This is a genomic window from Photorhabdus heterorhabditis, assembly GCF_018448905.1.
GTDB classification, from domain to species: Bacteria; Pseudomonadota; Gammaproteobacteria; order Enterobacterales; family Enterobacteriaceae; genus Photorhabdus; species Photorhabdus heterorhabditis.
The window spans coordinates 1-57,671 of record NZ_RCWA01000025.1 but is presented as its reverse complement, the minus strand read 5'-3'; the positions used below and the strand labels follow the sequence as shown (position 1 = coordinate 57,671).

The window sequence follows — 57,671 nt, the reverse complement described above, 5'->3', positions numbered from 1 at the left end:
CCCAGGCCCGGTATGGACAGACTTCCAATACATACCGTTGATTTAACGGATGGACCTGATAGCCTTTGGGTTCCGGATCAGGAAAATGATAGGGGGGTGGGATATCTTTGGGGTCCCATCCTTTAATCACCGGCAGCCCATCACTGATTTGCCCGATAGTCACATAACGATATTGATGGCCTTCGGCTTCGGCTTTTGGTTTCACCACCGATGCCTCTTCTCCCCGTATTTCTCGCAATGGCCGTTGTTCCATCTCATCAGCCAGCGATTGGGCATGGATATACAATTTCACGGGATAAGCTGACAGATCTTCTTCCCGGAGTACCCCGAAACCATCTGTCCTCCCACGGCGCACATGATTCGGTAGTCCTCTGCTTATCAGGCCATAAGGCATATTGACCAAGGGTTTCCCTTGTTCATCCACCAACTGAAATTCCACCCAGTGTTTCAGTATCCTACAATCAAAACAGTCTAGCGGATTTAATGTACTCATCAGTGTTGTTTCCTTTGCTTGCTATTACATATAGGCGTGCAACCCAAACATCATGGATTGAAAGTCTCATAAGACCTCTGCCCGTCTATCAATCACCTTCATCCTCAGAAAAGCACCTGTGCTGATGAAACCAATATAGATATCCCGCCAGAAATGAAAATGATTGATTTCATTACCAAAGAAATAAGGTAGTAAAAATCCTATCCCACAGACAAAAAGCCGTGACAATAGTGAGCTGAACGACAGGAATACAGAAATGTATCCCTATCAGATTAATCCCTTTGAACAAGGGGAACGGAGTTTGAAGTTTCCTTCATACTGACCATACGATGGAACTTAAGTTATGATTATTAAATCATCACCAAATGGCAAGAAAAATTTTCATTTTTTTAATTTATGAACAGTAAATTTTGTAAGAAAGTGTTACAAACTCAATAGAGATTGAGTTATCGGCAATCTTATATAAGGATAAAATAATAAAAATAACTTATTTCTAAGATAACACCGCTGGCATTAAATACCGGAGATATTGGCTATCTTACCCAACCCGTTGTTGGCCGATTTTCTGTTAGACATAGATAATGCCCTGATGATTCAATTGAGTCTGAATGGTATGGTGGACGTTAGTATAATGCGCTATCCAGCTGCTAATATCGTAAATTTATATATCCACCGTTGGGAAATTATTGAGAAATGAAACAACATTGATTGAATAACAATTTCACCCCACGAAGTAAGTAACCCGCCTTGGTTTCCTAAGCTACGAACGTGTTAATAAATTTTCTATAGTGTTAACTGATAACAGTGTTAATTGATATTTTATTCGGATTTTTTGTTTCCACAGAGGAAATTCATTCATAACGATAAATAAAGAATATAAAAATATCCTTATTCATCATGAAAAACAGTTTATTTCTAGATTAAGTTTTGGGCCGATTGGGTATTGGCCTCAGAATTCGGAAACACCCACTATATTATTTTCCGTTTAAACCGTAATTCGTCCAACATGGCGTTATGACTCCAGGCTTGTCTATCACCATCTGAATCCGTATTTTTGTCAGCTTGAATGGCATATTATAACCTGCATTTATTATTTTTACTTTTCTGACAAATCAGACATGCAAGGTAAATAACGAATGTCTGTAATGAATCCTTTTTATCGTTTTTTGGCCGCGGAGTGACCAAATGCTCATTGTTACTTGGGTTTTTCTTACTCTCCAGCGGTTTTGAAAGGTAATTGAAGCCGCTGCAAATTTGGGTTGATTATATTTTCTGAAATTTTATGTAACTAATTGATTTGTTTTAGATGAAAAGAGTCTATTTTGTTACGTTGTTTTCCCCACGGAAATACTTTTAAGTTATTGAAATTTTACTTGTTTTGTTTTCCCTATTTATACTTTATAATCCAGCTAAATTTTTTATTTAGAACAGTACTGGATAGAAATGAAAACAATAGAAGTTGATGAAGACCTTTACCGCTATATTGCCAGCCATACACAGCATATTGGTGAAAGTGCATCTGATATTTTACGGCGAATGCTGAATTTTAACGCCGAACAGCCAGTACAAAGTGCACAGTCTGCCAGCGCTGTGGAGAAAGCGCCAGTAGCCCGCCCGCGTGATTCTGTTCGCGTTATACGTGAATTGCTGCTTTCAGATGATTATGCTGAGAAGAAAAAATCAGTTGATCGTTTTATGTTGATCTTGTCCACGTTATATAGTTTGAACAGCGAAAGTTTTTCTCAGACTACCGATGAGATGCATGGCCGCACCCGGGTTTATTTTGCCGGTGATCAACAGACATTGCTTGCTAGTGGTAAACAAACCAAACCACGTCACATTCCAGGTACACCTTTTTGGGTAATTACTAACACCAATACTGACCGTAAGCGTAATATGGTTGAGCAAATTATGCAGGATATGAAATTCTCAGCCAATCTTATTGAAAAGGTGTGTGGCACGATTTAACTGATTAAAGCTGCGCTGCGAAATAGGCAAAACGGTGCAGCTATCCAGGAGAAATTAAAGTGGCAATTCATTCGCGAGCGGGGCAGCTTACCCGCCAAAGTGATCTGATAAACGTAGCACAACTGACGTCGCAGTATTACACCTTACATCCTCAGCCAGAAAATCCGCTGCATAAGGTTAAATTCGGGACATCCGGCCATCGTGGTAGCTCTCAGCGTAGTAGTTTTAATGAAGCTCATATTCTGGCCATTGTTCAGGCAATAGCAGAAGTGCGCAAGCAGCAGGGGATAAATGGCCCTTGCTACGTGGGTAAAGATACTCATGCTTTGTCAGAAGCGGCTTTTATTTCTGTGCTGGAAGTACTGACGGCTAACCATGTAGATGTGATTGTGCAGGAAAATAACGGGTTTACTCCAACGCCTGCGATTTCTCATGCCATCCTCTGCTATAACCGCCAGAGGGGAGAGTTGGCTGATGGGATTATTATTACGCCATCCCATAATCCACCGGAAGATGGCGGTATTAAATATAATCCGCCTAATGGTGGCCCCGCAGATACTGATCTGACCGCGATTATTGAACGTCGTGCGAATGAGTTGCTTGAAGAAGGTCTGAAAGGCGTTAAACGTCTGCCATTTGCTCAAGTATTGAGTAGTGAATATCTACACCAGCAAGATTTAGTGGAGCCGTATGTTGCTGCGCTTGGGGATGTGGTTGATATGGTTGCTATCCAGAAAGCAGGGTTGAAAATCGGCATTGATCCTTTGGGTGGTTCCGGTATTGCGTTCTGGCAGCGTATTGGTGAGTACTACCATTTAGATTTGACATTGGTTAATGATCAGGTAGATCAAACATTTCGTTTTATGCATCTGGATCACGATGGTGTCATTCGCATGGATTGCTCGTCCCCTTGGGCAATGAGCGGTTTGCTGTCAATGCGCGATAAGTTTGATCTGGCTTTTGCAAACGATCCTGATTATGACCGCCACGGTATTGTGACTCCTGCGGGGTTAATGAACCCAAATCACTATCTGGCAACGGCAATAGATTACCTGTTTCGCCATCGTCCACAGTGGTCAGCAGATGTCGCGGTAGGTAAGACACTGGTTTCCAGTGCAATGATTGATCGCGTCGTGGCCGATTTGGGGCGTGAATTGGTGGAAGTTCCGGTTGGTTTCAAGTGGTTTGTTGACGGTCTGCATAAAGGTGAATTGGGCTTTGGTGGTGAAGAGAGTGCTGGCGCTTCTTTCCTGCGTTTCGATGGTACGCCATGGTCCACGGATAAAGACGGCATTATTTTGTGTTTGCTGGCGGCAGAAATGACGGCAGTGACAGGGGAAAACCCACAGCAGCGTTACAATAAGTTAGCTGCCCGTTTCGGTACACCGAGCTACAGCCGTATTCAGGCGTCGGCAAGTCATCAGCAAAAAGCGCTATTAGCCAAGCTGTCGCCAGACATGGTGAAAGCGGACAAACTTGCGGGTGATCCAATCACCGCCCGGTTAACGAAAGCTTCTGGTAATGGAGCATCAATCGGTGGTTTGAAGGTGATGACAGAGAATGGTTGGTTTGCGGCCCGCCCATCGGGGACAGAAGAAGCTTATAAAATTTACTGTGAAAGTTTCCTTGGCCCTGAGCATAGGGAAAAGATTGAACAGGAAGCACTGAATATTGTTAATCAGGTTTTTGCTGCCGGTTAATATGTTATTCAATTAAAAAAATCCGCAATCGGCTGTAATGGTTTTTTGCGGATTTTTATTTAAAATTGATAAATCATTTCGGTTAGTAGATATTTTAATTTGGTTGGATGGTTTCCAGTTTTTATCGCCGATGTTTCATCTAATGAGTAAATAATCATTACGCGTATTCAATGGTGAATCAGATTCTGTTTTCTATTTTTAAAAAAATTAAATATACCAGATTAAAAAGTATTTACTGTGAAAACATTAATTATAGTTTGGAAGAAAGCATGATATTGATAAGTAATTATTTCTTGAATTTATTAGTAAATTTTAGATAATAACTGTTTTTACTGTATTGGAATACGCTAATGTATAATCTTATTGCTACAGATCTTGATGGAACGCTTTTACTTCAAGGGGATACGATTGGTAAGTTTACCCGCCAGGTGTTAACTGATTTATCAAATATGGAAAAGCAAATTGTGTTTGCTACTGGCAGGCATCATACGGATGTAAGTTCCCTTGTGGATGACTTTGATATACCGATACACTTGATTACTTCTAACGGGGCCAGATTAACAACGGCTTGTAAGAACCTGGATATCAGACAATATCTACCAAGCCACATCGTAAAACAACTGATTGAAGAGACGCAGGCGGATAATGATTTAGTGATCAATATGTATTGTGGTTCTCAATGGTTAACCAGTGAAATACACCATAGTTTCAGCGACTTTAATCAGAATGATAATTTTAGTCCAATAGTCAAATCAGCTGATGAAATGCCTTGTGAGATGGTTGAAAAAATTTTTTTCATTCATAAGAGAAGAGATCATGATGAGTTGGTTAAATTAGAACATCATTTAATTAATCTATTTTCTGATAGTACCAATATCGCTTTCTCATTCCCTTGGTGTTTGGAAGTAATGGATAGTGTTGTTTCAAAGGGATGGGCTTTAACTCAGTTAGCTGAGTTTCTTGGCATTCCAATCAGTCAAACTATTGCATTTGGCGACGGAATGAATGATGTGGAAATGCTTTCAACGGTGGCTAAGGGCGTGGTAATGGGAACTGCGCATGATAGGGTTAAACAAGCGCTTCCTCACGCTGATGTTATCGGTTCTTGCCGCGAAGAATCCGTGGCCCATTATTTATCTGAAAATATGTGTTAGGTAAACTTGAGGCGTCAGGATTCAGATCTTGGCGCCCTTTGAAAGATAACAGGTATATAACAATTTAATTGTTATATATCCCGTCTATTAATTATTTTGTAAAATTATTCCTATTGTTTTAATTTGCAAATTAATAGTTATGAATATTCAATGTGGAAATAATGAATAAAGAAATGATATGCTAATTTTTCGCTATGAATTTAAAGAAAAAACATGATATTGTCGATAGTGATTGATATTTTAAATAAACTGAATGGCGCTGGTAAATTAAGTTTATAAATACATAATATGACAAATTATTACTTTTGATGGTAATTTTGTTTTATTGTCGAATAGCATCTATTTCAGGGCGCACATTATTATTTTTACCATCACTTTATTGATATTTCTTACTTCTACTCTATTCTTTTTATACCCAATAGATTTCAAGATGGATCGCGACGGTAAGGGAGCGAATCCCCGGGAGCATAGCTAACTCTGTGACCGGGGTGAGTGCCACCAACAAAGAGGCAACTTGAAAGATAACAGGTATATAGGTATTAAACTCCGAATCCTCATCCAGAATGCGGCGATATCTATTGTCAATTTATTCCCTATCAATATGAGGTTCCATTATGTCTAACGATAAAACAGGAAAATCACTAGAACAGGAAAACAGCGAAAGAGATGTCGAAATATGTGGCCGAAATTATTTTCGAAAACTGTCCCTATTCGATGATACTGTTATAGCTGGTGCTGAAATGATCGGCACAAGTTATGATGTTTTTGGTAAATATTGCAATGTGGGAAGTTGTATGAATTCGCTTTTCGATGAGCGGAAAGTTAACTCAAGTGAAGATAATTTCAAAAAAATCACTATTCTCGGCAAAACCCTAAAAGTCCCTTATTATGTCGATTGTTATAGTGTCGGGGACTTAAAATATACCAATGCATCAGGCGAATCTATTGAGTCATATCAAAGCAGTATTTCCAGTAAAAGCCGCATTAAAGGTAACTATTTATTCTTTAGTGCATCACTGAAAGTCGATTTTGATACAGATAGTCTGACGGCTTTTGAAAATGCGTTTTCCCGCATTCAGTATACTTATGATCTTTATATACTCAAAAGTTCAGCAGAAGCGTTAAAAGAGTTTCTTAAAGAGAGTGTTAAAACGGCCCTTGATAAGGCGGATACTGAGGAGGATATGAATGACCTATTTAATACTTGGGGCTCTCACTTTCTGAGTGGCGTGGTCATGGGTGGCTGCGCGCAATATTCATCATCTACGAACAAATATACGTCGAATCTAACAAACTCTTTTGACGTGGTTGCCGCAGCCTCATTTGCGGGATTTATCGGTCTCTCTGTTCGTACAGACAATTCATTTAAGGAGGATATAAAGAAGTTTCGTTCAGCATCCAACATAAAAACCCACGCCATTGGCGGTGACTTGTCTCGATTTGATCCTTTTGGTAGCGCGACAAGCTCAGAACAACCTTCCGCAGAAGAAATAGCTGCAGCGAAAAAAGCCTTTGAAGACTGGAAAGCCAGTGTTCCCAATTCCCCTGAATTAGTTAACTTTGCAGATTCCAACCCCTTGACGGGGATTTGGGAACTGTGTTCAGACAGAACACAAAAGGCCAAACTTAAAAAGCATTTTGAAACTGTCTGGGCTCCGGCGGAGTCGGCTAAACGACGTGTGCATGTGGATTATATTGATAAGATTATTATTGGTATTGGGAATTACGGCTCTCCTCCTGAAGGATATATTGGATTAGAAAACGGTAAAGGTTCAGAAACATGGCTGAATTACCAGGACAAGATAAATATTTGTCTTTTTATGCATAAAGCAAAATATGATCCCGCTATTGATAATAAAGATTGCATCACTGAGTTGAAGTTTATTACTGTAAAAGACAAAAGTCCGGGGGGAGATTGGGTTAAGATCCCTCAAAATATTTATAACTCATCCAGTAACTATTTATATTTGTGTTACTTACCAGCAAAATATTCCGCTGAGAAGGCGATAAAGGACATTCAAGTGCTATGCAATCAGTATAGCTCCAGTATGATACTGCCTTATGGATATAACGATGTTTTGGATGAAAGAGGTGAGAGAGTTAATACTGACAACGCTCATGTTCATTATCTTATCTATAGCGCCGGGTGGAACTGGAAAATCTAAATGAGTGAGTTTTAGCCATCTGGAAATGGCTAAAAACAGCGTCACCTTTGGGGGAATTTATTTCCCCTTTATTAATTCAAAATATTCTTACCCCGTGATCTCACTATATCTTCATAATGAACTTACAGATTTGTTCAAACTTTGCAGTTATTCTGAATTTTAGCTCCAGTGAATTACAGCTAATATGCACTGAAAAACGCAATAAATAAATGCAGGCTTGCGATATTTCAAAAGCGGGTTGCTGCAAACCAGAATCTTGTGACTTAGCAGCGGGAGCGAGTCACGGCATAAAACGATAGCCAACGCCGGTTTCAGTGAGCAAATGTTTTGGTCTGGTTGGGTCAGTTTCCAGTTTTTGTCGCAGATGTCCCATATATATCCGCAAATAATGGTTATGTTCGACATAATTAGGACCCCAAACCTGATTCAGTAGCTGGCGTTGGGTGAGTACTTTACCGCTATTTGCTAATAATTCGCCCAGCAAACGGAACTCAATGGGAGTCAGATGTAGTTCTTTCTCATTTTTAGTTATCCGGCGATTAATGAGATCGACAGTGACATCAGAAAAATGAACGATAGACTCTTCCTGATTGGTTCTGGCAAAACGGCGCAAGGCGACCCGAACTCTTGCTAACAATTCACTAATGCCAAACGGTTTACTCAGATAATCATCAGCGCCGGCATCCAGTGCCGCCACTTTAACGGTTTCTGTATCACGGGCAGAGAGAACAATAACTGGAATTGAACTCCATTGGCGCAGATCACGGATCAAATTAATACCGTCACCATCGGGTAATCCCAAATCAAGAATAATCAGATCAGGCTTACGGGTTCCTGCTTCAATCAGACCTCGTTTCAGCGTATCACTTTCAAATACGCGACAGCCTTCACCTTCCAGCGCTAGCCGAACAAAGCGTCGGATCTCTTTTTCGTCTTCAATAATTAAGATGGTACTGTTATTGGTAATAGTCACATCTCCTCAGTGAGCTCTTCAATCTCAGGTGGCTTCTCTAACGGTAGAACAAAGTGAAAGCTTGCTCCACCTTTTTCGTTGTTGTCAGCCCAAATATTTCCACTATGAATTTCAATAATTGCGCGACAGATTGCTAATCCAAGGCCGACTCCAGGAATGGCGGATTCTTTGCGGGCGCGGGAAAATTTATCGAAAATTAATTGCTCCTGTTGTGGTGGAATGCCGTTGCCGGCATCCCAAACTTCAATGTGAATCTGATTTTTTTCTGTTGTTGCTTTAATGCCCAATGGGGTTTGTTCAGCCGTATATTTGATGGCGTTTTCTAATAGATTGATAAAAACCCGTTCCAGTAAACTGCCATCACAGTGCAGCAATAAGCCCGATGGTAGGGAAACGGTGACCGGGTGACGATTGAGCGCATATTCCAGTGAACGCAAGGTACTGCCGACGATCTCTTCCAGTGATTGCCATTCCAGATTGAGTTGAATACCCCCGGATTGGATACGTGCCATATCCAGCAAATTGTTGACCAGACGGGAAGTGCTGAGAATTTGCTGACGGATTTGATTCACTTGCTTAGTATGCGGAGAGCCGTCAGCAGATAAGTCTAGCATCAGGATTTCTGCCTGACCGAAAAGCACCGTCAGAGGGGTACGTAAATCGTGTGAAAGGGCTGCCAGAAGTGAGTTACGTAATTGCTCCCGTTCTGTATCCAATTTAGCCAATTCTGCCTGACGGGAGAGTTGTAATCTTTCTAGTGCGTTGGCAATCAATCGGGTAAAAGTTTGCAGTAATCGCTGCTGTTCAGGGATAAGTAGCTGGCGTAAATAGGCGGGTTCAATAGCCAGTACACCAAAAGTCTGTGAAGGTGTTGCCACTGGCAGTAATTGATAAGGTACGCTAGGCAAGGTATCGGTTCCCGCGCCTGCGGGGTGATTCTTATCAAAACTCCATTTCGCAATGGCATTATCAATCAACATATGACCGCCATTATTTGTTGTGAGCTGGCGCAATTCACCATCATCATTGGGTAAAAATAGGCCGGTTTTAGCCTGAAAACCATTGGCAAGGAAATGGTAGCTGGTCCGGGCAATATCCTCTTCATTCAGTGTTCGGCTAAATTCGCGGGTCATTTCATACAGATGTCGGGTTCGCTGTTCGCGGTAACGGGCAATGTTCGCCTGATATCTGATTCCCGCTGTCAGGTTTCCTACCACGACACCCACTATTAGCATGACGGTAAAGGTCAATAGATACTGCATATCCGTGACAGCAAGAGACCAGTGTGGTTGCACAAAGAAAATATCGAAACTGATGACATTAATAAAAGCGGCAAAGACTGACGGCCAGCGTCCATAAAATAGCGCGATAATAACGACACCAAGCAGATAAAGCGTGACAAGATTAGCTTTATCAAGGGTTAGCAGTAGAGTACGGGAGAACAAGGTGATAAGCGTGCAGAGAGTGATAGCAGCCAGGCAACCTTGAATTTGTCCTTGCCATTTTTCACTGACAGGGCGGTTGTCCTGTTCTTTATCCCATTGACCACGCGCTTCCAGGGCGACAATCACCAAATCCAGATCTGGCCCTAATTTTCCTAATCGGTCAGCAAAACCGGGCAACCATTTCCAGCCAAACAGCTGCCGGCGGGATTCACAACGACGGCCTATCAAAATTTTGCCAAGGTTATGTTCTCTTGCATAACGTAATACTGCTTTTTCTTTGTTTGGATCGGAGAGTGTCGCTGTTTCAGCCCCCAATTCATGCGCTAATCTGAGCGCTTTTAAGATGGTGCGCCGTTTACCTTCTGGCAATTGGTGCAGTTTTGGCGTTTCAACATAAATTGCATGCCAGATACAACCTAGCCGGGCGGCAAGGCGGGCTGCGGTACGGATCAGTTTTTCATTACCAGAACTGTGACCGATGCATAGCAGAAGATTATCGCGGGTATGCCAGACCGGCTCATGTCCTTGTGTATCGCGGAATGCACGCATTTGATCATCAACGCGATCGGCAGTACGACGTAAAGCCAGCTCTCGCAATGCAATCAAATTTCCCTTACGGAAAAAGTGTTCAATGGCGCGTTCTGCCTGACTGGGAATATAGACCTTGCCTTCATTAAGCCGCTGGCGCAGATCATCGGGAGGCAGATCAACCAACACAATTTCATTAGCTTGATCAAAGATATGATCAGGAACGGTTTCTCTGACTCGGATGCCGGTAATGTCACCAACGACATCATTAAGGCTTTCCAGATGCTGAACGTTAATGGTCGTTAGCACATCTATTCCAGCTTCAAGTAACTCTTCAACATCTTGCCAGCGTTTGGGATGGCGGCTGCCGTGAGGATTACTAAAGGCCAGTTCATCCATTAGAATCATAGCCGGATGGCGGGCAATGGCGGCATCAAGATCAAAGACGGTGATTTTCCGTCTTTGGTAGTGCATCTGTTTAGGTGACAGCTGTGGTAGACCATCAAGCAAAGCGGCAGTTCCCTGCCGCTCATGAGTTTCTACCACACCGATAACCACATCCAGCCCTTGAGCACGCAATCTATGAGCTTCTTGTAACATGGCATAAGTTTTCCCCACGCCAGCGCAGGCACCAAAAAAGATTTTTAATTTACCGCGCTGTTTCTCATTAACCAGTGTCAGTAATTCATCAGGGTCAGGACGTTGTGGTTCGTGTTGATCCATATTCCAGCCTTACTGTTTTTTCTTTTGCAAATTATCCAGAGCAAGATTGAGTTTTAACACATTAATAACCGGTTCACCGAGAAATTCTGATGGGGGTGTTTCCGTATTATCTCTGATTAACTGTTTTATCACTTTAACGGGTAAATGGCGTGCATCAGCGACACGTTGGGCTTGAAAGTTAGCGGCTGCGGGCGAGATATGAGGATCAAGGCCACTACCGGATGCGGTCACCAGATCAACGGGCACTGGAATGTCTGGTTGGTAGTTAAATTTGCGCAGTTGCTCAACTCTATGTTTGATTTCATCAGCCAGTATTGGATTGGCGACAGACAAATTGCTGCCACCGGATGACTGGGGGTTATAAGAGTGGTCTGCGGTAGCGGAAGGGCGCCCTTGGAAATAGATATCTTTTGTGAAGGGTTGACCAATCAATTCAGAGCCAACTACCTGACCATCTTGTTCCACCATAGAACCTTGTGCCTGATAAGGGAACATCAGCTCTGACAAACCCGTTGCCAGCAATGGATAAGCTACGCCAGTAATCAGAGTCAGGAATATCAACAATACAACAGAAGAACGTAACCAAGTCATTTTCATCACCTTTATTTAAATATCAGCAAAGTCAGCAACATATCTATCAGTTTGATGCCGATGAAAGGCGCTATCAGACCACCCAGACCATAAATCCACAGATTGCGGCGTAACAGTGACAACGCATGCATCGGCCGATAGCTAACACCTTTCAAAGCCAGTGGGATCAGAAACACAATAATCAGTGCATTAAAGATAACGGTCGATAAAACCGCCGAAGTGGGTGAATACAGGTGCATGATATTCAAGATATTTAATTGTGGATAAGTGATGGCAAACGCCGCCGGGATAATGGCAAAATATTTTGCAATATCATTGGCGATACTGAATGTGGTCAGAGAACCGCGTGTCATCAGCATCTGTTTACCAATATGAACCACTTCAATCAGTTTGGTTGGGTTGGAATCCAAATCCACCATATTGCCAGCTTCTTTGGCGGCCTGAGTGCCTGAATTCATGGCAACCGCAACATCAGCCTGAGCAAGTGCCGGCGCATCGTTAGTTCCATCACCGGTCATGGCGACCAGACGGCCTTCGGATTGATATTGGCGGATAAGGGTCAGTTTGGCTTCGGGGGTCGCCTCAGCCAGAAAATCATCCACGCCTGCTTCTGCGGCAATAGCCGCTGCGGTTAGGCGGTTATCGCCGGTAATCATGACGGTTTTGATCCCCATGCGGCGCATCTCACTGAATCGCTCTTTGATGCCACCTTTAACAATATCTTTCAGCGCCACAACACCCAATACTCGTTGATTTTCTGCTACAACCAGTGGTGTCCCCCCTTTACGTGCCACGTTTTGAACCAAAACTTCTACTGCCTCGGGGAACTTTCCGTGATTGATTTCAATATGGCGGCGAATGGCATCTACCGAGCCTTTGCGGATCAGGCGATTTTCCACATTAACGCCACTCATGCGGGTCATGGCGGAAAAAGGAACAAAAGTTGCATTCAGTGAGTGCAGATCACGTTCACGCAGGTTGAATCGCTGTTTTGCCAGAATGACAATGCTGCGTCCTTCCGGCGTTTCATCTGCCAGAGAAGAGAGCTGAGCAGCATCTGCCAGCTGTTGTTCCGTCACACCGGACACAGGCAGAAATTGAGATGCCTGACGGTTCCCCAATGTGATTGTGCCGGTTTTATCCAGCAGCAGGACATCCACATCACCCGCTGCTTCAACCGCCCGTCCGCTGGTGGCAATGACATTAGCACCCAGCATACGGCTCATACCCGCGACACCAATGGCAGAAAGTAAGCCGCCGATAGTCGTAGGAATAAGACAGACTAATAACGCGATTAATACAGTGATGGTGATCGGTTGACCAGATTGGTTAGCCTCCACACTAAATATTGAGAATGGCAGTAGAGTGACACACACCAACAGGAAGATAATCGTCAGCGCGGTAAGCAGAATGGTCAGGGCAATCTCATTGGGGGTTTTGCGACGTTTAGCGCCTTCTACCATTGAAATCATGCGGTCAAGAAAAGTTTCACCGGGATTGACCGAACATTCAACCACCAACCAGTCAGACAGCACGCGTGTACCGCCAGTAACAGAAGAGAAGTCACCGCCAGATTCGCGGATAACCGGGGCAGATTCTCCGGTGATAGCACTTTCATCAACGGAAGCGCCACCTTCAATAACTTCACCATCACAAGGGATAGTTTCACCGGCTTCAATAATGACAATGTCACCTTTGCGCAGGCTATCAGAGGGAACTTTCTCTCGGCTTGCATCACGACTGGCTGAGGTGAGTTTAATCGCCCAGCTGGTTTTTCTCACGCCTTTAAGACTCGCTGCTTGAGCTTTGCTTCTGCCTTCTGCTAATGCTTCTGCAAAGTTAGCGAACAGCACGGTAAACCACAGCCATAAGGCGATATTGCCAGTAAACAGCGTATTTTCTTTAAGCTGACCAGCCAGCATAGCAATCCATAAAATGGTGGTTAACCCGCTACCCAGATAGACCACAAACATCACTGGATTACGCCATTGCGCCGCCGGATGGCATTTTTTTATTGAATCAATAAGTGCATTACGAATTAAAGAGGGTTCGAATAATGCCTGTTGTTTGTTTGTCATATGTTCCTCACTTTGGCACTTACCGGGATATCAGCCAGATTTGTAAATGTTCAATGACCGGGCCAAGGATCAGAGCTGGAATAAAGGTCAATGCACCGATTAACATAATGGTCAGGATTAGTAAGCCGATAAACAGCGGGCTATCGGTTGGTAGTGTGCCGTTGCTGGCAGGCTGACGTTTTTTTGTTACCAAAGAGCCAGCAATAGCCAGTACTGGCAGGATGACACCAAAGCGGCCAAGAAATATCACTGTTGCCAGCAGCAGGTTGTAGAACAGGTTGTTTGCACTGAGGCCAGAGAAGGCACTGCCGTTATTGTTGGCCGCAGAGGAAAGGGCATAAAGTACTTCACTGAAACCATGAGCACTGGGGTTTAGAATACCCACGCGTCCATTTTCTGTTGATATGACAAGAGCAGTACCTAAAAGCACCAGTGTAGGGGTAACCAGAATCGCCAGTGCAACCATTTTCATCTCGAATACTTCGATTTTTTTCCCGAGATATTCAGGAGCACGCCCTATCATTAAACCGGCGATAAAAACGGTTAGCAGAACAAACAGCAACATGCCGTATAAACCGGAACCCACACCACCGAACACGACTTCGCCAATTTGTATCAGCCACATTGGGATCATACCGCCAAGTGCGGTGAAGGAGTCATGCATAGCGTTGACGGCACCACAGGAAGCGGCGGTTGTCACTACGGCATAAATTGAGGTTGCAAGAATACCGAAGCGGTTCTCCTTACCTTCCAGATTGATATTGCTGTCAGCACCTAACAGGCTGAGATGTGGATTGCCTTTCAATTCGGCATACATGACCCCCAAAGTGGCAATGACAAAGATGATACACATTGCCCACAATAAAGCGTGTCCCTGACGGTTATCGTCAATGACTTGACCAAAGGCAAAGCAGAGTGCGCTGGGGATAAGGAGGATCGACAAGATCTGAATAAAATTGCTGATAGCGGTTGGATTTTCAAAAGGGTGAGATGAATTAGCCCCAAAGAATCCACCGCCATTGGTTCCCAACAATTTAATTGCTTCCTGAGAGGCAACGGGTCCCATCGGGATTAATTGTTGTTGGTCTTCAATGGTATGAATGAGCTGATAAGGTTCGAAATTCTGCATCACGCCCTGACTGACAAAAACCAGCGCGATAATCATAGACAGCGGTAACAGCAGATACAGTGTAATGCGTGTGATATCAACCCAGGCGTTTCCCACAGTTTTCACACCATGACGGGAAAATGCGCGTATCAGGGCAAATGCCACCGCGATCCCGGTTGCCGCAGAAAGAAAGTTCTGTACTGTCAGGCCAGTCATTTGACTAAAGTAACTGAGCGTGTTTTCCCCACTGTATGCTTGCCAATCGGTATTTGTAATAAAGCTGACCGCTGTATTCAGTGCCAGATCCCACTTAAGCCCGGGGAAATGTTGAGGATTAAGTGGGAGACTGCCTTGTGTGACTAAAAGGGTAAATAACAGTAATAGCCCAGTCAGATTAAAAATAATGATAGCTAATGCGTATTGCCACCAGTTCATCTCTTTAACTGTGCCGCCAGGTTTCTGTAAACCACAGCAACGCCAAAGGCCAGACTCTGTTCTCGTTAGCCAGCGTGGAATATCGCCTTCGATCATATTGGCAATAATACTTCCAAGCGGTTTTGCTAACAGCAGTAAAATCAGTAAGAAACTTGCGATCAGTAAAAAAGCGGATGCAGCCATTTAAAAATCCTCCGCATGGAGTAACGCATAAATCAGATAAACTAATAACAGGGCTATCAATAACGCGCCGGAAATGAAGAATATGCTCACTGCTTATCTCCTTAGGATTTGGATAGGTATAAGGTTAAGCAGGCAGATGAAAAGAAGCTGATAAAAGAGTGAGTGGATGTGTAAAAAAAGTATAAAAATGACAATAATAAGTGAAGTTAAAAAGAGCCTCCGTCAAAGGCTACTTAGCTCATTTGTTTCAAAAGTCATTCACAAGGACAAATAATCACTGTTGAGTATATACCCGTCATCTTTCAAGTTGCTTCTTTGTTGGCTGCTTTCACTTGCCGCCGCGCTGCAATTTGAAATCTATTGGGTATATATATGAATTGTTTTAAGAAAACATTTAATTAATCTATGGCTTTTTTCTGGAAGGAGAATAAGCCATAGATTTTCATCAATTCAAATAGTTGACTATTTCTTCAAATGTTGTATTCGAATCTATTGCCTGATAGAAACCATTTTCGACATGTATTGGCGTAATTATATTGGTATTTTTCAATATTGGTTTATTGTTAAAAGAAACAGATATTTTTTTTCCTACGTTTTGCTTTATAAAAAGATTAAATGGTTTGCTACAATGAGAGTTATTTTTTACTTTGATGAAAATGGAATAGTAGTCACTTCCTTTTTTCGGGCTGATTTCCTCTATACATGGCGGAGTCAAATGAAAAGTTTCGCCATTTGCTTTATAGTCAATAGAAAAAGAGTGTTTTTTGGGAACACAACCTGAGATATTTGTTAATAATATTAATAACATAAGAGTAAATGCTTTCATCTTTCCTCCGGTTATAGCCAATCTATGAATATTCTAAAAAAATAATATGGTGCAACGGTTCGTATCATTTTTACGTATCTATACCTGTTATCTTTCAAGTTGCCTCTTTGTTGGCTACACTCTCTCACCCCGGTCACATAGTTATCTATGCTCCCGGGGATTCGCTCCCTTGCCGTCGCGATCCATCTTGAAATCTATTGGGTATATATAACAATATCAATGAAAATTTTCATATTGGCAATCCTTGCCTCTATTCTCAGATGACTTGTATAACTGCATTTATTCTTATTTTCTTAAATTGATAATCATTCTTTTCTTACTCCAGTTTTATTATATATTGTCAGTATGAAGATAATACGTCTTGTTCGTTGTTATAAAATAACTCGTTGTAAGATAAAGGTAATTATGTTTTTGTCATCACTGAACTGTCCTGAAATAATGGATTGTGAGGGTAATGATGTGTTAAATATAAAAGGGGATATAAATGGTAATGTTTCTGATGTTTATTTTGTGAGTCCTTTTGGTGGTAATGTAAAATAGAGAATAACAAAAAGAAAAAATAAACTTATATGGGTTATTGAAGATTAAAAACTATTTGATGATGCTAATATGAGTGTGAAAAACAAAATAACATTTATACCCGTTATCTTTCAAGTTGCCTCTTTGTTGGCTGCACTCACCCCGGTCACAGAGTTAGCTATGACATAGTTCTCTATGCTCTCGGGGATTCACTCCCTTGCCGTCGCGATCCATCTTGAAATCTATTGGGTATATACGGTGTTTGATAATTATGAAAATAATGAAAGATCTAGCGGAGTAAGTATTGTAAATAATTTGTGTAAGATTGGATAGTACCACTTTTGGGGTTGAAATAGTGGGAATGGACAGTAATCGCCTGTGTACAAATCCATACCGCCCATAGAACGTTCAGGAGCTTTCGTTCATAGCATGAACCATGATGGCCTTAATACCAACAATTAGTTCTGTTTGCCTAATGGGAGCATCAGCGTGTATGGTTCCAACGGTGACTGGGCGAAGCCAAGACGCGTGTAGAACGTTCGGGCGCTCTCATCAAGTGCGTGGACGATTATAGCTGAAATGCCCACCTGTTCCGCTGTGCTGGCGACACGCTTCCAAGCATCCTGGAGAAGCAATGCCCCGAGCTTCTTCCCCTGATATTCCACATCGACAGCCAGACGGCCAAGAAGCACTACAGGGATAGGATCTGGCATATTGCGTTTAAGTGATGGTGTAGATTCAATATGATTAATTGAACCGGCGCTTAGACAATAATAACCGATAACGTCTTTTTTGCCTTCCTTGCAAATAACAAATGTGCGGCTCGCGCCGAGCTTATTATTTTTTAAAGCCCGGCGTGAAAGCCATTCGTTTAATGTTTCATGCTGGCAATAAAAATCATTTATATTATGTTCAGCCGTTAATATTTCAGGTGCGCTTATTCCCATGGTGCTTTATATTCCATGAGTTTTTTGAAACCTGCATTATCAGAAAGCGGTTGCTCCAGCATCTGCATGAACGCATGATATTTTTCGTCGTTAACGAAAAAGTGGCGCTGATTGAGTATTGCCTCCTCGGCTGCGCGACAGGCAGCATCCAAGATGAAATCAGTTCGGGTCTTTGAGTGCAGGTTTGCTGCATGGTCAATAAGCTCCCGCTGGAAGGCTTTCGCCCGGATGTTGATCGGAGTTTCTTTAGGTTGTGTTCTCATAAATCACCTGTGTAGCAAATTGGCAGATAGTCATTGTAGCAATCGTGTAACTAATAGCTATACATTTCGTATCTGGATTCACTCTGAGTTTTTTATAGGACTTGGTCTATTGGAAAAACGTTGAAATAACAGCCCCTATCAAGCTTAGAAATATGGGGGGACCTTACTAAGAGAATAATATTTGTTCACAGAAGTTTGAGCAAAAAATTAATTATTTTAAGAGAGGTGCTTAAATCACTATCAGGCATGAGTGTTGTAGCATCTCTGTCACTAGAGTTTAAGGAGAAGAATATGAGAATTACTCAGATTCGAAATGCTACACAGATTATGCCTATGTTGGAAAAAAATTCCTTGTTGTTCCAATGGTTGCCAGAAAATGCGTTTATTTGGGATTTGAAGGAGCAGCCCGATCTGAACTCTATATCCCTTTTTCATTACGTTATTTTTATGAATTAATTTGTAAAATAATGGCGAAAAAACACTTGAGTATATCCCGCTAAAAAGAGAGTGAACTGAGTTAAATCTACCTTTTATATAAAGCTTTAATTTCTCTGTATTTGTGTTTTTAAATGGTTATAGCAGGTTGGATAAATGTAAAATAAGCAAAGGACCGGATCTTACTTTTTATAGAACTTTTCGTCATTAAAATGATCTGATTATTCTCTTTCATAAAAAAGTGATTTTGACGATGATTATTGGACAGTCAGGCAGCAAAACACTGAACTTTGGTATTGTTTATTATTAACGTTTTCACCCGTCGTTAATAAAATGTTTATAATTTGTTTTTAATATTACATTCTTATCATGTTTTTTGTAATGAAATTACATATAGTGAAAAAAGTAACGATAAATAACCCTAAAAATGGGGATTGAAAGTGGTAAATTTTCATTTTATCCGATAAAATTTTAGACAATTTACAGATTGTTGTTTTTGAGATTCCGCAAAAAAGTGGGGTCTTTTTAAAGGAGGGTCTATATGTCTGTATATCGTAAATATCCTTGGCATCAGGTTCTCTTACGTCGTATCAGTGCTGTGACGTTAGGTGTGTTGGCGCTACCGATTATGCTGTTCCGCCGTGATCGCACGCGTTTTTACAGTTATTTGTACCGTGTATGGATAAAAACCAGTGATAAGCCAGTATGGTTAGCACAATCAGAGTTGGTTATTACAGTCAGAAATAATTAATGTTTGGTTAGCGGGATATCAAGTTAACTTGGTTTTCTGCGGTTGATAAATAGTTTGACGCCTTGCCCGTTGATTCTGGCAGGGCGTTTTGTTTTCAGGGATCAGAAAAATCAATCAAGCCTATTTACTATAGCGGGTGTGGATGAGTATGTTACTTCCACACAATTAAAATATAGGACGAATATGATGCATAATATTGAGCTGGAAAACGTGATTAATGAAGAATTGCATATCAGAGAGTTTCAGGATTATGCGCCCAATGGCCTACAGGTTGAAGGGCGTGCTCATATTCAGCGGGTCGTTACTGGTGTCACAGCTTGCCAGGCTTTATTGGATGAAGCGGTTCGCTATCAGGCTGATGCGGTGATCGTTCATCATGGCTATTTTTGGAAAAATGAGCCGGTGGTGATTCGTAATATGAAACGTAATCGTCTGAAAACGCTACTTTGTAATGATATAAATTTATATGGCTATCATCTGCCGCTTGATGCTCATTCAGTATTGGGAAATAACGTACAACTGGCTCGTCAGATTGGTGCAAAAGTTGTCGGACTGATTGATACGTATGTACCATATGGGGAATTTGAGCAGCCACTGACGCCGGTAGAGTTAGCTGCACGTATTGAACAGGTGCTTGGTCGCAAAGCGTTGCATGTGGGCGATAACGCACCCGCAGAGATTCGCACTCTTGCCTGGTGTACTGGTGGAGGTCAGAGTTTTATTCAGCAGGCGGCCGAATTCGGTGTTGATGCTTTTATTACTGGTGAAGCGTCGGAACAGACGGTTCATACTGCCCGTGAGATGGGACTGCATTTTTATGCGGCTGGTCATCATGCCACTGAACGTTATGGCATTAAAGCTTTAGGTGAGTGGTTGGCGGATAATTATGGGTTAGATGTTACTTTTATCGATATTCCAAACCCGGTTTGATTCGGTTTATACGTTAGTCAGGAATAAGCGAAGCCCACCGAAAGTGGGCTTCAAAGTTTTTATAAACTTTTTAACTAGCGTTGTTCTATCCGCTTCATAGAATTGTGAGTTTTGATCTCGGTGATCTGGCTACACACGCAAACGGGAGGCTACGTTCGATCATTTAGAGAACAGGGTAGCTTAGTACCTGCTCTTAAAACGAGCATACACAAGTAAGATAGCCAGATCAATTTCAGTAGTGATTGTATTGGCACTAAATCTTATCGAATATCTGTCCAATTAAATAAAAGCCCTAACTATCAAGTCACAGCTTTGCCCTTATCGTAATCGGATTTAATTATTATTTTTCCAACTGGCTTTGGAAATCTCGCTGTGTATAGCCAGTGTAGAGTTGACGAGGACGGGCGATTTTTACACCGTCATCATGCATTTCGTTCCAATGGGCAATCCAGCCGATGGTACGGGCAATTGCAAAAATGACAGTGAACATAGTGGATGGAATCCCCATTGCTTTCAGGATGATACCAGAGTAGAAATCCACGTTCGGATACAGTTTCTTCTCAATAAAATACGGGTCATGCAGAGCAATACGCTCAAGTTCCATAGCAACTTCTAGCAGACTGTCATTCAGCCCAAGCTCATCTAACACTTCGTGGCAGGTTTCACGCATGACTGTTGCGCGTGGGTCATAGTTTTTGTAAACACGATGACCAAATCCCATCAGGCGGAAAGCGTCGTTTTTGTCTTTGGCGCGGGCAATAAATTCAGGAATGTGTTCAACCGACTGAATTTCTTCCAGCATTCGTAAGCAAGCTTCGTTTGCGCCACCATGAGCCGGTCCCCAAAGTGAAGCGATACCCGCGGCAATACAGGCAAATGGATTAGCACCGGAAGAACCCGCAGTACGTACTGTAGAGGTAGATGCGTTCTGTTCATGGTCGGCATGCAGAATAAGAATGCGATCCATAGCACGTTCTAGTACCGGGTTCACCTTGTACTCTTCGCATGGTGTAGCGAACATCATGTGCAGGAAGTTTCCTGCATAGGAAAGATCATTGCGTGGATAAACGAATGGCTGACCAATAGAGTATTTGTAGCACATTGCCGCCACTGTTGGCATTTTGGACAGCAGACGATATGCAGTAATGTCACGGTGATGCGGATTGTTCACATCCAGAGCATCGTGATAGAAAGCAGCCAAAGCGCCCGTGACACCGCACAGCACCGCCATCGGGTGGGAATCACGGCGGAAGCCATTAAACAACCGATTGATCTGTTCGTGGATCATCGTATGACGGGTAATGATTTTTTTGAATTTATCAAACTGTTCTTGTGTTGGTGTTTCGCCATACAGCAGGATATAGCAGACTTCCAGATAATTGGATTTTGTCGCTAGTTGGTCGATAGGAAAACCACGGTGAAGTAATATGCCTTCGTTGCCATCAATGTAGGTGATCTTGGATTCGCAAGATGCTGTTGAAGTAAAACCAGGGTCGTAGGTAAAAAAACCTTCGGAGCCGAGAGTACGAACGTCGATTACTTTAGACCCCAGGGTAGGTGTTAGCACGTCCAATTCAATAGCAACTGTACCATCTGGGGTTAGAGTTGCTTTGTTATCTGCCATTACAGTCTCCTTAGCACTTTCATTTTTATAACTCTTAACAACCGCAGCGGAAAGACACGATGTAAAGTCTATCTCATCAGGCTATTCTATTTGCCATTCTTTGTCGTTAAGAGCTGACCTGGGTAGTGCTCTGACAAAAGCGCTAGCTTTTGAATGCACCTTAGTGTGGCCCGCGCAAGTGAGCGATTTATCAATGAATCGCTTCTCACATACTGCCGTGCATATTCTGGTTTCTGCATGCGGCTGCGCCCTTAATTTATTGACCAGAATGGCCTACGCCAATGATGCCTATTGGAATAGGTTCTTATACTGCGCCTTCCTGGCATTGTGCTACCGGAGAAAATTTGAAATCAGGCTAATATCACATTTAAGGCTGAAATTTCACCCCGGGCAACAATGATTTTTAGATTGTTAGCGAGTTTTTGTGTGTTATGTTTTATGCATTGACTACAAAAACCATTATGATTCGTGCGGACTACACAGTTACATAACTTTAGCTTTTCGGGAAGTCTTTCCTCTTATCGGAAATCAATCTCAAAAGTGTTTTCAACCATATATGTAAGATAAATGTTTAAAGTTTGTCAAACAAGATAATTAATTTTGTGCAATATGTTTGAATCGTGATCTCAATCACTGTTCAGTGGAAATGTAGCTAATCATATTGTGTTGGAATTGTAATAATAATGTGAAGCACATATACTGCCGCCAGGTCTCCGGATTACCCTGATGTAGGAGCACCCAGCGTAACCAAATCACAACATTTTTTAACATGAAGGATCTACCGTTTGATTAAATGTTGTGTCTTTGTATCCCCTTATCGCTGTCTGATTTCCGCCCAGGTCCGGAGGAAGGAAAATAATAAAAGAGCTGTGTGGGCAAAATTGTGAAAAAACAAAGACCTGTCAACCTTGATTTGCAGACGATACACTTCCCAGTTTCTGCAGTAGCCTCGATCTTGCACCGTGTCTCTGGCGTCATCACTTTCATAGCAGTAGGAATTCTCCTCTGGTTGTTAGGGATGTCTCTTTCCTCGCAAGAAGGTTTTCAGCAAGCCGCCGATATTATGACGAGCTTTTTTGCTAAGTTTATTGTGTGGGGTATTCTGACTGCACTGGCTTACCATATTTGTGGTGGTATCCGCCACTTGCTGATGGATTTCGGCTATTTGGAAGAAAACTTAGCGGTCGGTAGTGCTTCTGCCAAAGTGGCAATCGCGCTTTCCGTTATCTTGTCGATTCTGGCTGGAGTACTGGTATGGTAAGTAACGCATCTGCATTGGGTCGCACGGGTATCCATGATTGGTTATTGTTGCGCGCGTCCGCAATCATTATTGTTCTATATGTTATCTATATTTTGGGCTTTGTTGCTGTAACGTCGGATATCACTTATGAAGTCTGGCGGGGTTTCTTTTCCTCATCCATCACTAAAGTCTTCACTGTGCTGGCGCTGTTTTCCATTCTGGCTCACGCTTGGATTGGTATGTGGCAAGTACTAACTGACTATGTAAAGCCGCTGGCACTGCGTTTGGTGTTGCAACTGGCGATTGTCGTTGCACTTATGGCTTACTTAATTTACGGAACAATTGTGGTGTGGGGTGTATAGATGAAACTGCCAGTAAGAGAGTTTGACGCAGTCGTTATTGGTGCAGGTGGGGCAGGTATGCGTGCCGCGCTGCAAATTTCACAAATGGGATTATCCTGTGCTTTAATTTCTAAAGTATTCCCAACCCGTTCTCATACAGTATCCGCGCAGGGTGGTATCACTGTTGCGTTGGGTAATTCCCACGAAGATAACTGGGAATGGCATATGTATGACACGGTGAAAGGTTCTGACTATATCGGTGACCAGGATGCGATTGAATACATGTGTAAGACCGGTCCAGAGGCAATTCTGGAACTGGAACACATGGGATTGCCATTTTCTCGTCTAGATGATGGTCGTATTTATCAGCGTCCATTCGGCGGCCAGTCAAAAAACTTTGGTGGTGAACAGGCCGCACGTACAGCCGCAGCCGCAGACCGAACCGGTCATGCACTGTTGCACACTCTGTATCAGCAGAACTTAAAAAATCACACCACTATTTTTTCTGAATGGTATTCGTTGGATCTGGTTAAAAATCAGGATGGCAGTATTGTTGGCTGCACTGCTATCAGTATTGAAACCGGCGAAGTCGTTTATTTCAAGGCGAAGGCAACTATTTTAGCAACAGGTGGTGCTGGTCGTATTTATCAATCTACAACTAATGCTCACATTAATACCGGTGATGGTGTAGGTATGGCGCTGCGTGCAGGTGTACCGGTGCAGGATATGGAAATGTGGCAATTCCACCCAACCGGTATTGCAGGCGCGGGTGTTCTGGTGACAGAAGGTTGCCGTGGTGAAGGTGGTTATTTGCTCAATAAGGATGGCGAGCGCTTTATGGAGCGTTACGCGCCAAATGCCAAAGATTTGGCGGGTCGTGATGTGGTCGCGCGTTCCATTATGATCGAAATCCGCGAAGGCCGTGGTTGTGAAGGTCCTTGGGGGCCTCATGCTAAGCTAAAACTGGATCATTTGGGCAAAGATGTGTTGGAGTCTCGTCTGCCGGGCATTCTCGAACTGTCCCGTACTTTTGCACACGTTGATCCGGTAAAAGAACCTATTCCGGTTATTCCAACTTGTCACTATATGATGGGGGGAATCCCGACTAAAGTTACCGGTCAAGCGCTGACTATTAACGAGAAAGGCGAAGATGTTGTTATTCCGGGCTTGTTCGCTGTGGGTGAAATTGCCTGTGTATCAGTTCATGGCGCAAACCGTTTGGGGGGTAACTCACTGTTGGACTTAGTAGTGTTTGGCCGTTCTGCCGGTTTGCACCTGAAAGAGTCTCTGATGGAGCAAGGTACCAGCCGTGAAGCCAGCGAATCTGATATTGAAGCATCAATGCAGCGTCTGAACCGTTGGAATAACTGCCGTACTGGTGAAGATCCAGTTAAAATTCGTAAAGATTTGCAGGCTTGTATGCAGAACAACTTCTCTGTATTCCGTGAAGGTGATGCAATGGCGAAAGGTTTAGAAGAGCTGAAGGTTATCCGTGAACGTTTGAAGAGTGCGCGTTTGGATGATACTTCATCAGAGTTTAATACCCAACGTATTGAGTGTTTAGAGCTTGATAACCTGATGGAAACGGCATTTTCTACAGCTGTTACTGCTAATTTCCGTACTGAGAGTCGTGGTGCTCACAGCCGTTTCGACTATCCTGATCGTGATGATGCGAACTGGTTATGTCATACCCTCTATCTACCGCAAACTGAAACTATGACTCGTCGTAATGTCAACATGCAGCCAAAACTGCGTGAAGCATTCCCGCCGAAAGCGCGTACTTACTAATGAGTTGCTGAATAATCCAGTTGCGGAGGAATAGATTATGAAACTTGAATTTTCGATTTATCGTTACAACCCGGATGTTGACAGCGCACCTCGTATGCAGGATTACACGCTGGAAGCAGAAGAAGGGCGTGACATGATGTTGCTGGATGCATTAATTCAGCTTAAAGAGCAGGACCCGACACTCTCTTTTCGTCGTTCTTGCCGTGAAGGTGTTTGTGGTTCTGATGGCCTTAATATGAATGGTAAAAATGGTCTGGCCTGTATTACACCTGTTTCGGCTTTGCGGCGTGGCCGCAAGAAAATTGTTATCCGTCCTCTGCCAGGTTTACCGGTTATCCGTGACCTGATTGTAGATATGGGGCAGTTTTATGCACAATATGAGAAAATTCGCCCATATTTGCTGAATGATGGTAAAAATCCGCCGGCTCGTGAGCACTTACAGTCACCTGCACAAAGGGAAAAACTGGATGGTCTGTACGAGTGTATTCTGTGTGCATGTTGTTCAACGTCTTGTCCGTCATTTTGGTGGAATCCTGATAAGTTTATCGGACCTGCGGGCTTGCTGGCAGCGTATCGCTTCCTGATCGACAGCCGTGATACTGAAACAGATTCACGATTAGATAATCTGAATGATGCTTTCAGCGTTTTCCGCTGCCATAGTATCATGAACTGTGTCAGTGTGTGCCCTAAAGGGTTGAATCCAACAAAAGCTATTGGCCATATTAAGTCTATGTTGTTAAAACATAGTGCATAATTGGCTAGCCCTCCGTGAAGTTTATCTGCGGAGGGCACAAAGAATTGAGAATTGTGAGTTGCCAACTGCTAATGATGATTAAAGCTTTGAGGCAAGGAACCTTTAAAAACCGTTAAAGGGTTTTTAAAGGTTCCTTGAAGGGTTCCGAAACCCAAAATAGAACATGCATAAAGCACGTCCAAATGAACCTTTTATCGATACCGCATTTAAGCGGTAAGTTAACCACGGCGAAAACTAAAGCTTTTAAAGCTTAAGGGATCACAATGCAGAACGGCGCAATGAAGGACTGGCTAGATTCGAGCTTCTTAGCTGGTTCAAACCAGTCTTACATAGAGCAAGTCTATGAAGACTATATAACCGATCCAAACTCCGTTGATGCAAGTTGGAGAGAAATCTTTCAACAATTGCCGAATGCGGGACTAAACGGTGAACAACTCCACTCGCAGACGCGTGATTACTTCCGCCGCCTTGCGAAAGATACTACGCGTTATCACTCCTCTGTCAGCGATCCGGCAATGGATGCAAAACAAGTTAAAGTTTTGCAGCTCATTAACGCATTCCGCTTCCGTGGTCATCAAAACGCTAATCTTGACCCGTTGGGATTATGGCAACAGGATAATGTTCCTGATTTAGATCCTGCTTTCCATAATCTGACGGAAGCTGATTTTGCAGAAACATTTAACGTAGGTTCTTTTGCTGTCGGCAAAGAAACGATGAAACTGGCTGATTTGTATGAAGCTCTGAAACGCACTTATTGCGGTTCTATTGGTGCTGAATACATGCATATCACCAATACGGAAGAAAAACGTTGGATTCAGCAACGTTTGGAATCTGTTACTGTCAGCTCTCAGTTTAGCGCAGAAGAAAAGCAGCGCTTCTTGGCAGAACTGACGGCAGCCGAAGGTTTGGAACGTTATTTGGGAGCCAAGTTTCCGGGAGCGAAGCGTTTCTCTCTTGAGGGTGGTGATGCCCTGATCCCAATGTTGAAGGATCTTGTCCGCCATGCGGGTAAACATGACACACGGGAAGTTGTGCTGGGGATGGCTCATCGTGGTCGTCTAAACGTTCTGGTTAATATCTTAGGTAAAAAACCTGCTGATTTGTTTGATGAATTCGCGGGTAAACATAAAGAGCACCTTGGAACTGGCGACGTGAAATACCATCAAGGCTTCTCGTCTGACTTTGCAACCGAAGGTGAAAAAGTTCATTTGGCACTGGCATTTAACCCATCTCATCTTGAGATTGTCAGCCCGGTGGTTATCGGTTCAGTGCGCGCCCGCCGTGATCGTCTGGATGAAGGCCGTAGCAACATGGTATTGCCAATCACTATCCACGGTGATGCTGCGGTTACTGGTCAAGGGGTTGTGCAGGAAACCCTGAACATGTCTCAGGCTCGTGGTTATGAAGTTGGTGGTACAATTCGTATCGTAATCAATAACCAGATTGGTTTTACAACGTCTAACCCGAAAGATGCCCGTTCAACACAATACTGTACCGATATCATCAAAATGGTACAGGCACCTATTTTCCACGTTAATGCAGACGATCCAGAAGCGGTGGCATTTGTTACCCGTCTGGCTTTAGATTTTCGTAATGCCTTTAAACGTGACGTGATGATCGATCTGGTATGTTACCGCCGTCATGGTCATAACGAAGCTGATGAGCCAAGTGCCACTCAGCCAATGATGTATCAGAAAATTAAGAAACATCCAACTCCACGTAAAATCTATGCTGATAAGCTGGTTGCTGAGAATCTGATATCAGTCGATGATGTGATCGAGATGGTTAATCTGTATCGTGATGCCCTCGACCGTGGTGACTGTGTCGTTGAAGAGTGGCGTTCAATGGGGCTGCACTCCTTTACATGGGAACCCTATCTTAATCACGAATGGGATGAAGAATACCCATATAAAGTCGATATGAAGCGTTTGCAAGATCTGGGCAGACGTATCAGCTCTGTCCCTGAAAAAGTGGAAATGCACTCGCGGGTCACGAAAATTTATCACGACCGCGCAGAGATGGCGAACGGCGATAAACTATTTGACTGGGGTGCTGCGGAAACGTTGGCTTATGCGACTTTGGTTGATGAAGGGATTCCAGTGCGTCTGTCTGGTGAAGATGCGGGCCGTGGTACTTTCTTCCATCGGCATGCTGTTATCCATAATCAGGCTAACGGTTCTGTTTATGTTCCTCTGGAGAATGTTCATAACGGCCAGGGCGCATTTAATGTTTGGGATTCTGTTCTGTCTGAAGAAGCGGTGTTGGCGTTTGAGTATGGCTATGCCACAACGGAACCACGCGCTCTGACAATCTGGGAAGCACAGTTCGGCGATTTTGCTAACGGTGCACAAGTTGTTATTGATCAGTTCATCAGTTCGGGTGAGCAGAAATGGGGCCGTATGTGTGGCTTGGTTATGCTGCTACCTCATGGCTATGAAGGTCAGGGGCCTGAACACTCTTCCGCTCGTCTGGAACGTTATTTGCAATTGTGTGCAGAACAGAACATGCAGGTTTGTGTGCCGTCAACGCCGGCGCAGGTTTACCACATGCTCCGCCGTCAGGCTCTACGCGGTATGCGTCGTCCATTGATTGTTATGTCACCGAAATCACTGTTGCGCCATCCATTGGCTATTTCCAGCTTGGATGAACTGGCTAATGGTAAATTCCAGACGGTTATCGGTGAAGCTGATGAGCTAGATCCTAAAGACGTTAAACGGGTTGTGCTCTGTGCGGGTAAAGTTTACTACGATCTGCTAGAACAACGCCGCAAAAATGAACAAATCGATGTTGCTATTGTACGTGTTGAGCAACTGTATCCATTCCCTCATCAGGATGTTCAGTCAGCACTGGAACAGTACGCCCATGTGCACGATTTTGTCTGGTGCCAGGAAGAGCCGTTAAACCAAGGGGCCTGGTATTGCAGTCAGCACAATTTCCGTGAAGTGATCCCATTCGGGGCTTCTTTACGTTATGCAGGTCGTCCTGCGTCTGCTTCCCCGGCAGTTGGATATACGTCAGTTCACCAGCAGCAACAGCAAGAGCTGGTTAATGACGCACTGAACGTCGAATAAATAAAGGATAGAAAATGAGTAGCGTAGATATTCTGGTTCCTGATTTGCCTGAATCTGTTGCTGATGCCACTGTTGCAATCTGGCACAAAAAAGAGGGTGATTATGTTGAGCGTGATGAAATACTGGTTGAAATCGAAACGGATAAAGTTGTACTAGAAGTCCCTGCTAGTGAAGCAGGAGTTCTGGAAGCCATTTTGGAAGTTAAAGATGCAACAGTTCTGTCCCGTCAGCTTCTTGGGCGTATCCGTTTGGGTGATAGCACAGGTAAGGCGGCAGAAGTCAAAGAAAAAACTGAAGCAACTTCAGCAAAACGCCAGACTGCGAGTTTAGAAGAAGAGAGCAATGATGCACTTAGCCCGGCGGTTCGTCGCCTGATTGCAGAACACGATCTTGATGCCAGCGCGATTAAAGGCAGTGGCGTTGGTGGACGTATCGTCCGTGAAGACGTGGAAAAATACATGGCTAATAACAAAAAAGCGGATAGTCAACCAGCTGGAATTGCACTTTCTCTTTCTGCTCAGGATTCTTTGTTGCCACATCGTAGCGAAAAACGGGTTCCAATGACTCGCTTGCGTAAGCGCGTGGCTGAACGTCTGTTGGAAGCAAAAAATAACACTGCGATGTTGACAACGTTCAACGAAGTTAACATGAAGCCAATTCAGGATATGCGTAAACAGTACGGTGATGTGTTTGAAAAACGTCACGGTGTGCGCTTGGGCTTTATGTCTTTCTATGTGAAAGCGGTGGTTGAAGCATTAAAACGCTATCCAGAAGTGAATGCTTCTATTGATGGCACTGATGTGGTTTATCACAATTATTTCGATATCAGTATTGCAGTATCTACACCGCGTGGCTTGGTAACGCCAGTGTTGCGTGATGCGGATGCGTTGAGCATGGCTGATCTTGAAAAACGCATTAAAGAGCTGGCAATTAAAGGTCGCGACGGCAAATTGACCGTAGAAGAGCTGACTGGCGGTAATTTCACGATTACCAATGGCGGTGTATTCGGCTCCTTAATGTCTACACCAATCATTAACCCACCACAGAGTGCGATTCTTGGTATGCATGCCATTAAAGATCGGCCAATGGCGGTTGATGGTCAAGTAGTGATCCTTCCTATGATGTATCTGGCACTGTCTTATGACCACCGTCTGATCGATGGACGTGAGTCTGTAGGCTTCCTGGTGACCATCAAAGAAATGCTGGAAGATCCCGCACGTTTGCTGTTGGACGTATAGCAACAGAATAGGGCAGATACGCGCTAATATCTGCCCGGTCTGAAGTAAACAAATGTATATGAACAGCCAATCTTTAGAGATTGGCTATATCCAGAGCAACAAAAAAATAAGGGAGCAATTTGTTAATTTGCTCTTATCAGACTAACTATGGATAGAACATCATGAATTTACACGAGTATCAGGCAAAACAGCTTTTTGCACGGTATGGTTTGCCCGCTCCGGCTGGTTATGCCTGCACGACACCGCGTGAAGCAGAAGAAGCTGCATCTAAAATCGGCGCTGGCCCTTGGGTGGTTAAGTGTCAGGTTCACGCTGGCGGTCGCGGTAAAGCGGGCGGCGTGAAAGTGGTTAACAGTAAGGAAGAAATTCGCGCTTTCGCTGAACAATGGCTAGGCAAACGTCTGGTCACTTACCAAACAGATGCGCAAGGACAGCCTGTTCGCCAGATTCTGGTAGAAGGGGCAACTGATATTGCGAAGGAGCTGTATCTCGGTGCTGTGGTTGATCGTGGTACGCGTCGTGTAGTGTTCATGGCCTCTACTGAAGGTGGCGTTGAAATTGAAAAAGTTGCGGAAGAAACCCCGGAACTGATTCATAAAGCCATTATTGACCCATTGACTGGCCCTATGCCTTACCAAGGGCGCGAACTGGCGTTTAAACTGGGTTTAACCGGTAAACAAATTAGTCAGTTCACCAAAATTTTCTTAGGATTGGCAAACCTGTTCCTGGAGCGTGATCTAGCTCTGGTTGAAATTAACCCATTGGTTATCACGACTCAAGGTGATCTAATTTGTCTGGATGGTAAACTAGGCGCTGATGGCAACGCACTGTTCCGTCAGGCTGAATTGCGTGAAATGCATGACCCATCTCAGGAAGATCCCCGTGAAGCTCAGGCGGCACAGTGGGAACTGAACTATGTCGCACTGGATGGCAATATTGGCTGTATGGTTAACGGCGCTGGTCTGGCAATGGGAACGATGGATATCGTTAAGTTGCATGGTGGTGCACCAGCAAACTTCCTTGATGTAGGTGGTGGCGCAACTAAAGAACGTGTTACAGAAGCGTTTAAAATCATTCTGTCAGATGAAAATGTGAAAGCAGTATTGGTTAACATCTTTGGTGGTATTGTCCGTTGTGACCTGATTGCTGACGGTATTATTGGTGCAGTGGAAGAAGTTGGTGTTCACGTACCGGTTGTTGTTCGTTTGGAAGGGAACAATGCTGAGCTGGGAGCGAAAAAACTGGCTGACAGTGGTTTGAATATCATTGCGGCAACCAGCCTGACAGACGCAGCTAAGCAAGCAGTAGCAGCAGTGGGGGCAAAATAATGTCTATTTTAATCGATAAAAACACCAAAGTTATCTGTCAAGGTTTCACTGGCAGCCAGGGGACTTTCCATTCGGAACAAGCGATTGCTTACGGTACCCAAATGGTTGGCGGGGTAACGCCGGGTAAAGGCGGCACTGAACATCTGGGATTACCTGTTTTCAATACCGTTCGTGAAGCCGTAGAAGCAACAGGGGCAACGGCATCTGTTATCTATGTTCCGGCTCCATTCTGTAAAGATTCTATTCTGGAAGCGATCGACGCAGGTATCAAACTGATCATCACGATTACTGAAGGCATCCCGACGCTGGATATGCTGGTGGTTAAAGTGAAGCTGGATGAAGCAGGTGTGCGTATGATCGGCCCTAACTGTCCGGGTGTTATCACACCGGATGAATGTAAGATCGGTATTATGCCGGGCCACATTCATCAAGCGGGTAAAGTCGGTATCGTTTCCCGTTCAGGTACACTGACTTATGAAGCAGTGAAACAGACGACTGATGCAGGTTTAGGACAATCTACCTGCGTTGGTATTGGTGGTGACCCAATTCCAGGTTCTAACTTCATCGATATTCTGAAATTGTTCCAGGAAGATCCGCAAACAGAAGCTATCGTAATGATTGGTGAAATTGGTGGTACTGCGGAAGAAGAAGCGGCAGCCTACATTAAACAGCACGTCACTAAACCGGTTGTTGCCTACATTGCGGGTGTGACTGCACCAAAAGGTAAACGTATGGGTCATGCGGGTGCCATTATTGCGGGTGGTAAAGGAACCGCAGATGAAAAATTTGCTGCTCTGGAAGCGGCTGGCGTGAAGACGGTTCGCAGTCTGGCAGACATCGGTGATGCAGTGAAGGATTTACTCGCTGGCAAGTAATCACTAATAATAAATTCTTATCTATGAGGCCGCTGTAAAGTGGCCTCAGATCGTTAAAAAAGCGGGTTAAAAATAGTTTTTCAGCATCGAAAATTTCATAATTCATCTTTGCCGATTGATTTTCTCCATTGGATTTCAATATTGGATTTGAAGGGGTGGATAGATGAATTGTGATGTGTTTTCTTTACTATAGGGGTTATTGGTATAAGAAAACATGACAGGAAATACGTTATCATCTTTAGTCGTTATAATAGTAGCCTGTAGGTCTAATATATATCTTTCATTATTTTTCCAACATATTGGTCCAAAATCAGCGTAACCTGTGTTTTTAGAAAAATCCCATGATAAATTTGTATTATTACCTTTGGCAGGATCATTATTGACTTTTGTATGTTTCCAAAATCCATCGTTATCTATTGTTCTTACTTTACATGCCCCTCCAGTATCAAGACCAATTAGTGTCAGATCTACGAATGGTTTATCTCCTTGAACTTCTGTAGGTTTCCCTTTTTCATCAATCGCGATAGGGTTATTGAATGTAACATTACCTGCTATTTCCAGCTTGATTGTTGATTCATGATTTGGTTTACCGGGTGATGTTGGGCCATAATCGCATAAGCTAGGAGCATTTTTTCAGGGTTTGCTCTATTCAAGCAAACAATTAATGGATTACGTTTGTCTAAATTCTTTATACGAACCGGTGCTGTATTATGCATACCATTCGCAATAGGCATAAACTGCTTAAGAATGTCGTCATTGTTTATCCGTGTATTTTTACTTTCTAATATTGGTCCATACGTCCCATTAACAGATAACGAACGCCCGTTTTTTTCCTGTGGAAAAGAACAACAAACCATATTTTAGCATCTGGTTTAATATCAGTACGATGAAGTTTACTGGATTATATAGAAAAGCTCCGTACTTCCTTGCCTGCTGTTTTTTTGTCTCAGTCATGACCTGCTTGCCGTGCACATTATTAGTTGATATCGCTCCCACATCCTCAGTATTAATAGTAATATCTTATGTCAACACTTTTCCATTTATTTTCAGGGTGTTGGGTGCTTTTCATTAATATTTTCACGTAATGAATTTATGATTTCCTGAGCAAATTTCTGTGTCACTGCCAGCGTGTCATTATTGCCAATTTCATTTGTCAGTTGAACGATTCCCTTTTGTGTTAATGAGGCATTGGGAATTTTTGTTGTGGTGACTTTTTCTAATGCTTTATTTAATTGCTCGATGAGTTTCTTTTCATCACCATCATCGAGAACATCTTCACCAGATTGTGTCGCAATAAAATCAGCCACCACAGATGATATGGTTGACGATTGACGTAATACTTTATTTAACAAATGATTGGGAATCTCACCGGGTAGAATCCCTTCTTGCAAACTCGGATCTTTTTCATACTTTTCTTGAGCCAATATATTAGCATTATTGCTGATAGCAAAAGCTTTAAAATCATTTTTTTGATTCATGGATACTCCTTAAATTAAATAACGTTCTTTTATAATCAATATATTGAATTATTGAAAAAAACACTTTAATAATTCACATAAATTACAGTCTGGTTCAGTTGATTAATAATTAAATGTTCTTATAAATTAAAGGATTAACTGTTTTTAGTTAATTGGTAAAAATGAAAAAATCAATATTTGAAAACTATTGTTTTCTCTCTATTTATTATTGTAATTCACCCTAATAATCAATTTACAGTGAAAAGATTGATAAGGTAAAATTTCACGTAAATTTAATTTTCGAATGGATGACCAGAAAAATAATTATTCATTTAATGATGGTATATATACTCAGTCTTAAACTTCTCAAAAATTCCATTTAGGTCAGTTAATATTTGGTGCTAATGAAATATTAGTTCGACTGAGTAATACCTAATATTTTTTTCCAGCCCAGTAACAACGCTTTTTTAACTTCTGACTGCATATTAGTTTCAGCAGCGTATTCATGGTGGTGACTGGCGTGAACTTGGGGACCATTATGCTATCTGAGTGACAGTCAAACAGTGGTGCTTTCATTGCCAATGCAATGCTAATAATAATATTTTCTTAAGTATGAAAATAAAAAGTTAATTTTAAAAATCATTTCACAGCAATATAGAAATCAATGACTATCTAAATAAACAAATTTTTAACAATATATCAACCAAAATGAAATAATAGACAAAGTAGTTAACACTAGCCAGAAATAAGTGACTAAAATCAGGTTATTACCTATAGCATTATTTTTTTAATTTGCTTAAATTGATCCTGATCAAATTCATTTTCATTAAGTAATAACCGAAATTTTTGATCCATATTCGGAATTCTAATCTGAATCACGTAAAACCTATTTATTGTATGGGAATATAAGCGTACTATACTATTAGTCTAATTATGTTTTTAATTTACTTGGTAATAAGTTGTTATTTTATAGGCATTTATTGCTGGTAGTTATACCCAATGGATTTCAAGATGTATCGCGACGGCAAGGGAGCGAATCCCGGGAGCATAGAGAACTATGTGACTGGGGTGAGTGAGTGCAGCCAACAAAGAGGCAACTTGAAAGATAACGGGTATATAAGGCTTTTGTTTTAGTGCCTTGAGACAGGTTCTTATTACGAAGCCAGGTTGCTGCAAGTCGATGCCTTCCTGCTAGGAGCAAGGAGTCAAGATGTTTGATATTGTCGAACTGTCACGATTACAGTTTGCCTTAACTGCAATGTATCACTTCCTGTTCGTTCCACTAACGCTCGGTATGGCGTTTTTGCTGGCGATTATGGAAACGGTATATGTGCTTTCCGGTAAACAAATTTACAAAGATATGACAAAATTCTGGGGCAAGTTATTTGGTATTAACTTTGCTCTGGGTGTTGCAACAGGGTTGACCATGGAGTTTCAGTTTGGAACTAACTGGTCATACTTCTCTCACTACGTCGGTGACATTTTTGGCGCCCCTCTGGCGATCGAAGGTCTGATGGCGTTTTTCCTGGAGTCCACATTCGTAGGTCTGTTCTTCTTCGGTTGGGATCGTCTCAGTAAAAAGCAACATTTGGCGGTAACCTGGTTGGTTGCACTAGGGTCTAACTTCTCTGCTCTTTGGATTCTGGTTGCTAATGGTTGGATGCAAAACCCGATTGCTTCTGACTTCAACTTTGAAACCATGCGTATGGAAATGGTGAGTTTCGCTGAACTGGTACTGAACCCAGTGGCTCAGGTGAAATTTGTTCATACCGTTGCCGCAGGTTATGTGACGGGGGCGATCTTCGTTCTTGGTGTCAGTTCTTACTACCTGCTTAAAGGCCGTGATATTCCATTTGCTAAACGTTCATTTGCGATTGCTGCAAGTTTTGGTATTGCCGCTGTGTTGTCTGTTATTGTGCTGGGTGATGAATCCGGTTACGAAATGGGTGACGTACAGAAAACCAAGCTGGCTGCAATTGAAGCCGAATGGGAAACTCAGCCACCACCGGCAGCCTTTACACTGATAGGTATCCCGGATCAGGACAAAATGGAAAACAAATATGCAATTCAGATCCCTTACCTTATGGGGCTGATTGCTACTCGTTCCGTTGATACCCCGGTAATTGGTTTGCGTGATCTCATGGATCAGCATGAGCTGCGTATTCGTAATGGGATAAAAGCTTATGCATTGTTAGAAGAATTGCGTGCAGGTAATACAGACCCGACGGTTCGTACTGCATTCAATGAAAACAAACAAGACCTTGGTTATGGCATGTTGCTGAAACGCTATACCAGCCAGGTGACTGATGCCAGCGAAGAGCAAATTAAGGCCGCTGCGAAGGATTCAATTCCTCGTGTTGCTCCACTGTATTTTGCATTCCGTATTATGGTTGCTGCTGGTTTTCTGATGTTACTGTTGATTGGTCTGGCATTTTGGAGTGTTATCCGTGGCCGTATTGGTAAGCAAAAATGGTTACTGCGCGCAGCGCTGTACAGTATCCCATTGCCATGGATCGCCATAGAGTCAGGTTGGTTTGTGGCTGAGTATGGCCGTCAGCCTTGGGCAATTGGTGAGGTTTTACCAACCGCTGTAGCGAGCTCTAACTTGGCAGCCAGCGATATCCTATTCTCGATGGCACTGATTTGTGGTCTTTACACCTTGTTCCTGATCGCAGAAATGTTTTTGATGTTCAAATTCGCACGTCGTGGTCCAAGTAGCCTGAATACTGGCCGTTACCACTTTGAACAGAAAACAACTTCAGCACATGATGCTCAGTAAAACGGGAGTCCACTTATGTTTGATTATGAAGTACTACGATTTATATGGTGGCTGCTGATTGGTGTGTTGCTAATCGGTTTTGCAGTAACTGATGGTTTCGACATGGGAGTGGGTATCCTGTTACGAATCATTGGTAAAAATGATACTGAGCGCCGCATCATGATTAACTCAGTGGCACCACACTGGGACGGTAATCAGGTTTGGTTAATTACTGCTGGTGGAGCACTGTTCGCAGCTTGGCCGATGGTTTATGCCGCTGCGTTTTCAGGCTTCTATGTTGCCATGATTCTGGTGTTATCCGCATTATTCTTTCGCCCGGTGGGTTTTGATTACCGTTCAAAACTGGAAAATCGCAAGTGGCGTAACATGTGGGATTGGGCAATATTTGTCGGCAGTTTTGTGCCGCCATTGGTTATCGGTGTTGCATTCGGGAACCTTTTGCAAGGCGTGCCGTTTAACGTTGATTCCCAGTTACGTTTGTTCTATGCCGGCTCCTTTTTTGGATTGCTGAACCCGTATGGCCTATTGGCCGGGGTGATCAGCCTGATGATGATTGTGACTCAGGGCGCAACTTATCTGCAAATGCGTACTACTGGTGAGCTGCGTCTGCGTTCCCGTGTGGCAACATATATATGTGCGCTGGTGACTATGGTAGCTTTCCTGCTAGCAGGTGTATGGCTGATTTATGGTATCGATGGTTATGTTGTGACGGGTGGTCTGGATACTATGGCTCAGTCTAATCCATTACATAAAGAAGTTTCCCATCAGGCTGGTGCCTGGTTGACTAACTTCAATAATTATTCGTGGCTGTGGACTTTACCTGCATTGGGTGTTGTCTCTCCTTTGCTGACTATGCTGATGACCCGCATGAATAAAGCTGGATGGGCTTTCCTGTTTTCTTCACTGACAGTTACATGCATCATTTTGACCTGCGGTGTGACGATGTTCCCATTTGTGATGCCTTCAATCACTGATCCTAATGTCAGCCTGACAATGTGGGACGCGACTTCAAGCTTGATGACACTGCGTGTTATGTCTGTGGTTGCATTGATTTTTGTTCCCATCGTTTTGGGATATACCATTTGGTGTTACTACAAAATGTTCGGGCGTTTGGACAAAAGCTTTATTGAAGATAACAAACATTCATTGTACTAAGGAGCATAAAGCATGTGGTATTTTGCCTGGATACTCGGAACGCTCTTGGCTTGTAGTTTCGCTATAATTGCTGCCTTAGCGCTTGAACATAATGAAGCAGAAAAAGCTGCTGAAAATGGCGAAAAGTAATGTTGATGGATAAAGGCTCTATAAGGGGCCTTATCCTTATTCTGGCATTGGTGGTTGCTTGTTGTGTATTTTGGGCGCCTGCTGCGCGTTTTGCAGCCAATACTAGCTCATTGCACATTTGGCAAGGTATTTTGCTGATATGGGCTGTATGCACAGGTGTTACTTTCGGGATAGGTTTTCATCCAAGAAGTATCGTCTGGCGTATCTTTTTCTGCCCTCTACCGGCATTTTTAATTTTAATTTGGGGCTTGTGCCAATTCTTCTGTTAGCCAGCTCTGCATATTATGGGTTATTTAGCCCATAAAATTTTTATTGGCGCATTATTCCAAAGCCGCATTGTCTTGAGTATAGTGGCAGCGTTAATTCGCCTTATATAGGATTGAAAGTGAGTAATACGTTATTCCGTTGGCCCGTCCGTGTTTATTACGAAGATACAGATGCTGGTGGGGTAGTTTATAACGCCCGTTATGTCGCCTTTTATGAAAGAGCACGTACAGAGATGCTACGTCAGCATGGCATTCATCAACTGCATTTACTTGATGAACAAATTGCATTTGTTGTCCGGCGGATAGTGGTTGATTACCATGCTCCAGCTCGGCTTGATGATCTGTTGGAGGTGCAGAGTGAAATTACGGATATTCGTAGAGCATCTTTGACATTTATTCAACGGATTGTTGATAGTAACGGAAAAGTTCTTAACAGCGCAGAAGTGTTAGTTGCTTGCGTGAATGCATCTCAAATGAAGTCGATTGCGCTTCCAAAGTCTATTGTCGCGGAGTTTAAGCAGTGACTGACATGAATATTCTTGATTTATTCCTGAAAGCGGGCCTTTTGGTACAGCTGATCATGCTTATTTTGATCTGCTTTTCCATTGCTTCATGGGCGATCATTATTCAAAGGACCAAAATTCTCAATGCCGCAACCCGTGAAGCGGAAGCATTTGAAGACAAATTCTGGTCGGGTATTGAATTATCACGCTTGTATAAGGAAAGTCAGTCTCGTCGAGATTCATTAGGTGGAACGGAACAAATCTTTTATTCTGGTTTCAAAGAATTTGCTCGTTTGCACCATGCAAATAATCATGTTCCAGAAGCCGTGGTGACCGGTGCTTCACGGGCAATGCGTATTTCTATGAACCGTGAATTAGAAACGTTGGAAAGCCATATTCCATTCTTGGGTACGGTTGGCTCAATTAGTCCATATATCGGTTTGTTTGGTACCGTTTGGGGAATTATGCATGCGTTTATCGCGTTAGGTGCGGTAAAACAGGCCACTCTTCAAATGGTCGCGCCGGGTATTGCAGAAGCGTTGATTGCAACGGCGATTGGTCTGTTTGCGGCGATTCCGGCAGTTATGGCGTACAACCGCCTGAATCAGCGGGTTAATAAGCTGGAGCAAAATTACGATAACTTTATGGAAGAGTTTCTGGCTATTTTGCATCGTCAGGCTTTCGCTGTTGAAAATAAAGCTGAGAACAAATAGTAAGGGGAGAGGCTATGGCGCGCACTCGTAGTCGCAAGCGTGAGCTGAAATCCGAAATCAATATCGTTCCCTTACTGGACGTATTGCTGGTGCTATTGCTTATTTTTATGGCAACAGCACCGATTATCACTCAAAGCGTAGAAGTTGATCTACCTGATGCGGTAGATTCCAAAACGGTTTCTAGTTCGGACAACCCGCCGGTAATAGTGGAAGTTTCTGGTGTTGGTCAGTACACCATGGTGGTTAACCATGAACGATTGGAATTATTACCTGAGCCGCAGATTATTGCCGAAGCACAGGCGCGGATAAAAGAGAACCCGAAGACCGTTTTTTTGATTGGTGGTTCAAAAGAGGTGCCTTACGATGAGATTATTAAGGCATTGAATATGTTGCATCGGGCAGGTGTGAAATCCGTTGGCTTAATGACTCAGCCTATCTGAGTTTGGTCAAAATTGCTGTCATTTAAAGATTTTGGATATCGAGCGTGGGAAAGACAAGCGGACAAAACAATAAGCTAAATCGCGCCGTTATCGTTTCGGTTGTGTTACATATCATTTTGATAGGGTTGCTTATTTGGGGTTCCCTGACGCAAAAAACCGAAATGGGTGGTGGCGGACAGGATGGTTCTATTATTGATGCTGTTATGGTCGATCCGAATGCGGTAGTACAACAATACAATCAGCACCAACAGCAGCAGGCCGACGCTAAACGTGCAGAAGAATTACGCAAGAAGAAAGCGGAGCAGCAAGCAACTGAATTAAGAGAAAAACAGGCGGAAGAGCAGGAGCGTCTGAAAGCGGTAGAAGAAGAACGAATTAAAGTGCAACAGGCTGCGGAAGAACAGAAAAAGCAAGCTGAGGAAGCAGCGAAAAAAGCCCGTGAAGAGCAAAAACTGGCAGAAGAAGCGGCGGCCAAAGCTAAAACTGAAAAAGAAAGGCTGATTAAAGAGCAGGCTGAAATGCAGAAGAAAGCCGAAGCTGAAGCTAAAAAAGAAGCTGAAGCTGTTGTGGCTAAACAAAAAGCGGCAGAAGAAGCAAAAGTTAAAGCGGAGGCTGAAGCAAAGGCCAAAGCGGAAGCAGATGCAAAGGCTAAAGCTAAGGCCGAAGCGGATGCCAAGAAAAAAGCCGCTGCACAAGCTGCCAAACAGGCAAGTGAAGTTGATGATTTATTGGGTGGCTTAACTTCCAATACGCCGAAACAACAAGGGGGAGCTTCTGCCGCGGGTAAAGGGGGCAGTAAGAAAAGTGGCGCTTCAAATGCCGACATTAATAACTATCTGGGGCAGATCCAGATAGCGATACAGAATAAGTTTTACGATGCGGACATGTATCGTGGGCGTACCTGTACATTACGGATTAAGCTTGCTCCTGATGGCTTATTAATTGATGTAAAACCAGAAGAGGGAGATCAGGCGTTGTGTCAGGCAGCGGTAGCGGCTGCTAAACAAGCGAAAATTCCGAAACCACCAAGCAGAGAGGTTTACGAAGAGTTTAAAAATGCTCCGGTTCATTTTAAACCTCAATAAGGTTGTTATATAGAGATTATTAATAACAAACAAAACCATTCAATGTTATTAAGCTATACCTTATGGATTTCAAGATGCTTCGCGACGGCAAGGGAATGAATCCCCGGGAGCATAGCTAACTATGTGGCCGGAATGAACAAGTGCAGCCAACAAAGAGGCAACTTGAAAGATAACGGGTATATCTAGTTTTGTTTGTTAACGTTTGTTAATATCCGCGAATTATTGCGGCGATTCCATCGCGATAAGGGAGACATGATGAAGCAGGCTTTTAAAGTAATGCTGAGTATTTTGATGTTATGGGTCACGGTGGCTCATGCAGAAGTTCGTATTGAAATCACTCAAGGGGTCGATTCTGCTCGTCCTATTGGCATTGTGCCATTTAAATGGACTGGGGCTGGCAATGCGCCTGAAGAGATAGGAACCATCGTTGGAGCCGATCTTCGCAACAGTGGTAAATTTAATCCTATTGATGCTAGCCGTATGCCACAGCAACCAACGACTGCATCTGAGGTGACGCCTGCTGCATGGTCAGCGCTAGGTATTGATGCTGTTGTTGTTGGACAGATTCAGCCAAGTGCAGATGGTAGTTTCTTGATCTCTTATCAATTGGTTGATACTGCGGGTGCTCCAGGCACAGTGCTTGCCCAGAATCAGTTTAAAGTAACGAAACAGTGGTTGCGTTATGCTGCGCATACAGCCAGTGATGAAGTATTTGAAAAACTGACTGGCATCAAAGGCGCATTCCGTACCCGTCTGGCTTATATTGTAAAGACCAATGGCGGCAAATATCCGTATGAACTGCGGGTATCGGATTACGATGGTTACAACCAGTTCACTGTTCACCGTTCACCAGAGCCACTGATGTCACCGGCGTGGTCTCCTGATGGTGCTAAGCTGGCTTATGTCACTTTTGAAAGTGGTCGCTCTGCCTTAGTGATTCAGACCTTGGCGAGTGGTGAGGTACGCCAGATTGCTTCATTCCCGCGTCATAATGGAGCACCTGCATTTTCGCCTGATGGCAGCAAACTGGCCTTTGCTCTGTCTAAATCGGGTAGTTTGAATCTTTACGTGATGGATTTGGGTTCAGCGCAGATCCATCAGGTTACGGATGGTCGCAGTAACAATACTGAGCCAAGTTGGATGCCGGATAACCAGACATTGGTTTATACCTCTGACCAGGGTGGTCGTCCACAGTTATATAAAATCAATATCAATGGCGGTGCTCCGCAACGCCTCACTTGGGAAGGCACACAAAACCAGGATGCTGATGTTAGTGCAGAGGGTAATTTTGTGGTAATGGTCAGCTCAGAGAGTGGTAAGCAGCACATTGCTAAACAAGATCTGGCAACGGGAGCCGTTCAAATTTTGACGGACACGTTCCTGGATGAAACGCCGAGTATCGCACCTAACGGCACTATGGTGATTTATAGCTCCACCCAAGGGTTGGGGACTGTATTGCAGCTAGTTTCGACTGACGGGCGTTTCAAAGCGCGTCTTCCGGCGACTGATGGGCAGGTAAAATTCCCTGCTTGGTCGCCGTATCTGTGATGCATAATAATATGTATGGCAAACTTTAAAAGGATCAAAGAGATGCAACTGAACAAAGTGCTAAAAGGGCTGATGTTAGCTTTACCAGTTATGGCTGTAGCAGCGTGTAGTTCTAACAAAAATGCTGATAACGATCAGACTGGTGTAGGCACTGTTAACGAAACTAATGCGGGTCTGTCAGCAGAGGAATTAGCTCGTCAGCAAATGCAAGAGCTGCAAAACAACAACATCGTATATTTTGGTTTTGACAAATACGACATCAGCTCAGATTTTTCTCAGCTGTTAGACGCTCACGCAGCATTCCTGCGCAGCAACCCATCTTATAAAGTTGTTGTAGAAGGTCATGCTGACGAACGTGGTACTCCTGAGTACAACATCGCATTAGGTGAACGCCGTGCTAATGCAGTGAAAATGTACCTGCAAGGCAAAGGTGTTTCCGGTGAGCAAATCTCTATCGTCTCTTACGGTAAAGAAAAACCTGCTGTACTGGGTCATGACGAAACGGCTTATGCGAAAAACCGTCGCGCAGTACTGGCATATTAAGAGTAGTTCATGAACAGTAACTTCAGACATCATTTTTTGGGTCTGTCGTTACTGGTTGGCGTAGCGGTTCCTTGGGCCGCTATTGCCCAAGCGCCAATCAGTAATGTCGGCTCAGGTTCTACCGATGAGCGCCTTACCCAATTAGAGCGTATTTCCAACGCTCACAGCCAACTGTTAACTCAGCTTCAACAACAACTCGCCGATTCTCAGCGTGATATTGACATGCTCCGTGGTCAGATACAGGAGAACCAGTATCAGCTTAATCAAGTGATAGAGCGGCAGAAAGACATTTATCAGCAACTGGAAGGTGCTACAGGTTCCTCAGACAGTAAGCCTACGGCGGCCCCGCCTTCTCCAACTGCAAGTAATAGTGGCAATCGAGCGTCTTCAACTGTCAGCACTGGCAGCGAGAAAGGCGATTATGATGCAGCTGTTCACTTGGCAGTGAATACCAAAGAATATGATAAAGCGATTATTTCTTTTCAGAGTTTTGTAAAGAATTACCCGAAGTCGAGTTATATACCTAATGCTAACTACTGGTTAGGACAACTTCACTATAACAAGGGTAAGAAAGACGAAGCTGCTTACTACTTTGCTACGGTAGTAAAAGAGTACCCGAAGTCACAGAAGAGTGGTGAATCGCTTTACAAAGTTGGTTTAATCATGCAGGACAAGGGTCAGAAGGATAAAGCGAGATCTGTTTACCAGCAGGTTATGAAGCAATATCCTGGTTCGAACGCAGCTAAACTGGCTGAAAAAAAGCTTTCTACGCTGTAATTATTGGCCCCGGAAGGGCGTATTAACACGTTTTCGGGGTTGATTGAGTGCTTGGTAAGCATTTAAACGTAATTTGAAAAAATAACCGTTGCGTTGTTCTGAAAAATCAGTAATATATGCCGCCGTTGCCGAGAGAAGTCACAAGATGGGTCGTTAGCTCAGTCGGTAGAGCAGTTGACTTTTAATCAATTGGTCGCAGGTTCGAATCCTGCACGACCCACCATCTTAAAGCTTCGGTCAAAAACAAATTCCCTTGGATGGGTCGTTAGCTCAGTCGGTAGAGCAGTTGACTTTTAATCAATTGGTCGCAGGTTCGAATCCTGCACGACCCACCATCTTGAAGCTTCATTCAAAAACAAATTCCCTGAATAGGTCATTAGCGCAGTCGGCAAAGCCGTTGACTTTTAATCAATGGGTCGCAGGTTCGAGCCGAGCGAAGCGAGACAACAACGCGACAGCTTTGGCCCGAAGGGCGAGGCCGTAGGCCGAGTCATCCTGCACGACCCACCATCTTGAAGCTTCATTCAAAAACAAATTCCCTGAATAGGTCATTAGCGCAGTCGGCAAAGCCGTTGACTTTTAATCAATGGGTCGCAGGTTCGAGCCGAGCGAAGCGAGACAACAACGCAACAGCGTTGGCCCGAAGGGCGAGGCCGTAGGCCGAGTCATCCTGCACGACCCACCATCTTGAAGCTTCATTCAAAAACAAATTCCCTGAATAGGTCATTAGCGCAGTCGGCAAAGCCGTTGACTTTTAATCAATGGGTCGCAGGTTCGAGCCGAGCGAAGCGAGACAACAACGCAACAGCGTTGGCCCGAAGGGCGAGGCCGTAGGCCGAGTCATCCTGCACGACCCACCATCTTGAAGCTTCGGTCAAAAACAAATTCCCTTGGATGGGTCGTTAGCTCAGTCGGTAGAGCCGTTGACTTTTAATCAATGGGTTGCAGGTTCGAGCCGAGCGAAGCGAGACAACAACGCGACAGCGTTGGCCCGAAGGGCGAGGCCGTAGGCCGAGTCATCCTGCACGACCCACCATCTTGAAGCTTCGGTCAAAAACAAATTCCCTTGGATGGGTCGTTAGCTCAGTCGGTAGAGCCGTTGACTTTTAATCAATGGGTTGCAGGTTCGAGCCGAGCGAAGCGAGACAACAACGCGACAGCGTTGGCCCGAAGGGCGAGGCCGTAGGCCGAGTCATCCTGCACGACCCACCATCTTGAAGCTTCGGTCAAAAACAAATTCCCTTGGATGGGTCGTTAGCTCAGTCGGTAGAGCCGTTGACTTTTAATCAATGGGTTGCAGGTTCGAGCCGAGCGAAGCGAGACAACAACGCGACAGCGTTGGCCCGAAGGCCATCTATACCCGTGTAAAATCTGTTGATCGTTCAGGGGAGTCCATATAAGGGCGAAGCGATACTGACTGACATTTCGATGGGTGGTACCGGGTCACTTTGTTCTGTATTCTCTTCATCGTTCCACTGAATAACTACTTCCTTGATCGTAACTGTATGAGATTAACCATAACAAACTTGCATAATATGCTTCCTGACTTTACTGGGTAGCTCACTATCGAACTCAAACCCCTTCATTTCTGCCACTTCAGCAGAAATCTCCGTATAAAGCTCTGTGGTTTCCAGCAATGCTCGTATCGCTTCTTCTTTGCCATAACTGCTAAAAATCCCTTGAATATGTTTGCTGAACTTCTCAGGCAGCCATTCATGCAAATGATGGCCGTTGTACCAGACGTCCGTCTTTCCATCACTTTTTATCGAGACGTACCACTCCATCATTGCCAGCAATAAGTCTTTCATCTCATTATCCCTCATTCTTGCAGGCCATAAATCACCACGAGTGATATAAACAGGCACTTGTGTTGCCTCGAACCAGAACTCGTGCAGGTTTTCATTAAACTCTGTTGATGATGGAATATGTGATTTAGTCAATTGGTGAGTGATTTCAGGAAGTCCGTTTGTAAGGCCAGTCTTATCAAGGAGGATCTTATAGCCGCGTTGATAAAGTTCATCCAAGCCTCTTTGTTTCATATCTTTCAGGCGTTTAACACTTGCCAGTGTGAAATCCACCTTACGACCGCCGTTAAAAACGACCAGACAAGTTGGCCAATCTGGTTCATCCTCTTTTTCATTAGCCAGATGCAATGCAACCATAACATCACCCAACTGCTTAAACCATAAATCGTTGCCTATTAATTCATCTGTTCCTGAACCAATCAGTTCTATATCTAGATCTGAGAATTTATCTACACGTGCATTTCTGGCACGGGAACCTGTTTGGATAACTGTATCAATACGGGGATCGTTATGGGCAAAAGTCAGGATTTTTTCCAGAAGGATTACCGGGTCTTCCATTATATGAAGTTCCTATTTAACTTTAGTAATGATTGATGAGTGAGACTAATCTCATAAATTAGCAGGTAATGTAATAACTTATAACAGGTAAAATACTCCGCGACAAATTGTTATAAATTGGTTACTTTGTTTAGTATATAAAACAAAATTGTGTGGATTTTTCGATAAGTAGCCGGTTCCATGAGGCATTTTTTGCCTCGTCAAACCAAGCCTTTAGTGGTTGTTTTGCATCTGGGTGTTTTTCTCAGAACGTTTTCGATGATGCAATGGATATTATTTTCATCACAGTCACCTTAATCCCGTCATGGGACTGTGGCAAGTATTATATCGCTTAACTGCGGTTTTTTTATGGGTGAAATATATTAACTACAATATCACAAGCTATAGAGTAGGTATGGAATGAGGTGTGTATGATGGTATCTCAGCACTTTCATTTACCGACACGTTTTCAGAACTGGCAACTTAAGGGTATCGATAATAACAATGCGCGTTTTTCTACAAAGGTAGGGAATCCTATGATATTCCTGAGCATTGCCGCTTAGATGTTTTTGTCTAAATGCCAGAATATTCAGTTTGGAATTTAAAACAGAAAAAATTATAGGATGAGATAGAAAGAATAAGAGAAAAATAATTTACAGATATTAAATATAAATTGAGGATGTATTTTAGATTCTCAAATGTTTAACTATTTATACCTAATAGATTTCAAGTTGCAGTGCGGTGGCAAGTGAACGTAGCCAACAAAGCAGCAGCTTGAAAGATGAAGGGTATATTACTGCCAATGATACAAAAACGGTTAACCTTATAAGTAATAAGAACACTCTATTGTTATTTTTCTGAACTAGACTGTGATTGATATGAATTATTGAAGTTTTTTTTCAATCTTTTAATGTGTTGATTATAAAAGAATATTATTTAATTTAAGGAGTGTATATGAGTTCTAAAAATGATTTTAAGGCTTTTTCTATTAGTGATAATGCGAATGTAGTCAGTCAAGAAAAATATGAAGGAAACCAGAGCTTGCAGACTGGATTTCCTCCAGATAATATTTCCACACACTTGTTAAATAAGGTGTTACGTCAGTCATCAACCATATCCTCTGTCGTCGCTGATTTTATCGCGACACGATCTGGCAATGATGTTATTGATGATGGAAATATAGCCAATCTGACCACTCAATTAAATAAAGCATTAGAACAAAAAATTACAACAGATATTCCCAGTGCTTCATTAACCCAAAAAGGTGTTGTTCAGCTGACAAATGTGATGGGTAATAGTGACACATTGGCAGTGACGCAACAGCTCGTTCAGAAAGAAATAAATTCATTACGTGAGTATACTTATCCCCGTGAAGAGATAGATAACCGGATTAAATCTACCAGTGAAATTCCTGCTGGTTCCCCTATTCCGTGGCCGTTGTCCTATCCACCTATCGGTTATTTCATTTGTAATGGTTCACCTTTTAATAAATTACAATATCCGAAGTTGGCGGAAGCTTATCCTAGCGGTAGATTACCTGATTTAAGAGGAGAATTTATCCGCGGATGGGATGATAATCGAGGCGTTGATAGTGGTCGTGGGCTTTTGTCTTGGCAGGGAGATGCAATCAGAAATATTACAGGGACAACTCAAGCTGTACATGCTCAGATGGCTGGCCTTCCCCAGACGCCTATCGTGAATGGGGTCATGGCATCGTTGCGATATGGTACGCGAGAAACACGTTCAGCAAATGGCGGTAGTAGTACTGATCTTACATTTTTTGACATTGATGCATCAAGACAAGTCCCAACTGCTCACGAAAATAGGCCCCGTAATATCGCATTTAACTACGTTGTAAGGGCGGCATAATTTTAGTGGCCGAAGCAACTTGAAGTAAGAATAAAGCCGGTTAGTCCGGCTTTATTTTTTTATTCTGAAAACAGAGAAAGGGTAATGTGCCATTATATGCCATGTTTAGCTTTGTGAATACTAAGTCGTATTATATTAAATCATTTGTTTGAAGATCTAATTGTTTTATGAAAAAGTTTAAAACGTTATTAGAGCCAGTTATTTTTGAAAATAAACTTTCTGATTAACTTATTTATATCTTTATTTGTCTTTCTGTATGGAACATAAGTTTTAATAAAATTGATTTTTGTTTGTTGTTTTTTTACTGATGGTTTTATAATGGGCATATTTAAAACTATTATGAAAAGTCATTTTTTTAACTTCTGAATTTAATTGATGTGAATTTTTAACCGTTATTTTTACCACTTTTTTCGTCTGCATTTTATTAAACTTAATCATCATCATGCCATATTAACTGTTTTATCCATTTTTTTATTATGCTATTTTTTATGGTTTGCTTCGTAAAATAACAGCGAGAAAACTCTAAAATATTGTGCTATTCAAAGAATATTATTTTTTATATCGATTTGTTTTCAACTCTTTGGCAATGGTTAATGAGTTTCGATTGCGTGTAATTATAAAAAGTGCATTTGTTGAGTTAAATCTGCCACAAATAAAATATTTTTCGATAAATGACTATAAATCGGTCATTTTGTTTAGTATATTAAACAAAGTTGGGAGTATTTTCGGACTAAAAACCAAAGTTATCGATTTTGAAACCATATACTAAATAGAGGCTAAAGTAATGAGTGAGTATATTGATTTTAATTCAACCATTTATCCATTCCCACCGAAGCCCGCTTTTCTCAGTACTGAAGAAAAGAAATACTGCCGTAAAAAAATCAAACAGCTTTTAAGACAGCAGGATGCAGTTATGGTTGCGCACTATTACACCGATCCAGAGATTCAGGCTTTGGCTGAAGAAACCGGTGGATGTGTAGCAGATTCGCTGGAAATGGCGCGTTTTGGTAATAATCATCCAGCGGCTACTTTATTAGTGGCTGGTGTACGATTTATGGGAGAAACCGCCAAAATTCTCAATCCTGAAAAGCGGGTTTTAATGCCAACGCTGGAAGCTGAATGTTCACTGGATCTGGGTTGCCCTGAAAAAGAGTTCTCTAAGTTTTGTGATAACAATCCTGATCGTACCGTGGTGGTTTATGCAAATACATCAGCTGCGGTTAAGGCACGGGCTGATTGGGTTGTGACTTCAAGTATTGCTGTTGAGTTGATAGATCATTTAGACAGTCAGGGCGAAAAAATAATTTGGGCGCCGGATCGGCATTTGGGGAATTATGTCCGTAAGCAAACAGGAGCGGATGTTCTTTGTTGGCAGGGGGCTTGTATTGTCCATGATGAATTTAAAACTCAGTCTTTGATCAGGATGCAAGGTTTATATCCCGATGCTGCGGTATTGGTTCATCCTGAATCACCACAAGCCGTTATTGATTTGGCTGATGCTGTTGGTTCGACCAGTCAGTTAATTAAATCAGCGCAGTCTTTGCCGCATCAGAAACTGATTGTGGCAACAGATCAAGGTATTTTCTATAAAATGCAGCAAGCATGCCCTGAGAAGCAATTATTTGCAGCGCCTACCGCTGGAGAAGGGGCAAGTTGCCGTAGTTGCGCTCATTGCCCGTGGATGGCAATGAATGGGTTACAGTCTATTGTTCAGGGATTGGAGCAGGGGGGGAGTCAGCATGAAATATTTGTTGAAGGAGGATTACGTGAAAAGGCGCTTATTCCTTTAAATAGGATGCTTGATTTTGCAACTCAGTTAAGATGGAAAATCAAATAATGGGTATATACCCGTAATCATTGAAGATGCTTGATTTTATCCGAAATGGAGATCATTATCCTCGCTATGAAAATATTTATTACATCAGAACAAAAAATCAAACTTGAACGTCTTCACGACACCACTCGTGATGGTCAGGTACGAGACAGAATAAAAGCGATCCTTCTGGCTTCTGAAGGGTGGAGTTCTGTGATGATAGCCCAGGCATTGCGACTCCATCAGACCACCGTTGACCGCCATATCGGTGATTACCTCAATCAGGGGAAACTTCAATCTGATAATGGGGGGTCTGATAGTTTACTTTCTTAAGAACAAACTAATTTTTTAATCAATCACTTATCTCAACATCTTTTCCATCACACCCATGAAATCGTGGCCTATGTTGCTCAGCTCTGGAAGATGACCTTTAGCATTCCCGGCATGAATAAATGGCTACACCGTCAGGGGTTTTCTTATAAAAAACCTTGTGGTGTCCCTCATAAATTCGATGCAGAAAAACAGCGACAATTTATTGAATATGACGAAAATCTTAAAGTTACCGCGAAAGACGAACCCATCCTTTTTCTTGACGCTGTTCACCCGACGCAAGGTACTAAACTCAGTTATGGCTGGATGCGAAAAGGTGAGAAAAAAACCGTCAAGACAACAGGAAGCCGGACTCGCCTGAATATATTGGGCGCGCTCAACCTGAATGCCATTGGTCGTACGGTGTTCCAGGAATATCAAACCATCAACGACTACAACATTTGCTGTTTTTTCAATGAAATAAGAAAGTCTTATCCTGACTATCATCAAAAAATTCACCTTATTGTGGATGGGGCGGGTTACAACAAAGCTCATCTCGTGAAGGAGTGGGCTTATGTTAGCAATATTGAGTGACATTACCTTCCTCCCTATAGACCAAATTTAAACCCGATAGAACGATTATGGAAGGTCATGAATGAACAGGTTCGAAATAACCGTTATTTCGCGGATAAACATGAATTTCGAGACAACGTTTTCAAATTTTTCACCACAACGCTACCGGATATAGCGGACTCGCTGACGTCTAGAATTAACGACCATTTTCAGGTGCTAAAAACTGCATCTTGAAGTTTCTTGGGTATATACCTCTTTTCGCACAGAGCCATCCGTCTGTCACATCTTGGGCTTCTTACTGGTGAAATATTTAACTAACTGTTTTAAAAATTAAAACAGCGGGCTTGTTTTGGTTATGTTTTAGTTTTAACCCTCGCAATATAGCAGTATCATTTTCAGACTAATCCACTTTCCCTGTTTCTCATTGCCATCTTTCGGTGTATGCGAAAAGTCATGTTTAAGGTTACTACCCATGGAGTTATGGATATTCATAGCGGTGATTTATGTTATTTACCTATTGTTTTTCAAAAAGAAAAAACATAAATCTGCAGTAACTTATTCTCCAAAACCAGCGAAAGCGCCCCCTAAAGAATGGCTTGCTGACATCAAGAAACAAGAGGCTATTGTGCAAGATGATGAAAGTGAGGATGACAATCTGGCCACTTTTACACTCAGCAGTGGCCGGAGTGTCGAATTCCGCATAACGCCTGTTGAACATCCGAAAAATTCAAAAACGGCAGATGCCCTGGCCCGATGGGTGCAGATGGGGGAGGGGATTGCTGTAGGTGGTGTAGAAATTTTCGGTGGTCACTTCTACTTCGGCCAGCGGATGAAGCCCGCAGGGAAGAATTTAACCGGCTATTACGACGATGGAAGCGAGGCATCACTAGTTGATGGCTCGTGTAAGATAAAGCCCACTTCATATCTTTACGAAGACGGTTCATTAGGATACTGGCCCAGTTTTTCCTCCCTTACCCCAGAAGCTCGCGGTGCGTATGTAAGTTGGCTTGCTAGTGATAGGTGCGACCCATCGTGCCCTATAGGCTACGTTTTTATCTATCTGTACGGCCTGGAAAGAAGAGCGCTTGTTGACTCCAGAAACGAAAATTTACCTGACGTTGAATTCCGTAACCTATTCAATGAAGTCTGCCGGTTAAGATCGGTATTCAGTGAGAACCGCTCCTTCCGTGGATATTCGTCCCAATTACTCGAAGCCATGTCTATTCTGCGTCCGGACATGGATTTAGCCACTGCTCTCGACCGCGAATCAGGTTTTAGCAATGGCATGCATTTTAAGCTGGCTCTGGCAAAAGCTGTGGATCAAGGAGTGCCTGTATCAGCCGAACTGGCACTGACTTGGGTAACAAACCATACCGAGTATGCGCTACGAACCCCCGCTCGCCGCTGTGCCAAAGAGTTTGCTGTGCTTTTCAAACGGTGTTACACCCTCAAATATGGTGAAGGGATGGTCGTCAAGGCGAATAAAACGCGCCTGCGGTTGGATTACACCCCTGCAAGCCCTAGTTTGCGAGGTGTTCGGCTTCCTGTACCCGACTTGCCAGACCCAAGTGCATTGAAGGGGCCCGTCCAGAAAATTACGACCCTTGCAGATGTCTGTACTGATGAACTTGATGCTTACAGTCGCTACCTCGGCAGGAAAGGCACGTCAACAGATGATACTGCCGCAATTATGTTGCTGCCTGCAGAGATCGTTAATGAAAGCGCAGAAAAAGTATTAAGCTCATTCAAACGCTGGGCTGATGAGGTGATACTCGGTAAAGAAGGGTTAGCCCCGGTTGCTGACTTCTGGGCACATATGAATGCCATCTGTCCGGCGAAGATTAATAAAAAAGAGGCTGACTTGATGCAGGCTTTTGCACAGAAGATGGGTTACTGCCTGGCACCTGACCCGTATTACCACCATGTGAAGGCAGAAGTTGATGGTAGTCTGGTTCTATTCCCTGCCGGTGAAGGTGCGCGCTTCTCACCTTCTCCAGAATTTATCTCAGCGGTAATGACGCTCAGATTAGGCGTGATGGTAGCCTTAATCGACAACACACTTGATCAAGCTGAAAAGAAAGTGCTGGAGAATGCCATCAATAATAATACTGGTTTCACCGATGCTGAAAAACGCTCTCTGCACGCGTATTTAACTTGGCAGCTTCATACTCCGGCCAATATGGCGGGGATGAAAAACAGGATTGCGCTGCTGAGCGCGGCGGAAAAATTAGCAGTGGGTAAGGTTATCGTAAGTGTTGCCTGCTCAGATGGCAGAATCGACCCTGCTGAAATCAAACAGCTAGAGAAGATGTATTCAAGCCTGGGGCTGGATCCTTCTACTGTCGCTGGCAGTATCCATCAGCATTCCACAGCTGAAATTACTCCCGTTTCATCTGCACCAGTAAGTCAGTCTATTGCAGAGTTCACTCTGGATGCTAACGTACTGGCACGGCACGAATCGGCCACAGATGATGTCCGTAAGTTACTGAGCACGATTTTCAATGAAGACGAACCGGAGCAGCCAGAGAGCGCTCCTGTCCCCTTAATGGAGAAAGTGGGGCTTGACTCTGCACATAGCCAACTTTATCGCAGGTTGCTGGAGAAGGAACAGTGGTCCCGCAAAGAGGCGACAGAGTTGTGCGGTAATTGGAATTTGATGCTCGGCGGTGCGCTTGAGGTGATCAATGACTGGTCCTATGCAGTGGTTGATGCGCCAGTGCTGGACGATGCCGATGATGATATCTGGGTAGACCTTGAAATTGCCAAAGAATTAGAGGGATAGTTAATGTCTGTAACACGCATAAGAGCTAAAGAACGCGACGCTATTATTCAGTCATTGAAGTCAGGCGTAACGCCAAGGATAGGTATTCAGCATATCCAGGTTGGCCGCGTGAATGAGATAACTGCTCTCCACCAAGATATTGAGCGGATTGCGGACGGCGGCGCAAGCTTCAGACTTATCATCGGTGAATACGGGTCTGGCAAAACGTTTTTTATGAGTGTAGTGCGCTCTATTGCGCTGGAGAAAAAGCTGGTATCAGTCAGTGCCGACCTTTCTCCAGACAGACGTATTCACTCATCGGGAGGTCAAGCGCGTAATCTCTACTCAGAGCTTATGAAAAACATGTCCACCCGAAACAAACCGGAGGGCAATGCGTTACTTAGCGTTGTGGAAAGGTTCGTCACTGAGGCAAGGAAGGAAGCAGATGCGGACGACTCCTTGGTTTCATCGGTTATTCATAAACGCCTGGCTGCTTTGTCAGACATGGTCGGCGGATATGACTTTGCGAAGGTCATTGATGCATTCTGGCGCGGACACGAGCAGGATAACGAAACGTTAAAATCCAATGCCATTCGCTGGCTGCGGGGAGAATACACTACCAAAACCGATGCCCGTAACGATCTCGACGTCCGGACGATTATCTCAGACGCTTCGTTCTATGATGCGTTGAAGTTGATGAGCCTTTTTGTCCGTCAGGCAGGCTATGCCGGTCTATTAGTCAGCCTCGATGAAATGGTGAACCTATATAAGCTGAATAACACGCAAGCAAGAACAGCGAACTACGAACAGATTCTGCGGATCCTGAATGACTGCCTACAGGGCTCTGCCGAGAATATTGGTTTTATCCTTGGGGGTACTCCCGAGTTCCTGTTTGATCCGCGTAAAGGACTTTACAGTTATGAGGCGCTGCAATCGCGTTTGGCTGAAAACCGGTTTGCACAGAAAGCAGGGGTGATTGACTACTCGTCACCCACGCTGCATCTTGCCAGCCTCACCCCTGAGGAACTGTATATTTTACTGAAGAATCTTCGCCATGTTTATGCGGGCGGAGAGCCCGAGAAGTACTTGGTGTCAGATGACGCACTTACCGGTTTTCTACACCACTGCAGTAAAACCATTGGGGATGCTTACTTCCGTACTCCCCGTAATACCATCAAAGGTTTCCTCGACATGCTGGCCGTGCTGGAACAAAACAGAACGATAAACTGGCAGACGCTTATTTCGGGTGTGGCGATTGAAGATGACAGGCCCAGCGATATGGATAACCCCATTGAGCAGGAAGAAGATGATAACGGCTTGGCCAACTTCAAATTATGAGCAGCGCGTACGATAATCTCGATCCCCGCGTCCGTAGGTGGGTTTATGAGCAGGGCTGGTCTGTATTAAGGCCCCTGCAAGAGAGCGCTATCCCGGCAGTTTTAGCCCGTGACCGAGATGTGCTAATTAGTGCAAGTACGGCAGCGGGTAAAACAGAGGCTTTCTTTTTGCCTGCCTGTTCAGCGGTTGCAGATCTCACCAGTGGATTTGGTATTGTCTATATCAGCCCGCTTAAGGCATTGATTAACGATCAGTACCGTCGTATTGAGAGCCTCGGCGAAGCGTTGGATATGCCGGTGACGCCTTGGCATGGGGATGTACCGCAAAGCAAAAAGAATAAGATCCGTGCTAACCCATCTGGCATCCTGCTCATCACACCGGAGTCACTCGAGTCTTTACTCATAAACTCATCAGGCTGGCTCAAACAGGCATTTTCGTCAGTTGCTTTCATTGTGATTGATGAGTTTCACGCCTTTATTGGTTCAGAGCGGGGTATGCAACTGCTTTCTCTGCTCAACAGAATTGATCATGTTCTGGGACGCCACACAAATCCTGTCCCCCGAGTTGCGTTGAGTGCCACACTGGGCGAGTTGGATAAAGTGCCTGAACTGCTGCGCCCGGATAAGCGTCTGCCCTGCGTCACGGTGACAGACAGTAATAGCACGGCCACACTGCAGGTGCAGGTAAAAGGTTATCTGGAGCGGGTGATCGAAAAAGGAGAAGAACTTCAGAGCTCAGCCGAACAACAAGTTTGCTCTGACATTTTCAGACTCTGCCGTGGTGACTCCCACCTGGTCTTTGCAAACAGTCGAAAGCGTACTGAAGGCATTGCGGCAACGCTGGGCGATATGTGTGAGGAAAATGTTGTTCCCAATGAATTCTTTCCCCATCATGGATCCTTGGCCAAGGAATTACGCGAGACCCTTGAAGCCCGTCTACAGAAAGGGAATTTGCCCACAACAGCTGTTTGTACGATGACGCTTGAATTGGGTATTGATATCGGTAAGGTGCAGTCGGTTATACAAGTAACGCCTCCGCATTCTGTTTCTAGTCTGCGTCAGCGTATGGGGCGTTCAGGGCGGCGCGACTCCCCATCGGTGCTTAGAATGCTAATTACTGAACATGAGCTTACAGCAACCAGCAGCATCGTGGACCACCTGCGGCTTCAGTTGGTCCAGTCGATGGCGATGATCAGGCTGATGATCTCTAAGCAATGGTTCGAACCTGCTGATTTACGGCAGAAGCATTACTCCACGCTGCTGCACCAGATTCTGTCAATTACTGCGCAATGGGGCGGAGTTCGTGCTGATCAGCTCTGGTCACAACTATGCCAGACAGGTCCGTTCCGAAATGTCGATTTAGACGATTTCAAAAGTTTGCTAAAGCATATGGGGGCATGTGGCCTGCTCACTCAACTTGCTAGCGGTGAAATGGTTGTCGGGGCAGAGGGAGAGAAACTGACTAATCACTACACATTTTACGTAGTGTTCAATACGCCAGAGGAGTTCCGCATTGTCACGGGAAGCCGAACCCTTGGCACAGTGCCTGTGGACTCACCGCTTCTGCCTGATCAGCATATAATCTTTGGTGGACGACGTTGGAAAGTTACAGAGATCGAGGTGGAAAAAAAGGTTATATCTGTTGAGGCGACCAAAGGTGGCCAGCCGCCACAATTTAGTGGTGGAGGGATGTCTGTTCATGATGTTGTTCGCAAGGAAATGCTCGCTATCTACAGGGATAATGATTACCGTATCGCGGTAGGTAACAAGAGAGTTGATTATGCTGATACCGCAGCCAGAAGCCTCTTTGCGGAAGGCAGTAGCAACTTCCAGCGTTACAACCTCCAAAACGCCCATTTTATTGCCAGCGGTCAGCACTGTTACGTGCTCCCTTGGATGGGAGATAAAGTCGTCAATACGATAACGGCCTTGCTCATGCGCTGTGGCTTTAAAGCCAGTTCATTTGCAGGTGTTATAGAGATAGAGGACTCAAGCGTAGCCTCAGTCCAGCATGTGCTTAAAGAAATGCTATTCTCGGGCTTACCTTCAGATTTTGAGCTTGCTGCTGATGTTCCAGAAAAGTATCTGGATAAATATGACGAATATCTACCAGAGCACCTGCTTGCCAAAGGATATGGGGCAAAGGCGTATGACATCGAAGGCACGCGCATCTGGCTGCAGGAAAATCTTCAGTAATCTGGCTTCGTAATCAGGGTATAAATAAATTATCTATACCTGTTATCTTTCAAGTTGCCTCTTTGTTGGCTGCACTCACTCACCCCAGTCACATAGTTATCTATGCTCCCGGGGATTCGCTCCCTTGCCGTCGCGATGCATCTTGAAATCTATTGGGTATATACCCTGAGTTTTTTATTTCCCTGTGGATTTACTAGGCTTTAACTCCGGAGTATTACCAGGAGTATCTTTATTATCACGTCGACGTTGATCCGGTTTTCCTGTCGATTTAGCAATTGGTTTAGGACCAGGTTTAAGACCCATAATAGTTATCCTTTAAAGGTTTAAGAGGGAAGCCCTCTATATTAATATTTAATAAAAATTCTCAATAGAGATTTTGTGCCTTCCAAGGATTAACTTGCTATTTTGTGAGAAACGTCCGATCTGAGCGAGGAGCGGAAATGCGAAATTGTTCTTATCACCGAGGGGGTATTACTAGGTAGTGTCCCTTAATTATATAATCTCCGGCAAAAGAGTCGAATACAGCCTAATTTCACCATCGACAGATAGTTTCGTGCTGTTTTTTCATAGCGTGTTGCAATACGTCGATTACCTTTCAAAAA

At 43.5% G+C, this 57,671-nt stretch carries 46 protein-coding genes, 5 tRNA genes, 3 other RNA genes and 2 pseudogenes (1 of these 56 running past the window's edge); 40 read left to right on the top strand and 16 right to left on the bottom strand.

Annotation, left to right across the window (positions count from 1 at the left end; all coding sequences use genetic code 11):
• Window positions 1-493, bottom strand: the start of a protein-coding gene (locus EAE89_RS15485; protein ID WP_214086189.1) for a lipase family protein. The gene continues 1,421 nt to the left of window position 1, outside the view; the window shows 493 of its 1,914 coding nt (coding positions 1-493); the start codon lies at window positions 491-493; the stop codon falls past the left edge of the window.
• Window positions 494-1,936: 1,443 nt separating this feature from the next.
• Here EAE89_RS15485 and seqA point away from each other — a divergent pair.
• The 4 genes from seqA (at window position 1,937) to EAE89_RS15465 (ending at window position 7,480) form a co-directional block, all read left to right on the top strand.
• Entirely contained in the window at window positions 1,937-2,461 is a 525-nt protein-coding gene (gene seqA / locus EAE89_RS15480; RefSeq protein WP_054480487.1) for a replication initiation negative regulator SeqA, read from the top strand.
• A gap of 59 nt (window positions 2,462-2,520) precedes the next feature.
• The gene (pgm, locus tag EAE89_RS15475; protein WP_214086188.1) at window positions 2,521-4,161 is read left to right on the top strand and encodes a phosphoglucomutase (alpha-D-glucose-1,6-bisphosphate-dependent); all 1,641 of its coding nucleotides are present in this window, start codon (window positions 2,521-2,523) and stop codon (window positions 4,159-4,161) included.
• 350 nt (window positions 4,162-4,511) lie between these two features.
• A complete protein-coding gene (locus EAE89_RS15470; protein WP_054480480.1) occupies window positions 4,512-5,315 on the top strand; it encodes a Cof-type HAD-IIB family hydrolase in 804 nt (267 codons plus the stop codon).
• Between the two features lie 614 nt (window positions 5,316-5,929).
• A complete protein-coding gene (locus tag EAE89_RS15465) occupies window positions 5,930-7,480 on the top strand; it encodes an MAC/perforin domain-containing protein (protein WP_214086187.1) in 1,551 nt (516 codons plus the stop codon).
• A 280-nt stretch (window positions 7,481-7,760) separates the two neighbouring features.
• Here the strand turns inward: EAE89_RS15465 and kdpE are convergent, their stop codons facing one another.
• From kdpE to EAE89_RS15420, 9 genes are all read right to left on the bottom strand, one after another.
• Window positions 7,761-8,453 (bottom strand): two-component system response regulator KdpE, encoded by a 693-nt coding sequence (gene kdpE, locus EAE89_RS15460; protein ID WP_188093395.1) that lies wholly within the window; start codon window positions 8,451-8,453, stop codon window positions 7,761-7,763.
• Entirely contained in the window at window positions 8,450-11,149 is a 2,700-nt protein-coding gene (kdpD, locus tag EAE89_RS15455; RefSeq protein ID WP_214086186.1) for a two-component system sensor histidine kinase KdpD, read from the bottom strand. Before kdpD ends, kdpE begins: the two co-directional genes overlap by 4 nt.
• Window positions 11,150-11,158: 9 nt before the next feature.
• A complete protein-coding gene (gene kdpC, locus EAE89_RS15450) occupies window positions 11,159-11,740 on the bottom strand; it encodes a potassium-transporting ATPase subunit KdpC (RefSeq protein ID WP_214086185.1) in 582 nt (193 codons plus the stop codon).
• A gap of 11 nt (window positions 11,741-11,751) precedes the next feature.
• A complete protein-coding gene (kdpB, locus tag EAE89_RS15445; RefSeq protein WP_214086184.1) occupies window positions 11,752-13,818 on the bottom strand; it encodes a potassium-transporting ATPase subunit KdpB in 2,067 nt (688 codons plus the stop codon).
• Window positions 13,819-13,837: 19 nt separating this feature from the next.
• Complete coding sequence (gene kdpA, locus EAE89_RS15440) at window positions 13,838-15,544, bottom strand: potassium-transporting ATPase subunit KdpA (RefSeq protein ID WP_214086183.1); 1,707 nt, start codon at window positions 15,542-15,544, stop codon at window positions 13,838-13,840.
• Entirely contained in the window at window positions 15,545-15,634 is a 90-nt protein-coding gene (kdpF, locus tag EAE89_RS15435) for a K(+)-transporting ATPase subunit F (RefSeq protein WP_072161919.1), read from the bottom strand.
• Between the two features lie 355 nt (window positions 15,635-15,989).
• On the bottom strand, window positions 15,990-16,370 hold the full coding sequence (locus EAE89_RS15430) for a hypothetical protein (protein WP_214086182.1): 381 nt from the start codon (window positions 16,368-16,370) through the stop codon (window positions 15,990-15,992).
• Window positions 16,371-17,347: 977 nt separating this feature from the next.
• A complete protein-coding gene (locus EAE89_RS15425) occupies window positions 17,348-17,836 on the bottom strand; it encodes a GNAT family N-acetyltransferase (protein WP_214086181.1) in 489 nt (162 codons plus the stop codon).
• Window positions 17,827-18,099, bottom strand: a complete 273-nt coding sequence (locus tag EAE89_RS15420; protein WP_214086180.1) for a type II toxin-antitoxin system TacA family antitoxin — start codon at window positions 18,097-18,099, stop codon at window positions 17,827-17,829. Before EAE89_RS15420 ends, EAE89_RS15425 begins: the two co-directional genes overlap by 10 nt.
• 976 nt (window positions 18,100-19,075) lie before the next feature.
• Here EAE89_RS15420 and EAE89_RS15415 point away from each other — a divergent pair.
• Complete coding sequence (locus tag EAE89_RS15415) at window positions 19,076-19,285, top strand: YbfA family protein (RefSeq protein ID WP_214086179.1); 210 nt, start codon at window positions 19,076-19,078, stop codon at window positions 19,283-19,285.
• A gap of 186 nt (window positions 19,286-19,471) precedes the next feature.
• Window positions 19,472-20,215, top strand: a complete 744-nt coding sequence (locus EAE89_RS15410; RefSeq protein WP_214086178.1) for a type 2 GTP cyclohydrolase I — start codon at window positions 19,472-19,474, stop codon at window positions 20,213-20,215.
• A gap of 340 nt (window positions 20,216-20,555) precedes the next feature.
• On the opposite strand, the gene EAE89_RS15405 is transcribed toward EAE89_RS15410, so the two are convergent.
• Window positions 20,556-21,839 carry a citrate synthase gene (locus tag EAE89_RS15405; protein WP_054480983.1) on the bottom strand — a complete coding sequence of 428 codons (1,284 nt, stop codon included), beginning with the start codon at window positions 21,837-21,839 and terminating at the stop codon, window positions 20,556-20,558.
• A gap of 871 nt (window positions 21,840-22,710) precedes the next feature.
• On the opposite strand from EAE89_RS15405, the gene sdhC reads away from it, so the two are divergent.
• The 8 genes from sdhC (at window position 22,711) to sucD (ending at window position 32,474) form a co-directional block, all read left to right on the top strand.
• Window positions 22,711-23,100: a succinate dehydrogenase cytochrome b556 subunit gene (gene sdhC / locus EAE89_RS15400; protein ID WP_054480985.1), complete on the top strand. Its 390-nt coding sequence runs from the start codon at window positions 22,711-22,713 to the stop codon at window positions 23,098-23,100.
• Window positions 23,094-23,441 (top strand): succinate dehydrogenase membrane anchor subunit, encoded by a 348-nt coding sequence (sdhD, locus tag EAE89_RS15395; RefSeq protein ID WP_054480988.1) that lies wholly within the window; start codon window positions 23,094-23,096, stop codon window positions 23,439-23,441. The genes sdhC and sdhD overlap by 7 nt, the downstream gene beginning before the upstream one ends.
• A complete protein-coding gene (sdhA, locus tag EAE89_RS15390) occupies window positions 23,442-25,208 on the top strand; it encodes a succinate dehydrogenase flavoprotein subunit (RefSeq protein ID WP_054480990.1) in 1,767 nt (588 codons plus the stop codon).
• Between the two features lie 37 nt (window positions 25,209-25,245).
• Window positions 25,246-25,962 carry a succinate dehydrogenase iron-sulfur subunit gene (locus EAE89_RS15385; protein ID WP_054480992.1) on the top strand — a complete coding sequence of 239 codons (717 nt, stop codon included), beginning with the start codon at window positions 25,246-25,248 and terminating at the stop codon, window positions 25,960-25,962.
• Window positions 25,963-26,225: 263 nt separating this feature from the next.
• The gene (gene sucA, locus EAE89_RS15380; RefSeq protein ID WP_054480994.1) at window positions 26,226-29,033 is read left to right on the top strand and encodes a 2-oxoglutarate dehydrogenase E1 component; all 2,808 of its coding nucleotides are present in this window, start codon (window positions 26,226-26,228) and stop codon (window positions 29,031-29,033) included.
• Window positions 29,034-29,047: 14 nt separating this feature from the next.
• The gene (odhB, locus tag EAE89_RS15375) at window positions 29,048-30,271 is read left to right on the top strand and encodes a 2-oxoglutarate dehydrogenase complex dihydrolipoyllysine-residue succinyltransferase (RefSeq protein WP_054480996.1); all 1,224 of its coding nucleotides are present in this window, start codon (window positions 29,048-29,050) and stop codon (window positions 30,269-30,271) included.
• Between the two features lie 161 nt (window positions 30,272-30,432).
• Window positions 30,433-31,599 carry an ADP-forming succinate--CoA ligase subunit beta gene (gene sucC / locus EAE89_RS15370; RefSeq protein WP_054480997.1) on the top strand — a complete coding sequence of 389 codons (1,167 nt, stop codon included), beginning with the start codon at window positions 30,433-30,435 and terminating at the stop codon, window positions 31,597-31,599.
• Complete coding sequence (sucD, locus tag EAE89_RS15365; RefSeq protein WP_149617427.1) at window positions 31,599-32,474, top strand: succinate--CoA ligase subunit alpha; 876 nt, start codon at window positions 31,599-31,601, stop codon at window positions 32,472-32,474. Before sucC ends, sucD begins: the two co-directional genes overlap by 1 nt.
• A gap of 551 nt (window positions 32,475-33,025) precedes the next feature.
• Here the strand turns inward: sucD and EAE89_RS15360 are convergent.
• Window positions 33,026-33,331 carry a hypothetical protein gene (locus tag EAE89_RS15360; protein WP_054481001.1) on the bottom strand — a complete coding sequence of 102 codons (306 nt, stop codon included), beginning with the start codon at window positions 33,329-33,331 and terminating at the stop codon, window positions 33,026-33,028.
• Window positions 33,332-33,520: 189 nt separating this feature from the next.
• Window positions 33,521-33,952: a tail fiber protein gene (locus EAE89_RS15355; protein WP_235525531.1), complete on the bottom strand. Its 432-nt coding sequence runs from the start codon at window positions 33,950-33,952 to the stop codon at window positions 33,521-33,523.
• Between the two features lie 1,189 nt (window positions 33,953-35,141).
• Between EAE89_RS15355 and cydA the strand changes: the two genes are divergently transcribed.
• The 19 genes from cydA (at window position 35,142) to EAE89_RS15260 (ending at window position 45,190) form a co-directional block, all read left to right on the top strand.
• Window positions 35,142-36,710, top strand: a complete 1,569-nt coding sequence (gene cydA, locus EAE89_RS15350; RefSeq protein WP_054481045.1) for a cytochrome ubiquinol oxidase subunit I — start codon at window positions 35,142-35,144, stop codon at window positions 36,708-36,710.
• A 15-nt stretch (window positions 36,711-36,725) separates the two neighbouring features.
• Window positions 36,726-37,865, top strand: coding sequence for a cytochrome d ubiquinol oxidase subunit II (gene cydB, locus EAE89_RS15345; protein ID WP_054481043.1), 1,140 nt, complete (start codon window positions 36,726-36,728; stop codon window positions 37,863-37,865).
• A 12-nt stretch (window positions 37,866-37,877) separates the two neighbouring features.
• Window positions 37,878-37,994 carry a cytochrome bd-I oxidase subunit CydX gene (cydX, locus tag EAE89_RS15340; protein WP_072161942.1) on the top strand — a complete coding sequence of 39 codons (117 nt, stop codon included), beginning with the start codon at window positions 37,878-37,880 and terminating at the stop codon, window positions 37,992-37,994.
• Entirely contained in the window at window positions 37,994-38,263 is a 270-nt protein-coding gene (gene ybgE / locus EAE89_RS15335) for a cyd operon protein YbgE (RefSeq protein WP_054481041.1), read from the top strand. Before cydX ends, ybgE begins: the two co-directional genes overlap by 1 nt.
• A 116-nt stretch (window positions 38,264-38,379) precedes the next feature.
• Window positions 38,380-38,784 carry a tol-pal system-associated acyl-CoA thioesterase gene (gene ybgC / locus EAE89_RS15330; protein ID WP_214086177.1) on the top strand — a complete coding sequence of 135 codons (405 nt, stop codon included), beginning with the start codon at window positions 38,380-38,382 and terminating at the stop codon, window positions 38,782-38,784.
• Entirely contained in the window at window positions 38,781-39,476 is a 696-nt protein-coding gene (gene tolQ, locus EAE89_RS15325; RefSeq protein WP_054481037.1) for a Tol-Pal system protein TolQ, read from the top strand. Before ybgC ends, tolQ begins: the two co-directional genes overlap by 4 nt.
• 14 nt (window positions 39,477-39,490) lie before the next feature.
• Window positions 39,491-39,916, top strand: coding sequence for a colicin uptake protein TolR (gene tolR / locus EAE89_RS15320; RefSeq protein ID WP_015835089.1), 426 nt, complete (start codon window positions 39,491-39,493; stop codon window positions 39,914-39,916).
• Window positions 39,917-39,960: 44 nt separating this feature from the next.
• Window positions 39,961-41,001 (top strand): cell envelope integrity protein TolA, encoded by a 1,041-nt coding sequence (gene tolA, locus EAE89_RS15315; RefSeq protein WP_054481035.1) that lies wholly within the window; start codon window positions 39,961-39,963, stop codon window positions 40,999-41,001.
• Between the two features lie 255 nt (window positions 41,002-41,256).
• Window positions 41,257-42,549, top strand: coding sequence for a Tol-Pal system beta propeller repeat protein TolB (gene tolB / locus EAE89_RS15310; protein WP_054481033.1), 1,293 nt, complete (start codon window positions 41,257-41,259; stop codon window positions 42,547-42,549).
• A gap of 42 nt (window positions 42,550-42,591) precedes the next feature.
• Window positions 42,592-43,092, top strand: a complete 501-nt coding sequence (pal, locus tag EAE89_RS15305) for a peptidoglycan-associated lipoprotein Pal (RefSeq protein WP_054481031.1) — start codon at window positions 42,592-42,594, stop codon at window positions 43,090-43,092.
• Between the two features lie 9 nt (window positions 43,093-43,101).
• Window positions 43,102-43,869 (top strand): cell division protein CpoB, encoded by a 768-nt coding sequence (gene cpoB, locus EAE89_RS15300; RefSeq protein ID WP_054481028.1) that lies wholly within the window; start codon window positions 43,102-43,104, stop codon window positions 43,867-43,869.
• 147 nt (window positions 43,870-44,016) lie between these two features.
• Window positions 44,017-44,092 (top strand) — tRNA-Lys (locus EAE89_RS15295).
• 36 nt (window positions 44,093-44,128) lie between these two features.
• Window positions 44,129-44,204, top strand: a tRNA-Lys gene (locus tag EAE89_RS15290).
• 45 nt (window positions 44,205-44,249) lie between these two features.
• Window positions 44,250-44,379, top strand: a non-coding RNA gene (locus EAE89_RS15285) — RtT sRNA.
• 45 nt (window positions 44,380-44,424) lie between these two features.
• Window positions 44,425-44,554: non-coding RNA, RtT sRNA (locus EAE89_RS15280), on the top strand.
• Window positions 44,555-44,599: 45 nt separating this feature from the next.
• A non-coding RNA gene (locus EAE89_RS15275) (RtT sRNA) lies at window positions 44,600-44,729 on the top strand.
• A 36-nt stretch (window positions 44,730-44,765) separates the two neighbouring features.
• Window positions 44,766-44,905 (top strand) — tRNA-Lys (locus EAE89_RS15270).
• A 36-nt stretch (window positions 44,906-44,941) separates the two neighbouring features.
• Window positions 44,942-45,081 (top strand) — tRNA-Lys (locus EAE89_RS15265).
• A 39-nt stretch (window positions 45,082-45,120) separates the two neighbouring features.
• Window positions 45,121-45,190: transfer RNA gene (locus tag EAE89_RS15260), tRNA-Lys, on the top strand.
• Window positions 45,191-45,380: 190 nt separating this feature from the next.
• Here the strand turns inward: EAE89_RS15260 and EAE89_RS15255 are convergent.
• Entirely contained in the window at window positions 45,381-46,232 is an 852-nt protein-coding gene (locus tag EAE89_RS15255; protein ID WP_214086176.1) for an aminoglycoside 6-adenylyltransferase, read from the bottom strand.
• A 410-nt stretch (window positions 46,233-46,642) separates the two neighbouring features.
• Between EAE89_RS15255 and EAE89_RS24025 the strand changes: the two genes are divergently transcribed.
• The 7 genes and pseudogenes from EAE89_RS24025 to EAE89_RS15225 all read left to right on the top strand — a co-directional run bounded on the left by EAE89_RS24025 (window position 46,643) and on the right by EAE89_RS15225 (window position 57,069).
• A complete protein-coding gene (locus EAE89_RS24025; protein ID WP_262500065.1) occupies window positions 46,643-46,774 on the top strand; it encodes a hypothetical protein in 132 nt (43 codons plus the stop codon).
• A gap of 391 nt (window positions 46,775-47,165) precedes the next feature.
• Window positions 47,166-48,080, top strand: a complete 915-nt coding sequence (locus tag EAE89_RS15250; RefSeq protein WP_054481024.1) for a tail fiber protein — start codon at window positions 47,166-47,168, stop codon at window positions 48,078-48,080.
• A 784-nt stretch (window positions 48,081-48,864) separates the two neighbouring features.
• The gene (gene nadA, locus EAE89_RS15245) at window positions 48,865-49,917 is read left to right on the top strand and encodes a quinolinate synthase NadA (protein ID WP_214086175.1); all 1,053 of its coding nucleotides are present in this window, start codon (window positions 48,865-48,867) and stop codon (window positions 49,915-49,917) included.
• A gap of 66 nt (window positions 49,918-49,983) precedes the next feature.
• A pseudogene (locus tag EAE89_RS15240) lies at window positions 49,984-51,009 on the top strand (IS630 family transposase).
• Window positions 51,010-51,247: 238 nt separating this feature from the next.
• Window positions 51,248-53,557 carry a tellurite resistance TerB family protein gene (locus EAE89_RS15235; protein ID WP_214086174.1) on the top strand — a complete coding sequence of 770 codons (2,310 nt, stop codon included), beginning with the start codon at window positions 51,248-51,250 and terminating at the stop codon, window positions 53,555-53,557.
• 3 nt (window positions 53,558-53,560) lie between these two features.
• Window positions 53,561-54,874 (top strand): ATP-binding protein, encoded by a 1,314-nt coding sequence (locus EAE89_RS15230; protein ID WP_054481477.1) that lies wholly within the window; start codon window positions 53,561-53,563, stop codon window positions 54,872-54,874.
• Window positions 54,871-57,069: a DEAD/DEAH box helicase gene (locus EAE89_RS15225; protein ID WP_214086173.1), complete on the top strand. Its 2,199-nt coding sequence runs from the start codon at window positions 54,871-54,873 to the stop codon at window positions 57,067-57,069. Before EAE89_RS15230 ends, EAE89_RS15225 begins: the two co-directional genes overlap by 4 nt.
• Before the next feature lie 174 nt (window positions 57,070-57,243).
• On the opposite strand, the gene EAE89_RS24020 is transcribed toward EAE89_RS15225, so the two are convergent.
• Complete coding sequence (locus EAE89_RS24020) at window positions 57,244-57,372, bottom strand: hypothetical protein (RefSeq protein WP_021552173.1); 129 nt, start codon at window positions 57,370-57,372, stop codon at window positions 57,244-57,246.
• 185 nt (window positions 57,373-57,557) lie between these two features.
• A pseudogene (locus EAE89_RS15220) lies at window positions 57,558-57,671 on the bottom strand (IS5/IS1182 family transposase); the annotation flags it as partial.

Excerpts from the sequence above, each read along its gene's own strand:
- EAE89_RS15250 (WP_054481024.1), top strand. The coding sequence starts at position 47,166 with ATGAGTTCTAAAAATGATTTTAAGGCTTTTTCTATTAGTGATAATGCG.
- ybgE (WP_054481041.1), top strand. The coding sequence starts at position 37,994 with ATGTTGATGGATAAAGGCTCTATAAGGGGCCTTATCCTTATTCTGGCA.
- cydX (WP_072161942.1), top strand. The coding sequence starts at position 37,878 with ATGTGGTATTTTGCCTGGATACTCGGAACGCTCTTGGCTTGTAGTTTC.
- EAE89_RS15415 (WP_214086179.1), top strand. The coding sequence starts at position 19,076 with ATGTCTGTATATCGTAAATATCCTTGGCATCAGGTTCTCTTACGTCGT.
- EAE89_RS15385 (WP_054480992.1), top strand. The coding sequence starts at position 25,246 with ATGAAACTTGAATTTTCGATTTATCGTTACAACCCGGATGTTGACAGC.
- cydB (WP_054481043.1), top strand. The coding sequence starts at position 36,726 with ATGTTTGATTATGAAGTACTACGATTTATATGGTGGCTGCTGATTGGT.
- EAE89_RS15470 (WP_054480480.1), top strand. The coding sequence starts at position 4,512 with ATGTATAATCTTATTGCTACAGATCTTGATGGAACGCTTTTACTTCAA.
- odhB (WP_054480996.1), top strand. The coding sequence starts at position 29,048 with ATGAGTAGCGTAGATATTCTGGTTCCTGATTTGCCTGAATCTGTTGCT.
- kdpA (WP_214086183.1), bottom strand. The coding sequence starts at position 15,544 with ATGGCTGCATCCGCTTTTTTACTGATCGCAAGTTTCTTACTGATTTTA.
- EAE89_RS15225 (WP_214086173.1), top strand. The coding sequence starts at position 54,871 with ATGAGCAGCGCGTACGATAATCTCGATCCCCGCGTCCGTAGGTGGGTT.
- EAE89_RS15360 (WP_054481001.1), bottom strand. The coding sequence starts at position 33,331 with ATGGTTTGTTGTTCTTTTCCACAGGAAAAAAACGGGCGTTCGTTATCT.
- seqA (WP_054480487.1), top strand. The coding sequence starts at position 1,937 with ATGAAAACAATAGAAGTTGATGAAGACCTTTACCGCTATATTGCCAGC.
- nadA (WP_214086175.1), top strand. The coding sequence starts at position 48,865 with ATGAGTGAGTATATTGATTTTAATTCAACCATTTATCCATTCCCACCG.
- EAE89_RS15230 (WP_054481477.1), top strand. The coding sequence starts at position 53,561 with ATGTCTGTAACACGCATAAGAGCTAAAGAACGCGACGCTATTATTCAG.
- sdhD (WP_054480988.1), top strand. The coding sequence starts at position 23,094 with ATGGTAAGTAACGCATCTGCATTGGGTCGCACGGGTATCCATGATTGG.
- EAE89_RS15465 (WP_214086187.1), top strand. The coding sequence starts at position 5,930 with ATGTCTAACGATAAAACAGGAAAATCACTAGAACAGGAAAACAGCGAA.
- kdpB (WP_214086184.1), bottom strand. The coding sequence starts at position 13,818 with ATGACAAACAAACAACAGGCATTATTCGAACCCTCTTTAATTCGTAAT.
- cydA (WP_054481045.1), top strand. The coding sequence starts at position 35,142 with ATGTTTGATATTGTCGAACTGTCACGATTACAGTTTGCCTTAACTGCA.
- tolR (WP_015835089.1), top strand. The coding sequence starts at position 39,491 with ATGGCGCGCACTCGTAGTCGCAAGCGTGAGCTGAAATCCGAAATCAAT.
- EAE89_RS15410 (WP_214086178.1), top strand. The coding sequence starts at position 19,472 with ATGCATAATATTGAGCTGGAAAACGTGATTAATGAAGAATTGCATATC.
- sucC (WP_054480997.1), top strand. The coding sequence starts at position 30,433 with ATGAATTTACACGAGTATCAGGCAAAACAGCTTTTTGCACGGTATGGT.
- EAE89_RS24020 (WP_021552173.1), bottom strand. The coding sequence starts at position 57,372 with ATGGGTCTTAAACCTGGTCCTAAACCAATTGCTAAATCGACAGGAAAA.
- sdhA (WP_054480990.1), top strand. The coding sequence starts at position 23,442 with ATGAAACTGCCAGTAAGAGAGTTTGACGCAGTCGTTATTGGTGCAGGT.
- cpoB (WP_054481028.1), top strand. The coding sequence starts at position 43,102 with ATGAACAGTAACTTCAGACATCATTTTTTGGGTCTGTCGTTACTGGTT.
- sucA (WP_054480994.1), top strand. The coding sequence starts at position 26,226 with ATGCAGAACGGCGCAATGAAGGACTGGCTAGATTCGAGCTTCTTAGCT.
- EAE89_RS15420 (WP_214086180.1), bottom strand. The coding sequence starts at position 18,099 with ATGAGAACACAACCTAAAGAAACTCCGATCAACATCCGGGCGAAAGCC.
- kdpC (WP_214086185.1), bottom strand. The coding sequence starts at position 11,740 with ATGACTTGGTTACGTTCTTCTGTTGTATTGTTGATATTCCTGACTCTG.
- EAE89_RS15430 (WP_214086182.1), bottom strand. The coding sequence starts at position 16,370 with ATGAAAGCATTTACTCTTATGTTATTAATATTATTAACAAATATCTCA.
- sucD (WP_149617427.1), top strand. The coding sequence starts at position 31,599 with ATGTCTATTTTAATCGATAAAAACACCAAAGTTATCTGTCAAGGTTTC.
- kdpD (WP_214086186.1), bottom strand. The coding sequence starts at position 11,149 with ATGGATCAACACGAACCACAACGTCCTGACCCTGATGAATTACTGACA.
- EAE89_RS15405 (WP_054480983.1), bottom strand. The coding sequence starts at position 21,839 with ATGGCAGATAACAAAGCAACTCTAACCCCAGATGGTACAGTTGCTATT.
- EAE89_RS15235 (WP_214086174.1), top strand. The coding sequence starts at position 51,248 with ATGGAGTTATGGATATTCATAGCGGTGATTTATGTTATTTACCTATTG.
- tolB (WP_054481033.1), top strand. The coding sequence starts at position 41,257 with ATGAAGCAGGCTTTTAAAGTAATGCTGAGTATTTTGATGTTATGGGTC.
- EAE89_RS15355 (WP_235525531.1), bottom strand. The coding sequence starts at position 33,952 with ATGAATCAAAAAAATGATTTTAAAGCTTTTGCTATCAGCAATAATGCT.
- EAE89_RS24025 (WP_262500065.1), top strand. The coding sequence starts at position 46,643 with ATGATGGTATCTCAGCACTTTCATTTACCGACACGTTTTCAGAACTGG.
- EAE89_RS15255 (WP_214086176.1), bottom strand. The coding sequence starts at position 46,232 with ATGGAAGACCCGGTAATCCTTCTGGAAAAAATCCTGACTTTTGCCCAT.
- pal (WP_054481031.1), top strand. The coding sequence starts at position 42,592 with ATGCAACTGAACAAAGTGCTAAAAGGGCTGATGTTAGCTTTACCAGTT.
- EAE89_RS15425 (WP_214086181.1), bottom strand. The coding sequence starts at position 17,836 with ATGGGAATAAGCGCACCTGAAATATTAACGGCTGAACATAATATAAAT.